Annotated in this window: 56 protein-coding genes, 1 tRNA gene and 4 pseudogenes (1 of these 61 cut by a window edge); 25 read left to right on the top strand and 36 right to left on the bottom strand. The window is 60.2% G+C overall.

Features of this window, described 5'->3' with window-relative positions; genetic code table 11:
• Positions 1-157, bottom strand: partial view of a potassium channel family protein gene (locus GYA94_RS15835; protein WP_161892672.1) — the 5' portion only. The gene continues 1,184 nt to the left of window position 1, outside the view; the window shows 157 of its 1,341 coding nt (coding positions 1-157); its start codon is at positions 155-157; the stop codon falls past the left edge of the window.
• Positions 158-695: 538 nt separating this feature from the next.
• Between GYA94_RS15835 and GYA94_RS15830 the strand changes: the two are divergent.
• Positions 696-902: pseudogene (locus GYA94_RS15830) on the top strand (DNA adenine methylase); the annotation flags it as partial.
• Positions 903-1,215: 313 nt separating this feature from the next.
• Here the strand turns inward: GYA94_RS15830 and GYA94_RS15825 are convergent.
• Positions 1,216-2,118: a hypothetical protein gene (locus GYA94_RS15825; protein ID WP_161892671.1), complete on the bottom strand. Its 903-nt coding sequence runs from the start codon at positions 2,116-2,118 to the stop codon at positions 1,216-1,218.
• A gap of 226 nt (positions 2,119-2,344) precedes the next feature.
• Complete coding sequence (locus tag GYA94_RS15820) at positions 2,345-3,712, bottom strand: hypothetical protein (RefSeq protein ID WP_255326942.1); 1,368 nt, start codon at positions 3,710-3,712, stop codon at positions 2,345-2,347.
• Between the two features lie 713 nt (positions 3,713-4,425).
• On the opposite strand from GYA94_RS15820, the gene GYA94_RS15815 reads away from it, so the two are divergent.
• Positions 4,426-4,614, top strand: a complete 189-nt coding sequence (locus GYA94_RS15815; RefSeq protein ID WP_054911639.1) for a DUF1737 domain-containing protein — start codon at positions 4,426-4,428, stop codon at positions 4,612-4,614.
• Between the two features lie 24 nt (positions 4,615-4,638).
• On the opposite strand, the gene GYA94_RS15810 is transcribed toward GYA94_RS15815, so the two are convergent.
• From GYA94_RS15810 to GYA94_RS15790, 5 genes are all read right to left on the bottom strand, one after another.
• A complete protein-coding gene (locus tag GYA94_RS15810) occupies positions 4,639-4,947 on the bottom strand; it encodes a chorismate mutase (protein ID WP_161892670.1) in 309 nt (102 codons plus the stop codon).
• A 188-nt stretch (positions 4,948-5,135) separates the two neighbouring features.
• Positions 5,136-5,834 (bottom strand): anti-sigma factor, encoded by a 699-nt coding sequence (locus GYA94_RS15805; RefSeq protein WP_054911637.1) that lies wholly within the window; start codon positions 5,832-5,834, stop codon positions 5,136-5,138.
• Positions 5,831-6,379, bottom strand: a complete 549-nt coding sequence (locus GYA94_RS15800; RefSeq protein ID WP_161892669.1) for a sigma-70 family RNA polymerase sigma factor — start codon at positions 6,377-6,379, stop codon at positions 5,831-5,833. The genes GYA94_RS15805 and GYA94_RS15800 overlap by 4 nt, the downstream gene beginning before the upstream one ends.
• Before the next feature lie 103 nt (positions 6,380-6,482).
• On the bottom strand, positions 6,483-7,010 hold the full coding sequence (locus tag GYA94_RS15795; RefSeq protein ID WP_009686314.1) for a DUF3455 domain-containing protein: 528 nt from the start codon (positions 7,008-7,010) through the stop codon (positions 6,483-6,485).
• A gap of 239 nt (positions 7,011-7,249) precedes the next feature.
• Positions 7,250-8,770: an NCS1 family nucleobase:cation symporter-1 gene (locus GYA94_RS15790; protein WP_161892668.1), complete on the bottom strand. Its 1,521-nt coding sequence runs from the start codon at positions 8,768-8,770 to the stop codon at positions 7,250-7,252.
• 336 nt (positions 8,771-9,106) lie between these two features.
• Between GYA94_RS15790 and GYA94_RS15785 the strand changes: the two genes are divergently transcribed.
• On the top strand, positions 9,107-9,814 hold the full coding sequence (locus GYA94_RS15785) for a murein L,D-transpeptidase catalytic domain family protein (RefSeq protein WP_161892667.1): 708 nt from the start codon (positions 9,107-9,109) through the stop codon (positions 9,812-9,814).
• A gap of 27 nt (positions 9,815-9,841) precedes the next feature.
• Here the strand turns inward: GYA94_RS15785 and GYA94_RS15780 are convergent, their stop codons facing one another.
• Entirely contained in the window at positions 9,842-10,546 is a 705-nt protein-coding gene (locus GYA94_RS15780; protein WP_110679272.1) for an SDR family oxidoreductase, read from the bottom strand.
• Positions 10,547-10,885: 339 nt separating this feature from the next.
• Between GYA94_RS15780 and GYA94_RS15775 the strand changes: the two genes are divergently transcribed.
• The 10 genes from GYA94_RS15775 to GYA94_RS15730 all read left to right on the top strand — a co-directional run bounded on the left by GYA94_RS15775 (position 10,886) and on the right by GYA94_RS15730 (position 19,747).
• Positions 10,886-12,232: a glutamine synthetase family protein gene (locus tag GYA94_RS15775; protein WP_161892666.1), complete on the top strand. Its 1,347-nt coding sequence runs from the start codon at positions 10,886-10,888 to the stop codon at positions 12,230-12,232.
• Between the two features lie 67 nt (positions 12,233-12,299).
• Complete coding sequence (locus GYA94_RS15770; RefSeq protein ID WP_161892665.1) at positions 12,300-13,103, top strand: gamma-glutamyl-gamma-aminobutyrate hydrolase family protein; 804 nt, start codon at positions 12,300-12,302, stop codon at positions 13,101-13,103.
• A gap of 5 nt (positions 13,104-13,108) precedes the next feature.
• Positions 13,109-14,467 carry an aspartate aminotransferase family protein gene (locus GYA94_RS15765; protein WP_161892664.1) on the top strand — a complete coding sequence of 453 codons (1,359 nt, stop codon included), beginning with the start codon at positions 13,109-13,111 and terminating at the stop codon, positions 14,465-14,467.
• 143 nt (positions 14,468-14,610) lie between these two features.
• Entirely contained in the window at positions 14,611-15,165 is a 555-nt protein-coding gene (locus GYA94_RS15760) for a helix-turn-helix domain-containing protein (protein ID WP_009686321.1), read from the top strand.
• Positions 15,166-15,248: 83 nt separating this feature from the next.
• Positions 15,249-15,758, top strand: a complete 510-nt coding sequence (locus GYA94_RS15755; RefSeq protein ID WP_161892663.1) for a ProQ/FinO family protein — start codon at positions 15,249-15,251, stop codon at positions 15,756-15,758.
• Between the two features lie 117 nt (positions 15,759-15,875).
• Positions 15,876-16,307, top strand: a complete 432-nt coding sequence (locus GYA94_RS15750; protein WP_009686323.1) for a GNAT family N-acetyltransferase — start codon at positions 15,876-15,878, stop codon at positions 16,305-16,307.
• Between the two features lie 239 nt (positions 16,308-16,546).
• Positions 16,547-17,185 carry a response regulator transcription factor GacA gene (gacA, locus tag GYA94_RS15745; RefSeq protein WP_003251380.1) on the top strand — a complete coding sequence of 213 codons (639 nt, stop codon included), beginning with the start codon at positions 16,547-16,549 and terminating at the stop codon, positions 17,183-17,185.
• 5 nt (positions 17,186-17,190) lie between these two features.
• Positions 17,191-19,014 (top strand): excinuclease ABC subunit UvrC, encoded by a 1,824-nt coding sequence (uvrC, locus tag GYA94_RS15740; RefSeq protein WP_161892662.1) that lies wholly within the window; start codon positions 17,191-17,193, stop codon positions 19,012-19,014.
• A 32-nt stretch (positions 19,015-19,046) separates the two neighbouring features.
• On the top strand, positions 19,047-19,607 hold the full coding sequence (pgsA, locus tag GYA94_RS15735; RefSeq protein ID WP_029885978.1) for a CDP-diacylglycerol--glycerol-3-phosphate 3-phosphatidyltransferase: 561 nt from the start codon (positions 19,047-19,049) through the stop codon (positions 19,605-19,607).
• 64 nt (positions 19,608-19,671) lie between these two features.
• Positions 19,672-19,747, top strand: a tRNA-Gly gene (locus GYA94_RS15730).
• A gap of 102 nt (positions 19,748-19,849) precedes the next feature.
• On the opposite strand, the gene GYA94_RS15725 is transcribed toward GYA94_RS15730, so the two are convergent.
• Positions 19,850-20,365, bottom strand: coding sequence for an autoinducer binding domain-containing protein (locus tag GYA94_RS15725; protein ID WP_161892661.1), 516 nt, complete (start codon positions 20,363-20,365; stop codon positions 19,850-19,852).
• A 310-nt stretch (positions 20,366-20,675) separates the two neighbouring features.
• On the opposite strand from GYA94_RS15725, the pseudogene GYA94_RS15720 reads away from it, so the two are divergent.
• Positions 20,676-20,844 (top strand): annotated as a pseudogene (locus GYA94_RS15720) (IS66 family transposase); the annotation flags it as partial.
• On the opposite strand, the pseudogene GYA94_RS28235 reads toward GYA94_RS15720, so the two are convergent.
• From GYA94_RS28235 to tssB, 21 genes and pseudogenes are all read right to left on the bottom strand, one after another.
• Positions 20,819-21,137: pseudogene (locus tag GYA94_RS28235) on the bottom strand (phage baseplate assembly protein V); the annotation flags it as partial. The pseudogenes GYA94_RS15720 and GYA94_RS28235 sit on opposite strands and share 26 nt — an antisense overlap.
• A pseudogene (locus GYA94_RS15715) lies at positions 21,136-21,476 on the bottom strand (ParA family protein); the annotation flags it as partial. The pseudogenes GYA94_RS15715 and GYA94_RS28235, both read right to left, overlap by 2 nt.
• Positions 21,443-21,520 (bottom strand): hypothetical protein, encoded by a 78-nt coding sequence (locus GYA94_RS15710; RefSeq protein ID WP_438826240.1) that lies wholly within the window; start codon positions 21,518-21,520, stop codon positions 21,443-21,445. The pseudogene GYA94_RS15715 and the gene GYA94_RS15710, both read right to left, overlap by 34 nt.
• A gap of 190 nt (positions 21,521-21,710) precedes the next feature.
• On the bottom strand, positions 21,711-21,980 hold the full coding sequence (locus GYA94_RS15705) for a LysR family transcriptional regulator (RefSeq protein ID WP_161892660.1): 270 nt from the start codon (positions 21,978-21,980) through the stop codon (positions 21,711-21,713).
• Between the two features lie 555 nt (positions 21,981-22,535).
• Positions 22,536-23,009, bottom strand: a complete 474-nt coding sequence (locus GYA94_RS15700; RefSeq protein WP_161892659.1) for a DUF600 domain-containing protein — start codon at positions 23,007-23,009, stop codon at positions 22,536-22,538.
• 632 nt (positions 23,010-23,641) lie between these two features.
• Positions 23,642-24,073 carry a tetratricopeptide repeat protein gene (locus GYA94_RS15695; protein ID WP_161892658.1) on the bottom strand — a complete coding sequence of 144 codons (432 nt, stop codon included), beginning with the start codon at positions 24,071-24,073 and terminating at the stop codon, positions 23,642-23,644.
• Position 24,074: 1 nt separating this feature from the next.
• Positions 24,075-24,506 (bottom strand): hypothetical protein, encoded by a 432-nt coding sequence (locus GYA94_RS15690; RefSeq protein WP_218031603.1) that lies wholly within the window; start codon positions 24,504-24,506, stop codon positions 24,075-24,077.
• Between the two features lie 8 nt (positions 24,507-24,514).
• Positions 24,515-25,600 (bottom strand): GH-E family nuclease, encoded by a 1,086-nt coding sequence (locus GYA94_RS28225; protein ID WP_255326941.1) that lies wholly within the window; start codon positions 25,598-25,600, stop codon positions 24,515-24,517.
• Positions 25,601-25,604: 4 nt separating this feature from the next.
• Positions 25,605-25,961, bottom strand: coding sequence for a DUF4150 domain-containing protein (locus tag GYA94_RS15675; RefSeq protein WP_082414554.1), 357 nt, complete (start codon positions 25,959-25,961; stop codon positions 25,605-25,607).
• Between the two features lies 1 nt (position 25,962).
• Positions 25,963-27,318 carry a DUF2169 family type VI secretion system accessory protein gene (locus GYA94_RS15670; protein WP_161892657.1) on the bottom strand — a complete coding sequence of 452 codons (1,356 nt, stop codon included), beginning with the start codon at positions 27,316-27,318 and terminating at the stop codon, positions 25,963-25,965.
• 14 nt (positions 27,319-27,332) lie between these two features.
• Complete coding sequence (locus GYA94_RS15665) at positions 27,333-29,303, bottom strand: type VI secretion system Vgr family protein (protein ID WP_161892656.1); 1,971 nt, start codon at positions 29,301-29,303, stop codon at positions 27,333-27,335.
• Positions 29,304-29,375: 72 nt separating this feature from the next.
• Positions 29,376-29,891, bottom strand: a complete 516-nt coding sequence (locus GYA94_RS15660) for an Hcp family type VI secretion system effector (RefSeq protein ID WP_054905717.1) — start codon at positions 29,889-29,891, stop codon at positions 29,376-29,378.
• 126 nt (positions 29,892-30,017) lie between these two features.
• Positions 30,018-30,809 carry a type IVB secretion system protein IcmH/DotU gene (icmH, locus tag GYA94_RS15655; protein ID WP_255326944.1) on the bottom strand — a complete coding sequence of 264 codons (792 nt, stop codon included), beginning with the start codon at positions 30,807-30,809 and terminating at the stop codon, positions 30,018-30,020.
• A 64-nt stretch (positions 30,810-30,873) separates the two neighbouring features.
• The gene (gene tssK, locus GYA94_RS15650; RefSeq protein ID WP_161892654.1) at positions 30,874-32,208 is read right to left on the bottom strand and encodes a type VI secretion system baseplate subunit TssK; all 1,335 of its coding nucleotides are present in this window, start codon (positions 32,206-32,208) and stop codon (positions 30,874-30,876) included.
• A 52-nt stretch (positions 32,209-32,260) separates the two neighbouring features.
• Entirely contained in the window at positions 32,261-33,055 is a 795-nt protein-coding gene (gene tssJ, locus GYA94_RS15645) for a type VI secretion system lipoprotein TssJ (RefSeq protein WP_161892653.1), read from the bottom strand.
• On the bottom strand, positions 33,052-33,606 hold the full coding sequence (locus GYA94_RS15640; RefSeq protein ID WP_110679246.1) for an FHA domain-containing protein: 555 nt from the start codon (positions 33,604-33,606) through the stop codon (positions 33,052-33,054). The genes tssJ and GYA94_RS15640 overlap by 4 nt, the downstream gene beginning before the upstream one ends.
• Positions 33,603-34,619, bottom strand: a complete 1,017-nt coding sequence (tssG, locus tag GYA94_RS15635) for a type VI secretion system baseplate subunit TssG (RefSeq protein ID WP_110679247.1) — start codon at positions 34,617-34,619, stop codon at positions 33,603-33,605. The genes GYA94_RS15640 and tssG overlap by 4 nt, the downstream gene beginning before the upstream one ends.
• Entirely contained in the window at positions 34,583-36,349 is a 1,767-nt protein-coding gene (gene tssF, locus GYA94_RS15630) for a type VI secretion system baseplate subunit TssF (protein WP_110679248.1), read from the bottom strand. The genes tssG and tssF overlap by 37 nt, the downstream gene beginning before the upstream one ends.
• Before the next feature lie 3 nt (positions 36,350-36,352).
• Positions 36,353-36,763, bottom strand: a complete 411-nt coding sequence (tssE, locus tag GYA94_RS15625; protein ID WP_110679249.1) for a type VI secretion system baseplate subunit TssE — start codon at positions 36,761-36,763, stop codon at positions 36,353-36,355.
• On the bottom strand, positions 36,760-38,250 hold the full coding sequence (gene tssC, locus GYA94_RS15620; protein ID WP_110679250.1) for a type VI secretion system contractile sheath large subunit: 1,491 nt from the start codon (positions 38,248-38,250) through the stop codon (positions 36,760-36,762). Before tssC ends, tssE begins: the two co-directional genes overlap by 4 nt.
• 16 nt (positions 38,251-38,266) lie before the next feature.
• Positions 38,267-38,770: a type VI secretion system contractile sheath small subunit gene (tssB, locus tag GYA94_RS15615; RefSeq protein WP_009686347.1), complete on the bottom strand. Its 504-nt coding sequence runs from the start codon at positions 38,768-38,770 to the stop codon at positions 38,267-38,269.
• 370 nt (positions 38,771-39,140) lie between these two features.
• Here tssB and vasI point away from each other — a divergent pair, with 370 nt between their 5' ends.
• The 9 genes from vasI (at position 39,141) to GYA94_RS15570 (ending at position 50,117) form a co-directional block, all read left to right on the top strand.
• Positions 39,141-39,722, top strand: coding sequence for a type VI secretion system-associated protein VasI (gene vasI / locus GYA94_RS15610; protein WP_009686348.1), 582 nt, complete (start codon positions 39,141-39,143; stop codon positions 39,720-39,722).
• On the top strand, positions 39,710-41,161 hold the full coding sequence (gene tssA, locus GYA94_RS15605) for a type VI secretion system protein TssA (protein WP_110679252.1): 1,452 nt from the start codon (positions 39,710-39,712) through the stop codon (positions 41,159-41,161). The genes vasI and tssA overlap by 13 nt, the downstream gene beginning before the upstream one ends.
• 8 nt (positions 41,162-41,169) lie before the next feature.
• Complete coding sequence (gene tssM / locus GYA94_RS15600; RefSeq protein ID WP_161892652.1) at positions 41,170-44,754, top strand: type VI secretion system membrane subunit TssM; 3,585 nt, start codon at positions 41,170-41,172, stop codon at positions 44,752-44,754.
• Between the two features lie 228 nt (positions 44,755-44,982).
• Positions 44,983-45,561: a GNAT family N-acetyltransferase gene (locus GYA94_RS15595; RefSeq protein WP_161892651.1), complete on the top strand. Its 579-nt coding sequence runs from the start codon at positions 44,983-44,985 to the stop codon at positions 45,559-45,561.
• A gap of 72 nt (positions 45,562-45,633) precedes the next feature.
• Entirely contained in the window at positions 45,634-46,356 is a 723-nt protein-coding gene (locus GYA94_RS15590) for an iron-containing redox enzyme family protein (protein ID WP_009686353.1), read from the top strand.
• Positions 46,357-46,378: 22 nt separating this feature from the next.
• Complete coding sequence (locus GYA94_RS15585; RefSeq protein WP_161892650.1) at positions 46,379-47,608, top strand: MFS transporter; 1,230 nt, start codon at positions 46,379-46,381, stop codon at positions 47,606-47,608.
• A 45-nt stretch (positions 47,609-47,653) separates the two neighbouring features.
• Positions 47,654-48,904 (top strand): aminotransferase class I/II-fold pyridoxal phosphate-dependent enzyme, encoded by a 1,251-nt coding sequence (locus GYA94_RS15580; protein ID WP_047149823.1) that lies wholly within the window; start codon positions 47,654-47,656, stop codon positions 48,902-48,904.
• Positions 48,897-49,124: a hypothetical protein gene (locus GYA94_RS15575; RefSeq protein WP_054911800.1), complete on the top strand. Its 228-nt coding sequence runs from the start codon at positions 48,897-48,899 to the stop codon at positions 49,122-49,124. The genes GYA94_RS15580 and GYA94_RS15575 overlap by 8 nt, the downstream gene beginning before the upstream one ends.
• Before the next feature lie 66 nt (positions 49,125-49,190).
• The gene (locus tag GYA94_RS15570) at positions 49,191-50,117 is read left to right on the top strand and encodes a dienelactone hydrolase family protein (protein WP_161892649.1); all 927 of its coding nucleotides are present in this window, start codon (positions 49,191-49,193) and stop codon (positions 50,115-50,117) included.
• 2 nt (positions 50,118-50,119) lie between these two features.
• Here the strand turns inward: GYA94_RS15570 and GYA94_RS15565 are convergent, their stop codons facing one another.
• Positions 50,120-51,091 (bottom strand): GlxA family transcriptional regulator, encoded by a 972-nt coding sequence (locus tag GYA94_RS15565; protein WP_054911798.1) that lies wholly within the window; start codon positions 51,089-51,091, stop codon positions 50,120-50,122.
• Between the two features lie 209 nt (positions 51,092-51,300).
• Here GYA94_RS15565 and GYA94_RS15560 point away from each other — a divergent pair, with 209 nt between their 5' ends.
• A complete protein-coding gene (locus GYA94_RS15560; RefSeq protein WP_161892648.1) occupies positions 51,301-51,579 on the top strand; it encodes a hypothetical protein in 279 nt (92 codons plus the stop codon).
• A gap of 158 nt (positions 51,580-51,737) precedes the next feature.
• Here GYA94_RS15560 and GYA94_RS15555 read toward each other — a convergent pair whose 3' ends face one another.
• The 4 genes from GYA94_RS15555 to GYA94_RS15540 are packed head-to-tail and all read right to left on the bottom strand — an operon-like array spanning position 51,738 to position 54,920.
• Positions 51,738-52,799, bottom strand: a complete 1,062-nt coding sequence (locus tag GYA94_RS15555; RefSeq protein WP_161892647.1) for a beta/alpha barrel domain-containing protein — start codon at positions 52,797-52,799, stop codon at positions 51,738-51,740.
• Positions 52,800-52,809: 10 nt separating this feature from the next.
• Positions 52,810-53,742: a DUF6282 family protein gene (locus GYA94_RS15550; protein WP_054911795.1), complete on the bottom strand. Its 933-nt coding sequence runs from the start codon at positions 53,740-53,742 to the stop codon at positions 52,810-52,812.
• 27 nt (positions 53,743-53,769) lie between these two features.
• Entirely contained in the window at positions 53,770-54,528 is a 759-nt protein-coding gene (locus tag GYA94_RS15545; RefSeq protein ID WP_161892646.1) for an HpcH/HpaI aldolase family protein, read from the bottom strand.
• A complete protein-coding gene (locus tag GYA94_RS15540; RefSeq protein WP_054911793.1) occupies positions 54,525-54,920 on the bottom strand; it encodes a cupin domain-containing protein in 396 nt (131 codons plus the stop codon). Before GYA94_RS15540 ends, GYA94_RS15545 begins: the two co-directional genes overlap by 4 nt.
• Positions 54,921-55,103: 183 nt before the next feature.
• On the opposite strand from GYA94_RS15540, the gene GYA94_RS15535 reads away from it, so the two are divergent.
• Positions 55,104-55,561: aldehyde dehydrogenase family protein (locus tag GYA94_RS15535; RefSeq protein WP_161892645.1), on the top strand; the 458-nt coding region annotated here is incomplete at its 3' end.

Genomic DNA, 55,561 nt, shown 5'->3' with positions numbered 1-55,561 from the left:
CAAAAATTATTTCAGTGTTTAGGCTTTCGCTTGAAAGCCACGTATCAAAATGCGGAAGCTTTTTGCGGAATAGTTCAAATAGTCGTGGGTAGTCATTTTGTTTGCGCCAGGAGTTGAATTGCTCCGGTTTCATTGCCCAAAACTTCTCGGCGTTCATACAAATCTTCTATTTTATCCTAGGTTAACCACTAAATTTTATAGAAAGCAGATCTGCGCGAGAGCCTGTCATTTCCAAGTGTATTGTGGCATAACATGTGGTGTTTGTGGGCGGCAGCCGCAGCGAAGATCAGCGGACGCTTGGCGCTGATCTGGCCTTATACGGCGTGATTTAGGGGTGCCCGTTGAACGGCGCCACCGTATCCACGCCTCTTCAGCATTCACCGCCGGCATGATTAAGATGCGTTTGGCAGCACGCTCCGCCAACACTGCAGGTGACATACCCTGAATTGGCTGCCTCGCTTTGCTACAAGCTATAGGTAAGGCGCTAAAGTCGACTCAATCCGCTTACCCATCTCATCTATCGTAACCGGCTCAAGCACGATCGAGATGGTGGTGCGCTCAGCCACCTGTGCCTAGGTTGACTGAATGACTTTAGCCTCCGAGATCTTCGCAATCCTGGTGGTAATGATATTTTCTCCCTTGCTGGCTCAAAATGAATCTTTCGTTTTGAGAGTGCTTCGGCGCTTTCTTGAAGCCTGGCCGACTTCATGCGTCGGTGCAAGGGCAAGGTGATGATCAGCATCAATGACCACCCGGACATCCGGCGCGCCTTCGACGGCTTCCACTTCGAGTGCCTGGATATTCGTTACAGCAACACCAACCAGCGGCAGGCCAAGGCGGAGTTGACGGGCGAGCTGGTGATCATGAACTGGCAGCCTGCTTCGCTGGGGGGCTTATTTTGAGATACTCCATCAGCTCCGAGTAGCCGAATCAGTTACGGCTATGGGTCGCTGACCAGCTCGGCCAATCGCTGGCTGGCGCCGTTGTCGATCGGGATTATGAGGATAAAATTAAATATTTCTTAAGCGCGGGTTATCAACACATGCAAGTTATCACGAATACTTGCAGCATCATTATAGTATTCCAATCCAGTATTCATTATAAGGACTTTTTGCGTGACTTCATTCAGCAGCACGTCGAGCATGTCTTCGAAAACTGAATCATCGAGTAATGTCTTCACTGCCTCAATAGAAAGGAACTTCGCGTTAAGCATCCTCACGCTCTGAGGGAAAAGATATGCGCCATTTTCGCGAATCCGTTGAACCTCAAAATAGACGAAGGCGAGGACTTGAATTCTTTCACTTCACTATGAACGGTGATGGCATGCTTTCCCCTTTGCAAATGGTAGCGCTTGATTAATGCCTCACGAACAAATCGCGACTCAGAATTGAAATCGCGCACATCCACCTGGGGATTACCAGTAAACCTCAAAAGCATATTGGCAATGGAAAGGCACGGATCAATAAAATTTTTGAGGCTGTAGATGTTGATGCCGTATTCATTTTTCAAAAACCTAATGTCACCTTCTTCCGCAGGCTTAGTAGGCTCGATCATAAAAACATAGTAGCTGAGGGTAATCAGTAATAGTGCCAGTTCCTGAGGTTGATTTTCATCAAACTGCGATTGATGTAGGAAGTCTTTGAGTCGCCTAAGCTTGCTAAGCATTTCTCCAAGTTGGTTCGTTCCATCACCGTTTTCGTCGTATGCCGGTTTGGTTGTAAAAGAGCAGTGGTGCGGGCTGTTCTCTGGGAAGATCGCGCTGTACAGGCTCGAAGGTTCGCGAAACGTGAATGTGTTCTTGTGAAGGGCTACCAGCTCCTGAAGGTAGTCGGAGAAGAGCTTGCGATGGTTGATGTACCTCTCGAACGTCAAGGTGGCCATCTGAGCCTTCGTGACTTCCTGCATGTCATGATTCTGCTTGCCGAGAAAGAGAAGGGTTCCTACCGTAGCCCCAGCTCCGACGATGGTGAACACGCCGCTGAGCAACGAACCGAAGCTACTCCAAGCAGTATGGTCGCTGGAGATTGGTCCGACATTCCACCAGTACAAACCAAAGACGGTCAGCGCGAATGCACCCAGGACGACCCCAAAGGACCAGAGGATTTGCTTCAAGCTCACAGGTTGCCGCTCCATTTTTTGAGTGCTGGCATCCTACCACCACAACCAAGCGTCTTCATCAATCACCCGGAATTACAAGGCAGGTCTCAATCCATGATCGGGATGTCGTAGTAGTGAGGCGATGCCGGTGTAAACTCTACGATGTTTTTGCGGCGGCCGGCGAGAAATTGGTAGATCTTGTGATGGGTCAGAGGTTGGGTACGATCAACTATCACTGTAATGGAGGTTATGCATTTTTTTCATCTGTGCTAGGAATGGCGAAAGGGCTGTTGGCCGGGTCCCACTTATCGATCGTAAATGTAATATCATCGTCATCTTTATCATTGCCACATTCGACTTCTATCTTGCTAATCATGAGGCCGCTATGGCGATGTCTGGCGAACGGGTTCTGATGCATACCTGAGTCATCCCATCTGTGTGCTTCATTAAATTCTTCCGCAGATATTTCGCCAGAGAGAAATTTCATGAGGCCTCTTGAGGAAACTGTTATTTTATTCTGTTGCATTGAGTATGCTCCTAATTGATCATGGCCTACGCCTGCTTTTTTCAGTAATGATGCAGAGTGATAGGCTGGGCGAAGCGGTTGAGGAACATCAGGTAGGATTGTATTAAGAGCCTCTGTGAGATTGTCGATGGACTCTGTCGTCACTCGATCTGATCGAAAGGCTGGTGGTGCGCAAACAAGATCGTAGCTCATCTGGTAATTGGTTGGTAAACCAAAACGCTGGTGCTGTTCACTTATTGTACTCAGCAAAACGAAGTCTATACTGCTGTTCTGGCGCAGAAAATCTTCTGCAACTTCTCTTGACGTGAAAGTATAGTAGGATTTTCCATTTACACCATTTCTAATAAGGTCGGAGCCGCCGTCGCATGCGAAAATTATTCTAATGGCGTCATCTGGAGCGCCATTTAGTTGAGTTACTTTGCCTTTGAGCGCGCTAAATAGAGGGTTGATGGATTTTGATGTTGCTACTGTATAGCTCGTGTAACTACCGCCTCCGTTTTTCCAGTCTGGATCGTAGATTATTTTTAGGTCTATAAAGTCTTCAGTTCGCTCAAGTTTTGATTTTGCTGTACTGATTTTCTTAACGCTATGAACCCAAGGTTCAAGCTCGTTTTTTATAAAGCTATTGAGGTTAGCCTTTTCTGGTAACATCAAGCGCATCTTGCTCTTGTGAGATTCGCCCACTGTTTTCCCGCGTACTTGGATCCAGAAGCTTCCCGGTTGTAGTCCGGACTTACATGCAAGTCGAACTATTTCTTTGCTTAAAAATTTGAATGGGTTCTGAGCTTCAAGACCACTGTCTGATATTGTAGTAATGTCCCCGATGAGCGTGAGGCTGCCGCCGCTTTGTTTCTCGATCTTCCAATAAATATCAGGGCGGCGCCCGTTTGGCAGCGCTCGTTCATGCTGAAGAGATCCAACTTTGGAAAGTGCTGATAGTAACACTACCTCCCACATAGCATGAAGTCTAGATTCATCTCTAGCGTTGAGCCGGTTAACAAGTGCAGCAAGCTGAGAGAGTTCAAGGGTTTGCGACAGCGTATTGATCCGTGCTTGGATCGCTCGCCGTGAGAACACAAAATTAGTCACTCATGCCCCCGCGGGCGTTACGGAAGAGGTGCCGTGACATTAGCGGGAAGGAGGGCTATGAGGCAAGATCTATGCTGCTGCGCGCGAAGTGCCCGTAATTTTTTCTTGAATGCCCAGTGGTACGAAATTGGTACTAGGTAGAAAATAGTCGCTCTGAGTGCGTCGTATTCATTGGGTATTCAGAACAATGGGCCCAATCCATCATGGGGGCAACGCTGAAGCGGCGTGACGGCTCAGGGCGCGTGGTTTGTGGCTGGGAGCCTGATGTTGCAGTCATTTCGTTCAACGTGTTCTGTACCGGTTTCGGGGGTTCGAGGCGGTTTTACCCAGGCGTTTGGTACAAAGTACCAACCGACATACGACATGTATCAATCGTGGAAAAGGGTCGATGGCAGCACCCGCTACCCCGTCCAGTTCCGCACTGATCGCGACAAGGCGACAGTCTACCAAGAGAGCCGGGTGTTCGCCTGCAAACACGTCGCGGTGGCCTGGGCGAAGCGACGGTACGCCGAGTTGAAAGAGGCGAGGGCTATCGGGGGGCTGCCCCGGAAACGCGCCTCGACCAGGAAGGCTAAAACGCTGGCGCGATCCACCGGTAGCCAAGCCCTGTTGGCCCGCATACAGTAGAGCACCGATGATGGATGCAACGGTTACCGACTCACCAGCAGGATCAACAGCCACAACGCGCCCCGCGTGAACCAAGGAAGAAAGCGATGAGCCAACCACCCAATGATCTGCCCATCTACCGAGTGCTGACCGGCCCCGACAACGCCGCCTTCTGCCGGCGGGTCAGCGAGGCCTTGGAAATGGGGTACCAGTTACATGGCGCACCTGCCGTCACCTTCAATGGCAGCGATGTGATCGTGGCGCAGGCCGTGCTCTGGCCTCGAACCGGTGACTGATCATCGGCCGCCTTGCATGCCTCTTCAATCCCCCGAAGGTGCAGTGGCCAGCTTAGCGTGGGTGGTCAGTTCTTCATTGATGAAGGCCGCGATCATCGCCCGGTAAACCTGCTCCACCACCTCGGCTGAAGCACCGGTTTGCTCCGCCATTTCGCGAACCTTCGTTATCACCTGCTCGACCCGCGCAGGCGCACGCACGTCATCGGTCGTCTTCTTGAAGGCGGCCGCTTGCGTCACGAGTCGGCCACGTTGGGCGAGAAGCGAAACCAGGCTGCGGTCAATTGCATCGATCCCTTGGCGGACTTCTTCCAGTGAGGTGCAACGTACTTCCATTTGCGCGAGTTCCTTTTCATGAGACTGCGGTTGGTTGGGGGTATCACTTGCGCTTACCCGGGCCGGCCAGCTCTGCCGGCTACGGCAATTGAGCAAGGGCCATCATTAGACTAGCTACGGCCCATGATTCCCAGGCTTTCTGTGGCGTACGCCCGTCTCTGTTTCTCCCCGGCCGGCACGCAAACGGGTCAAATCACTTTCACCGCCCGGCCTATGAACTTGACCGGCCCCGTTGGCAGGCCGGTAGGCGAGCCGCCGGCTTTCTCCAGTGTCAGCTCGAACAACTGGTCGGCTTCCAGCGGTGGCAGGCTCTGCAGGGGGACCCGGTAGGGTTCGCCGGGTTTGACCAGGCCCAGGGATACTGGCGCCCCCCACTGCGGACCCTTGGTCCAGAACTGCAAGGCCATGCCTTCAGGGAGCGCATCCTTACCGAGCGGGAGAAGCTCGATGGTGCGGCTGTCGCTGGTCTGCACCACCCAACCCGGGGCCTGGCTGCTCGGTGCCACCAGCACCACCACGAATTGCGTCGCGGGTGGGGGCGTTGTCAGCAAGGTGAACGCCAGCACTACACTGGCCGCCAACCCGGCGGCCGTGGTTGCTTGCCACAGGCCCAGGCGTTGCCACCACTTGGCTCGCCGCTCGCTGGCCGGGTGCGCCAGCTCGTTCAGGCTGCGCTGAATACGGCCCCACAGGCGCAGGCTCGGTGGCTGCGGCGCGGCCAGCGCGGCCAGTTCCAGCAGGCGCGACTCCCAGGCATCCACAGCGGCGCGCAGGGCTGAGTCGGTACGCAGGCGCTCAGCCACTGCCGTGTGTTGCTCCGGCGGCAAGGTGCCCAATACGAACTCGCCGGCGAGGGTGTCCAGCGCTTCGTCAGTCTCCGGCTTCATTCCGGGCACTCCCGCAGTGCTTTCAGGCTGCGCTTGATCCAAGCTTTGACGGTGCCAAGGGGGGCGCCCAGCAGAGTGGCGATTTCGGCGTGGCTGCAGCCGTCCACGTAAGCATGCAGGATGCAGTGCTGCGGGCCGGGCTGCAATTGTTCGAGGCAACGGTAAATCTTTGCCGAGCCTGACCACAGGGCCAGGTCATCCAGCCTGCCCGGCAAGGTGGGCACGGCAGCCATGTCGGCATCGTCCAGCACAGTTTCGCGGCGGGTATCGCGTATCGAATTCAATGCCAGATGGCGTGTGATGCTGTAGATCCAGCCGCGGGCCGAGCCGCGCGCGGGGTCGTAGCTGGCAGCGCCAGTCCAGATGCGAATGAACGCATCGTGGACGATGTCTTCGGCCGTGGCGTTGTCACGCGCGATACGCCGGGCTACGCCCAGCAGGCGTGGCCCTTCGTGATCGTACAGCGCTTGCAGGGCTCGCCGGTCACCCTGTGCGCAGGCCTCCAGGCACTCGTGGAAGTCGAATGGGGTGACAGGCGAATTCAAGGTGTACGGCTTCCTTGTGTCTGGCGAGGTACCCCGGCCATCCAGCCGGGGGCTTGCCATCGAGCTTAGATCATCCGCTGCTGGATGTTGGCGCCGGCGCGCGTTACCTGGCTGTCCAGAACACATAGTCGGCCTGGTACTGGACGACCTGCCTGGCCCCCTTGTTCTGGGCCGTGCAGTCGCTGGTAGGGGCCACGCCGCCGCGGGTGGCCAGGCGCTGGATGTAGCTGACCCCTTGCATGGCGCCTTTACCTTCGGCCGGGTTGGCCTTGACCAGTTGATAAGGAATGGCGCCTTTGTCTGCCGGGGCCAGCGCCAACTGGTTGCCGGTGACTTTCGAGCCATCCTTCGCTTGCCAGGTGGCGGGAGGACCAAAGTAGTCGCCCACTTGTTTGCCGCTACGGTCATTGAGCACGGCCTTGGGCCCAACGAAGGTCCATTCGGTCTGGCCGGCCGCATCGGCTTTGTCGCGGCACTCATAGGTGATCTCGCCGACCCCGACGGTCTCCAGCATAACGCGATGCCCCTCGGGCACCTGGACGGCAGTGGGCACGGCGGTTTGCGCGTGGGCGGTCTGCAGCGCCAGGGCAAGGCTGCAGGCGAGCAGGCAAGCGGAGTATGTATGGCTCATGGGTAATGCTCCTGACAGGTCATTTGGCTGGGCGGTCATGCTCCACCCATCAGCAATACCCACCACGGGGTCTATTGGATGCACGGGGACAAAAAAATAGTTGCCTGCAAATGGCCGGCCGGCAGCGGGCAACCAAAGCCCGGGAGTAGGGTGGTGTCGTCTGGCGCGGTTACGTGGGTGGCCCTGCGGGCTAAGGGCCAGCATCACTGGCCCTCATCAGTCGGCTGATCGTGCCCCGGTCAGTGATGCGCGCTATCCACCGCAATGCTCTCGCCGCTCACCGCGAGGTAGCTGGCGTTGCGGTTGGCGAGGGCGTAGTGGATCAGCCCACCCAGGCCGGCGCCGAAGAACCAGGAGAACTGCGACAAGGTGTCGAAGGCTGGGACCAGCGCCAGCACGATGGCGATCAGTGCCGCCGGCACGAATGCCGCAACGGCACGCAGGTTGACGCCGCCGCTGTAGTGGTAGGCCGCCTGCCTGCTTTCGCTGTAGAGCTGCGGCAGGTTCACCCGGCTGCGGCGTACCAGGTAGTAGTCGGTGACGATGATGCCGTACAGCGGGCCGAGCAGGGCGCCCAGGCCACCGAGGAAGTACACGATCACTGAGGGGCTGTTGTAGAGGTGCCAGGGCAGGATCACGACCGCAATGGCAGCACTGAGCAAGCCTGCGCGGCGGAAATTCAGCAGGTTGGGTGCCAGGTTGGTCAGCACGTAGGCCGGGGCGACGAAGTTGGCCATGATGTTCACTGCCACGGTCACGATCAGGAAAGCCAGGCAAGCCAATACCAGGCCGGCGGTGTTGGGGATGGCCGCAACGATTTCGGTCGGGCTCTGCACCAGCTTGCCATCGATGCTGAACTGCGCACCGGCCAGTACCACCGCAATCAGGGCAAAGCCAAGCATGTTCACCGGCAGGCCCCAGAAGTTGCCTACGCTGATGGTGCGCCGGTCCGGGCAATTGCGCGTGAAGTCACAGAAGTTGAGAATCATGGTGCCGTACAGCGAGACCCACAGCGCAGCAGCGCCGAGCACTTTCAGCCACATGGCCGAACCGGTCGGGGCATTGCCGCTGGACCAGGCGATCGACAAGCCGCTGCGCCAGTACATCCAGCCGGCCAGGCTGGCGAAGGCGACCAGAATGATCGGCCCGGCCAACGACTCGAAGCGGCGCACCATTTCCATGCCGTAGGCGAAGATCGCCACCTGCACGCACCAGATGCCGAGGAAGGTGACCCAGCCCAGGCTCGACAGCCCGAGGATGCTGTTCTGGTCGTAGGCCTTGAGGTCTGGGGCCATGGCGGTGAGCAGTGCACGCAGCACCACCGAAGCCAGGTAGGTCTGGATGCCGAACCAGGCAATGGCGATCACCGCGCGGATCAGTGCCGGAATCTGGGCACCATGGATGCCGAAGCTGATGCGGCACATGACCGGGTAGGGCAGGCCGGTTTTCTGACCCATGTAGCCGGACAGGTTCATCAAGCCGTAGATCACCAAGGCACCGAGGGCGAAGGCGGCCAGGATCTGCGCCCCGCTCATGCCCAGGGCGAACAGCCCGATGGCGAACGAGTAGTTGGCCATGTTGTGCACGTCGTTGGTCCACAGCGCGAACAGGCTGTAGCGACCCCAAGTGCGCTTGGCGGCACGGGTAGGGGCCAGGTCGGCACTGTACAGGCGCGGGCTCAATGTCACCTGGCCCGGGTCCGCCGTGGCGGTGGGGCGTGCATCAAGCTGGCTAACATCGGAACGCGAAATCGACGCCATCGGGACTCCATGATGGTTGTGTACTTTTGTTTTTGGATTTGTATACAAACAAGATTCGTACCAATCGATCAGGCGCAGGTAATTACAGCGGGTTGCCGGTCTCTAGCCGATCATTGCCTAGCGGGCGTGTATTTGAGTTGGGAATTTTGTGCACATTTCAGGTGCGCATTTGTTACCCCTTGCGCCAAGCCGAGGCGCTTGCTGTAAACAACGCAGATACACTACATGCCATTGGTCAGCAAATGATCGGCAAATGGCCTGAAAGCGAACACAGTAGCCGCATTTGGCTGCAAGCAACGGCTGGACAGGCCCGTTTTCCAACAGGGATCCGTATCGATGTTCACCTCAGTGCGCCGCGCTGTGCGGCTTGCGATGGCCATTGCCGGCCTGATCATTCTCGGTGCCTGGCACAGCGCTCAGGCGCAGTCGCTGCCCAGTGCTGCCGAGCTGCAGCGGTTGGCACCCGCCGCCAGTCTGGCGACCTTGGCCCTGGCGCTTACCGCCTATCACTGTGCGAGCCAGGGGGAAGGGGACAAATTGCTGACCGTTATCGATTATTCCAGGGCCTCGCGTGACAAGCGCTTGTGGGTGTTCGACCTGCGCGCCAGGCAGCTGTTGTTCGAAGAGTGGGTCACCCATGGCAAGAACAGCGGCGCCGATCTGCCGAACGCGTTTTCCAACGCGCCGAACAGTTACCAGTCCTCCGTCGGCCTTTATCAAACCGGCCAGGCCTACAATGGCAAGCATGGGCGCTCGTTGCGCCTGCAGGGGCTGGAGCCAGGGTTCAATGACAACAGCATGGCGCGTGCGATCGTCATGCACGCCGCAGCGTACGCCGACCCCAGCGTGGTGCCTAGCCTCGGCCGCCTCGGGCGCAGCCAGGGTTGCCCTGCCGTACGCCCGGCGATTGCCGAGAAATTGATCCACACGCTGCAACGCGGCAGCTACGTGTTCGCCTACTACCCGCAGCAGGCGTGGCTGAAGCACTCGCGTTACTTGAACGCCCAACGTTGCGTGGCAAGCCCATCGATCGCCGGCAAGTGACGAGGCGCGCTTACCTTGGCAGCAGCCTCACACGCTACGCGTCAGGCCGCCGTCGACCTTGATGTTCTGCCCGGTCATGTAGGCAGCACCCTCGCTGGCAAGGAACGCGATGGTGGCGGCAATTTCTTCGGGGGTGCCGTAACGCTTGAGCGGTACGCTGTCGCGGCGTTGCTCTGTGGCTGGCAAGCTGTCTATCCAGCCCGGCAGCACGTTGTTGATGCGCACGTTATCGGCGGCGTAGGTGTCGGCGAAGATCTTGCTGAAGGCCGCCAGCCCCGAGCGGAACACCGCGGAAGTGGGGAACAGGTCGCTCGGCTCGAATGCCCAGGCGGTAGAGATGTTGATGATCACGCCACCCTTTTGCCGCTGCATGTAGGGCGTCACCATGCGTGTCGGGCGAATGACATTGAGCAGGTAAGTGTCCATGCCTTTGTGCCAGTCCTCGTCGCTGATCTCCAGGATGGGCGCACGTGGGCCGTGCCCCGCGCTGTTGACCAGCACATCGATGCGGCCCCATTTGCCGACCACAGCGTCTACCAGGCGCTGCAGGTCTTCAACCGACTGGTTGCTACCGGTAACGCCGATGCCGCCAAGCTCCGCGGCCAGGGCCTCGCCCTTGCCCGATGAAGAAAGGATGCCCACTTTAAAGCCATCCGCGGCCAGGCGCCGAGCTGCGGCGGCACCCATGCCGCTGCCACCGGCCGTGATGATTGCAACTTTGTCTACTGTCATGCTGCCTCCCAGGTTGGCGTTCATTTGATTGCATAAGTGCTTCCACCATAGCAGCGCCCTCGGGTGGCAAGTGAGACAGTCAAGCTTCTCAGAGCCAGTAGTTAAGCTACTGGCTTGTTGCGCGTGGCAGGGGCCAAGTCGCGCAGACGCAGACCGGCGGCACGCAGATGATCTTGACGCGTGAAATTTTTAATGTATTTTTTCATGAAAAATATCTGCGAAAATTTCACGAGCGCCCAGGCTATTGAAGCCGTGCCAGAGGTTGAAGCCCTTGCAAACGCGGGCGGCATTCAAGGGCGAGTCTTCACTTGAGTTGGTTCACCTCACAAGGACAAAAACATGAGTGCCCCCTCTGCGGATTTGCTGCTTGAAGTGCGTGCGTTTCGGGCGCAGCACCCGGCCATACGTTATGTCGACCTGATTGCGCTGGACATTCCCGGGCATTTCTACGGCAAGCGCTACCCCATCGACATGCTGGAAAAGGTTGCAGCTGGGGCACCGCTGAAGCTGCCGCAGAACTGCGTGCTGCTGGGTACCCAGGGCGGCCTTTACCCCATAGGTGACTACTGCTTTGCCGACGGCGACCCGGATGCCGTACGGCGGCTGGTGCCAGGTACGCTGAAGCCGGTGCGCTGGGAAAAAGAACCAAGCGCCCAGATGCTGATCACCTCCGACGGCACCGCCAAACCGATCGAGTTCGAGCCACGGGAAGTGCTGGCCCGCGTGCTGCAGCGCCTGGCCAGGCGTGGCATACACCCGGTGGTGGCGTTCGAACTGGAGTTCTACCTGTTCGATCGCGCGCTGGACAACGGCTTGCCCCGTTACCCGCGTGACACTGCCAGCGGCGACGCAGACGACCAGCCGAACATGCACATCGAGCGCCTCTCGCGCTTTTCCTCGGTGTTGCATGAAATGGTCGATGGCGCCAATGAGCAAGGCGTGCCGGCGAACGTGATCACTGCCGAGCTGGGCCCAGGCCAGTTCGAAATCAACTTCTCGCACAGCGACGATGCCCTTGCCGCGGCTGACTGGTCGGCACTGTTCTGCCGCAGTACCCGGGGCATTGCCCTGAAGCACGGCTACCGTGCCAGCTTCATGAGCAAGCCCTACCTGGATGCGCCAGGCAGCGGCATGCACGTGCACGTCAGCCTGTACGACAACGACGGCAACAACCTGCTTGCCGCTGCCGAACAGCGCAAGCTGCGCCATGCGGTGGCGGGGTGCCTGGAACTGCTGCCGCACTGTATGCCGATTTTTGCCCCCAACCACAACGCCTACCGCCGTTACGGTGCCATGGTCAACGCCGCGAGCAAGGCCAGCTGGGGCTTCGAAGACCGTGATGCGTGCATTCGCATCCCCGAATCCGACCCGCGCAACCTGCGCATCGAGCACCGCCTGGCAGGCGCAGATGCCAACCCGTACCTGGTGCTGGCGGCCATTCTCATCGGCATGGAGTACGGCCTGGAGCGGGGCGTCGAGCCCATCGCCCCGCTGAACGACGACCGCCAGAGCGGCATCGACTTCCCCAAGGACCCGCTCAGCGGCCTGGCCGCCATGCGTCATCACCCGGTGCTGGAGCAAGGCCTGGGCAGCGAGTTCGTGATGGTCTACTGCGAAAACAAGTACCAGGAGCAACTGGACTTCATGCGCCACATCGATGCCCGCGAGTATCGCTGGTTCCTGTAGCGCCTGCGGTTCGCCCTCATCCCTTGCCAACCTAAACCACGCGCAATACCCATTGCCGGAGGACGCTATGCCACGTGTGCCCGTGATCGGCATCACCGCTTGCACCACCCTGAGCGGGCAGCATGCCACCCAGACCATTGCCGAGAAGTATGCACGTGCGGCAGCCAAGGCGGCGTGCGGCCTGCCCATCGTGATACCCAGCCTGGGCGAGCTGCTCGACAGCGCCGACATCCTCGCGGTGGTGGACGGGCTGATCTTTACCGGTTCGCCGTCCAATATCGAGCCGTTTCACTACCACGGCGCGGCCAGTGCCGAGGGCACCCAGCACGACCCGCTGCGGGACGCCACCACGTTACCGCTGATGCGCGCGGCGATCGCCGCCGGCGTGCCGGTGCTGGGCATCTGCCGTGGTTTTCAGGAAATGAACGTGGCACTGGGCGGCACCCTGCATCAGAACGTGCATGAGGCTGGCGCATTCATGGACCACCGCGAACGTGCGGGCGAGCCCATCGACAAGCAATATGGCCCGCGCCACACCATGCATGTGCAGCCAGGTGGTTTGCTCGAGCGCCTGGGCTTGCCGGCAGTGTTCGAGGTCAACTCCATCCACGGCCAGGGCATCGATGTGCTGGCGCCTGGGCTGAGGGTGGAGGCGCTGGCGCCTGACGGCCTGGTGGAGGCGATCTCGCTGGACAACGGCCAGGGCTTCAGCCTGGCCGTGCAATGGCACCCCGAGTACCAGGTCATGGACAACCCGCAGTACCTGACCCTGTTCCAGGCGTTCGGCGCGGCTTGCCGCCAGCGCTCGCTGCTGCGCCAGAACCGCAAGCAACCCCACCGCGCAGCGCGCCTGCGCGACCTGATGGAGTGAAGACAATGAGTGCACAGAATTCGCAGACCCAGGCTTGGCAAGCGCTTAGCCGCGACCACCACCTGGCGCCGTTCAGCGATGCTAAACAGTTGGCCGAGAAAGGCCCGCGCATCATCACCCAGGCCAAGGGCGTATACCTGTGGGATAGCGAGGGCAACAAGATCCTCGATGCCATGGCTGGCCTGTGGTGCGTGGCGGTCGGCTATGGCCGCGATGAGCTGGCGGAGGTCGCCAGCCAGCAAATGAAGCAGCTGCCGTACTACAACCTGTTCTTCCAGACCGCGCACCCACCGGCGCTGGAGCTGGCCAAGGCGATCGCCGACCTGGCCCCGCCAGGCATGAACCATGTGTTCTTCACCGGCTCCGGTTCCGAAGGCAATGACACCGTGCTGCGCATGGTGCGCCACTACTGGGCGCTGAAAGGCCAGCCCGACAAGAAGGTGATCATCGGCCGCATCAACGGCTACCACGGCTCTACCGTGGCAGGCGCTGCCCTGGGGGGCATGAGCGGCATGCACCAGCAGGGCGGGGTGATCCCGGATATCGTGCATATCCCGCAGCCGTACTGGTTCGGCGAGGGCGGCGACATGACCGAGGCCGACTTCGGTGTGTGGGCCGCCGAGCAGCTGGAGCGCAAGATTCTGGAGGTGGGCGAAAACAACGTCGCAGCCTTCATCGCCGAGCCGATCCAGGGTGCCGGGGGCGTGATCATTGCGCCGGACACTTACTGGCCAAAGGTCAAGCAGATCCTTGCCAAGTACGACATCCTGTTCGTGGCCGATGAAGTGATCTGCGGCTTTGGCCGTACCGGGCAGTGGTTCGGTACTGACTACTATGACCTCGAGCCCGACCTGATGACGATCGCCAAGGGCCTGACTTCGGGCTACATACCGATGGGCGGCGTGATCGTGCGTGACGAGGTGGCGCGGGTCGTCAGCGAAGGTGGCGATTTCAACCACGGCTTTACCTATTCCGGCCACCCGGTGGCCGCGGCGGTGGCGCTGGAGAACCTGCGCATCCTGCGCGACGAGCAGATCATCACGCAGGTGCAGGATAAGACTGCGCCTTACCTGCAGCAGCGCCTGCGTGAGCTGGCCGACCACCCGTTGGTCGGTGAGGTGCGTGGCCTGGGCATGCTGGGCGCGATCGAGCTGGTAAAAGACAAGGCCAGCCGCACCCGCTACCCAGGCAAAGGCGTGGGCATGATCTGCCGCCAGCACTGCTTCGACAACGGCCTGATCATGCGCGCGGTGGGCGACACCATGATCATCGCGCCGCCTTTGGTGATCAGCCTTGCCGAGATCGACGAGCTGGTGGCAAAGGCGCGCAAATGCCTCGACCTCACGTATGAGGCTGTTCGCTGAGCGGCAGGTAGCCTCAGCGGGGCTGCAAAGCGGCCCCGGTTTGCCTGGCTGGCACGCGCAAGGCCTGGAAGCATTTTGCTTTGCAGGTTGAATCCTGTACTTTTCAGGGCATTGTTTTTCCGTCCGAACGTCGCGATTCAACTATGAAAGTGCACGAAGAAATCGAAGGCCTGGCAGTACTGATTCGCGACCTGCGTAAGTTCAAGGGCCTGACCCTTGGCGAGCTGGCCCAGCGTATCGGCCGCTCGGTGGGGTTCCTGTCCCAGGTCGAGCGCGGTGTTTCGCGCCCGACCGTCGCCGACCTGACGGCCATCAGCGAAGAGCTCGGTGTGTCGACTGCCTACTTCTACAAGCTGGCCAAGCCCCGCGAGCTCGGCTGGGTTACCCGCCCGCACGAGCGCCGCACCTTGCACCTGGCCGGTGGCATCACCGATGTGCTGGCATCCCCCAGCATCAGTGGCGCCTTCTCCATGCTCGATAGCCACCTTGAACCTGGGGCGAGCAGTGGCGAGGAGTACCTGGACGACAGTTCAGAGCAGGGGTGTTTCGTGCTCGAAGGCGAATTGACCGTGTGGCTCGACGGCGGTGAGCCCGTTACCCTGCGCGCCAATGACAGTTTCCAGCTGCAGCCACATGCCAGCTTTCGTTATGCCAACCTGACCGGCAAACCAACGCGGGTGTTGTGGGTATTCAGCTGATGGAAAGATGACCTGCAAACACTGGGGTGGCTGCATGGGTTATCCTTGCACCCCGCAATCAACCACAAGCAGTGAATTGAACGATGGGTTTTGAACAACTAGCAGAGCTACGCGACCGCCTGCGGGCGGAGAAACAGCAGGTAAAGGCCGAAAGCGCGAAACAGCCAAAGCGCAAGCCGTCCCCGCAGGCGAAGCCGCGCGAACAGGATCCGGCGGTCGCTGCGATCTGGCCTTTGCAGAAGCATTTTCCCCTGGCCTTCCCGGTCAACCCGGCCCCCAAGGTGCCGCTCAAAGAAGGCATCTTCAAGGATGCCGAGCAACACCTGGAGCTGCTCGGCCTGACCCGTGAACAGCTGAAGCTGGGTATTTCCACCTGGTGCCGCGGCGCCAGGTACTGGGCCAGCATGGTCGAAAATGCACCGCGCCTGGACCTCAGTGGCCAAGCCGCGGGTACCGTGACTGCTGCACAGGCACTGCATGCCAAGCAGCAGGCTGCGCGGCACCGCAGCCAGGAACGCCGTAACCGGGCCAAGGCCAAGGCACAGGCTGCCGCCCCTGCCGCCGAGCCTGCTGCCGAGCAGCCTGAGGCCTGACCCCGCCCCTCGCCAACCTGGCGAAACTACTGATCGCCTCCGTGCATCGGTGCCTGGGGCTGCCCTACTGGACAGCCCCGGGCACAACGTCAACCGCGACCGTGAGCGTTGATTGACATGGGCCTGCAACTGATCCCTGCCACCACCAGCCACTGCACCTTCGCCCGCGACCTGACTCGCCGCGCCATGCTCCCTTATTACGGCCAATATGGTCTGCTATGGGTGGAAGACGCCTTCGACCAGGCCTGGGGCTGGCGCGAACAGTGGCTGGTGGCAGATGGCACCGCGGTGCTGGGTTACTGCAGCCTCAGCCAGGACCGCCAGGCCCTGTTCATCCGCGAGTTGCATTTGCTCCCCGAGCACCGCGGGCGCGGTGTTGGCAGTTGGGTGCTGGAGCAGTTGGCACTGTGGGCCAGGCAGCGGCAGTTGCCGCTGCTCAGGCTGATGGTGTTTCGCAGCAATCCGGCACGCCGCCTTTACCAGCGCCATGGGTTTATCGAGATGGGTGAAGACGATTGCTTCGTGCGTATGCAGCGCGCTATCGAGTGATCGCCAGGCGCTGGCGTGTCCAGCGCGAACGGCGCAGGCATCAAGGATCCATATCGACGATCAGCCGGCACGTTGCCTACCTGCTGGCGCGCTTGACGGGTCATGTTAAACCCCGGTAAACAGTATGGATTCTCACAGTTGAGCGTCGGACGTTTCTGACGGAAGTAATGCGTTAGGCCCACTGTGAAAAATTTTGTTAAGGTGGCGGGATCCAATCGCCCTGCTGATGAGGTGTGTGCTTGATTAGGGTCTTAGTCGTCGATGATCACGATCTGGTACGAACCGGTATTACGCGCATGTTGGCCGACATTGACGGCCTGCAGGTGGTGGGTGAGGGGGACTCGGGCGAGTCGGCGCTCAAGCTGGCCCGTGAGCTGAAGCCAGACGTGGTGCTGATGGACGTGAAAATGCCCGGCATCGGCGGCCTGGAAGCCACTCGCAAACTGTTGCGCAGCCACCCAGACATCAAAGTGGTTGCAGTCACCGTGTGCGAGGAAGACCCGTTCCCCACGCGCTTGCTGCAGGCCGGCGCTGCCGGTTACCTGACCAAGGGCGCAGGGCTCGATGAAATGGTCCAGGCCATCCGCCTGGCATTTGCCGGCCAGCGCTACATCAGCCCGCAGATCGCCCAGCAGCTGGCGCTCAAGCCGTTCCAGCCACAAGGCTCGCCGTTCGACGCCTTGTCCGAGCGGGAAATCCAGATCGCCCTGATGATCGTCGGTTGCCAGAAAGTGCAGATCATCTCCGACAAGTTGTGCCTCTCGCCCAAGACCGTCAATACTTACCGTTATCGGATCTTTGAAAAACTCTCGGTCACCAGCGACGTCGAATTGACCTTGCTGGCCGTTCGCCACGGTATGGTTGACGCAAGCCTGTAAACCTCATGTCCCAAGTTTTTGATGCCAGCGCATTCCTGGCGACCTGCAGTGGTCGCCCCGGCGTTTATCGGATGTTCGACGTCGACGCCCGCCTGCTGTATGTGGGCAAGGCCAAGAACCTGAAAAAGCGCCTGGCCAGCTATTTCCGCAAGACCGGCCTGGCCCCCAAGACCGCCGCGCTGGTTGCGCGCATCGCCCAGGTCGAGACCACCATCACCGCCAATGAAACCGAGGCGTTGCTGCTGGAGCAGAACCTGATCAAGGAATGGCGGCCGCCCTACAACATCCTGCTGCGCGACGATAAGTCCTACCCCTACGTGTTCTTGTCTGACGGGGAGTTTCCCCGCCTGGGTATTCATCGGGGCGCGAAAAAGGCCAAGGGCCGTTACTTCGGCCCATACCCCAGCGCCGGCGCCATACGTGAAAGCCTCAGCCTGTTGCAGAAGGCCTTTTCCGTGCGCCAGTGCGAAGACAGCTATTACGCCAACCGCACCCGGCCCTGCCTGCAGTACCAGATCAAGCGCTGCAAAGGGCCGTGCACCGACTTGGTAAGCCCTCAGGAATATGCCGAGGACGTGCGCCATTCGGTGATGTTCCTGGAAGGGCGCAGCCAGCAGTTGGGCAATGAGTTGAATGCCGAAATGGAGAAAGCCGCCATGGCACTCGATTTCGAAAAAGCCGCCGAACTGCGCGACCAGATCAGCCTGCTGCGCCGCGTGCAGGACCAGCAGTACATCGAAGGTGGCACAGGTGATGTCGATGTCATCGCTGCCTTCGTCAATCCGGGTGGCGCCTGCGTGCACCTGATCAGCGTGCGCGGTGGGCGGGTACTGGGCAGCAAGAACTTTTTCCCGCAGGTGGGCATCGAGGAAGACCTGGCCGAGGTCATGGCCGCTTTTCTTTCCCAGTACTACCTGGGCAATGCAGAGCGCGAACTGCCAGGCGAGTTGATCGTCAACGTTGTGCACGAAGACTTCACCGCCATTACCGAGGCCCTGCACACGTTGCGTGGGCGCGAGCTGACCATCAGCCACCGGGTAAGGGGCACCCGTGCCCGCTGGCAGCAACTGGCCGTGACCAACGCCGAGCAGGCGCTCAACGCCCGGCTGGCCAACCGTCAGCACATGGCGGCCCGCTTCGAGGCCCTGGCCGAGGTCCTGGGCCTGGACGAAGTGCCGCAGCGCCTGGAGTGCTACGACATCAGTCACTCCAGTGGCGAAGCCACCGTAGCCAGCTGCGTGGTGTTCGGCCCCGAGGGGCCGATCAAGTCCGACTACCGCCGCTTCAATATCGAAGGCATCACCGCTGGCGACGATTACGCCGCCATGCACCAGGCCCTGACCCGCCGCTATGGGCGTATCAAGGACGGCGAGGGCAAACTGCCCGACGTGCTGCTGGTGGACGGTGGCAAGGGCCAGCTGAACATGGCCCGCGATGTGATGCAGGAGCTGGGTTTCAGCGAACTGACCCTGTTGGGTGTCGCCAAGGGCGTCACGCGCAAGGCCGGTTTCGAAACCCTGTACCTGAACGACGTGCACCACGAATTCACCCTCAAGGGCGATTCTGCGGCCTTGCACCTGATCCAGCAGATCCGTGACGAAGCCCACCGCTTTGCCATCACCGGCCATCGCGCCCGGCGTGGCAAGGCGCGGCGGGTGTCCAGCCTGGAAGATGTTGCCGGGGTAGGGCCAAAGCGCCGCCGCGACCTGCTGAAACATTTCGGCGGCCTGCAGGAGCTCAACCGCGCCAGTATCGATGAAATTGCCAAAGCGCCCGGCATCAGCAAAAAGCTTGCCGAATCAATTTATGCCAGCCTGCATAGCGAGTAGAATGCCGGCTCAACTTGCGGCCAGTCGTACCGATGAATATTCCAAACTTGCTCACCGTTCTACGCGTCCTGCTCATCCCGTGCTTCATTCTACTGTTCTACATGCCGTACCAGTGGAGTTACATGGCCGCCAGCAGCGTGTTCGCGGTTGCCGCTGCCACCGACTGGCTGGACGGCTACCTGGCGCGTCGCCTGCAGCAAAGCACGCCGTTCGGTGCCTTCCTCGACCCGGTGGCCGACAAGCTGATGGTGGCGGTGGCCCTGGTGCTGCTGGTACAGACCCACGCGAATTTCTGGCTCACCCTGCCGGCGGCGGTGATCATCGGCCGTGAAATCGTGGTTTCGGCACTGCGCGAGTGGATGGCCGAGCTGGGCGCGCGGGCGCACGTGGCCGTGTCCAACCTGGGCAAGTGGAAAACCGCAGCGCAGATGCTGGCGCTGGTGATCCTGCTGGGCAACCCGCCAGCGGTGACCTTCTGGGTGATTCTCGGCTATGCATTGCTGTTGGTGGCGGCGGGGCTCACACTGTGGTCGATGGCGCACTATCTGCTGGCGGCCTGGCCGCACCTGCGCGAAGGTTCGGAGCAGAAGTAAAAGTTTTTTTGAATCAAGGGGTTGACGCGGTTTTTGAAATCGCTAGAATGGCACCCATCACGACGCGGGAATAGCTCAGTTGGTAGAGCACGACCTTGCCAAGGTCGGGGTCGCGAGTTCGAGTCTCGTTTCCCGCTCCAAATATGGATTTACAGGTTTCAATTGAGGTCTGTAAATCATCGAAAATAGACGCTTCGGCGTCTTTTTTCGTTTCTGTCAGCCACGAAGTTCCAAGTACATTTTCAATTACAGCGATTTCGTAGAGCTGGGTTAAAGGCCGGCCCATGTTCGCGTTCAGCCAGGCCTGCCTCCCGGGCGGCTGCCAGGTGCAGGCGCTCACCCAGCCACATGACCCACGCGGCTTTTTCGTAATGCTCGGTGATCGACAGCCTGACATGAGGGCGCAGCAGCGTCAGGCTGCTGCGGCCGCTACCGTCCTGTAGCGGCTGGATCCAGCCGTAACGCAGGCCCAGAGCATAGGCCGTCGCCCATGAGCCGGTGGCAGACTGGAATGCGTTTTCGCTCCACATCACGGGCATGTTCGAGTACTGGCGAGTGTCTGGCCGCAAGTCCAGTGCTGCCTGGACCAATTGCGTGCCCTGTGGCGGAAGGTTGCCTGCGCTGAGCTGATGGTCCTGGCTGCTGTAGGTGAAGCTGTAGAAGGCGAACGCCAGTTCTGCAGCGAGGGTAGGTAGCTGCTCGAGCAGCGCTGGCAGGTCTTGCAGGCGCTGCCAGTCAGCCGCTGTTCGGTTAATCATCGCACCTCCGTTCAAGGCAGCCCCGACGTGATCTGGATGTGTCGTATCCAGGACGAAACTAACCGTACAACGAGTATGAGCGTTAAATCCTACTCAATTGGTCAACTGTAGCGCCACAGCCGCGATCAAGCAAAGCGCCAGACTGTTGAACAGGGCACATAACGCTGAGATCGCGTAGAGGCGGTTTTTGCCTCGGAGTGTTTTGATCGGTGCCAGCGGCTTCCTCCTGCAAGCGGGTGAACTGGCTGCCTTTGTGGAAGACACGGCTCACGCGCCAATGATTCTGGGCCAATTGAAACGCTGGCTGTACAACGGTGCGGAGCGTGCGATCGAGCCATTTGTCATCGGGCGCAGGGCACGGCTGTTCATCGCTGCGCCCAAGGCCGCCAAGGTCAACGGCCAGGAGCTCTATGCGGCTACACTACGTATCTGAGCGCCTGCCTTATGCGTCGTTGGTCGCTGACTATGCCCTTCTGCCTGGAACTGGATTACGTCCTGGCCGATACGCGGGATGGCCACCGCTCCCCAATTGCCACCGGCCCAACCCTGGGATACCCGCACCCAGCAAGAGCTGAGTTTGTTGTTTGTTGCTTTCCCGGTCTTAGGGGAAGCTGACCATGACCCGGCCCCATTCATCGCAATAGATCTCCTCACCAGGCGGCCCGACGACGGTCGCCATGTGCGGGCCGTCCACACGGGGCTTTCGAGCGGATGGGGGGCACGACTCGGTTTTAGCGGGAACAAGTTGGGCGGTTTGCTCATAGCGCCTGCCTTAATGGACGCCAGGTTTTTGAGCACTGCAGGGTGCCCCGGCTCAGTCCGCGGGCCGCGAGGATCTCCGGCGTGACCGGCGACAGCACCAGGTCGGACGCCAGAATCGCCATCTCCAGCAGTACGTTGCGTACGCCCTGTGTATCGATAACAACAGGTGGTAGTGTGGCCGGAACAGTGACCGCAGGTTACGCAGCCGCAGTCGGCCATCCGGTACATGCAAAAGTAGGGTGTTCAACTGGCCTTGCGCGTCATTCGACACTACCAGGTCCAAGCCCTCGATGGCGGTGCGGCAGATCAGTTGCCTCAGCCGCGTGGCGAAACGCGGTCGATCAGCCAGCGCTCGACCTCCAGGGAGTTCCAGCCGACCGCACGTACGCCCAGCTTGATGGGCTTGGGGAACTTGCCTTGGGCGATCAGTCAGGTTGTGTTGCAGGCCTTTGAGCTGCTCGGCCAGCGGCACCTCGAACAGTTGCAGGTTGATGTCGGGCTCTTCCTCGCGGCTGCAGGCCAGCAGCGCTGCCAGGCGCTTGGGCAGGATGCCGTCGGAGAGGGCAACGTGCAGTGTCGCGAGTTAACCTGCAGCGGCTGCCAAAGTCGCACTGCGGGCCTGATCAACCAAGCTGAAGATCCGCGGGGCGGATTCTGCCAGTGCTTGGCCAGCAGCTGTCAGATTCGTTCCGATACCGGCGCCGCGCTCGAACAAGGTCACTCCTAAATCATGTTCCAGGTCACGAATCGTGCGGGAGAGTGGGGATTGTTCGATATGCAGGCGATCAGCCGCGCGGGTGAAGTGACGTTCTTCGGCGACGGCGAGGAAGCATTGCAACTGGAGCAGGTTCATCGTGCGCCTCGGGGATGCAACTGCCATTGATGAAAACCAACTCTCGTTGCAACGTTAGGATTGAGGCATTTGTTGCCCAATCGCTGGGAAGGCATGCTGACTACGAACATGATGCTCCAACTGTGATCAATGCAGGCAGACCGCTGCTTGCAGTGCAGAGCATGACATCCTGGGTTGGAACCCCTCAATATCCAAACCGTTGCTTACGTACCAAGGTCGATTTCCCCTGGCAAGGGGCAACTGCGGTCTGGCTTGAGAGGATGCCAGCAGGCAGAATGCTGAGAGCTATTCAATTCTGTCGTATATACGTGGTTAGGTCTCCATATTCTGTAGGGGATTTCTTTCTGGTTGAAAGTAAAAATTAAATTGCCTGGGAAGTTCTTACAAAGACAGCAGTGTAATAGTACGATTACATAAGTTTTGCTGAATGGCTCGGGGCGAAAACAGTCGTCAAGGTTATGCTGTTTCGCCCCTTCTGTTGTTGGTGGGTCCATGTAATGAAAGGGTGCAGTGATTTATTGATGAAGCTGATGTGCTGATAGCCGAGATTTCATTTTAGGCAGGCCCCAGACTTGACTCACCTCTTAGCTCGCTTGAATACCACGCATCGAATACGTTTCCTGGTAACAGATCTGGGGTGTCGGTGAAGACATTATCGTATCGTAATTTTGCGCGAAATCTCCCACTTTTTACATCGTAATGCAATCGCATTTCTGTGGGTGTTTTAACTCCGAATTCGAGACATTTTTCTTCAATGGCTTCGATGTTATCTAGTCCAATATCCAGCATCGCGTCTTGCCGTTCTTCTGAGTCGTCATATTTAGTTTCGCCGGGGTTGACGGCAGAATTGATCTCTTCTTTTCTCACTATTTTACCATTGATTTTATAGAATACATCGAAAGAGGATGTTCCTTCTTCGGATGCAGTATGGACGAAAACTTCGTCAGCTCTATTGTCTACGTATTCAAGTGCTATGCTTATCATGTCTGCCTGGTGTTTAGGAAGATGATCTTCAAGTTGTTTGTTCATTGGTTGGGTTTTTTTGTTTTATGCTTACTAATTCAGTGGCTTAGTCTGTGGTATGTTTTTATTAGATTGCCAAGTTTGGCTGGTGGTCCTGGGTTATTTGTTGCTATTCTGGTATGCCTCGTTATGTCGCCAATCGCCATAAATAGGAGCCGCTTGCCGCTCTCGATAAGTAAATCAGATCTATCGACGCAGGAGTAGCTCATCTCCGCTTCGTCGAATTTATTGAACTTGGCTGTGGGTCAGATAGTTTGGCGTATGGTAAAGTCTGCGATGCACTAGACCTACGCCCAATTGTGGGAATAATTCAAGTAGATGGCCCTGAATGTCCTCCAAGAGCATGACCGCCACTGCTGAGATTCCAGTTCCATCGCCTTTTCAGAAACAATAAACTTGACATTGTATATTGGTAAGTCCCATCCGAAAATTCTACCTAGCGGTTCCTGATCGCCACCTGGCTCTGGTCTTCACGTCCAGTTGGTAGCGGACGGTAAGCTTTCGATTCGACTCTTTTGACGCGTGAAGTTCGGCTCGAATTCTCGGAGTTGTGCAGTGTGAACAATGGACACCTCCCATCCAAGATGCATCCTCCTCCTAGCGGTAAGGATGCATCATGAGCTTGTGGCGTTGAAAAACTAAACAATAAGTTTCTGGTCTTTCAGGATATTTAGCAGCTCAGCGCCGCCTGCTTCTGCAAGGAAAATGTCCTTTCCATCGAGCATGTAGGCTTTCAGGAGGGATTCTAACCCTGCAGTCGAGTTTCCAAGGGCTAGTTGGCACTGTCCCAATCGATAATGTATGAATGGATTTTCGATTCCGCCAGGGGCGTTAAGTGCGTCCTGGAGGCTGCTGGCTGCGAGCAGATAGTTCTTTTTTTGAAACTGAGCATCCCCAATTGATGCAGATAGCCACATAAATGCCTCCCATTCTACGGACGGCTTGGGGAGTAGATCTAGGGCCTGGCTCCACTTTTCAATGGCAGCGTCAAATTTATCGTCGTCCATGAGGGTATTACCCTGCTGGGATAGGCTGTCGATGGCAGCGTAAGTCTTCTCGCTGAGCTGCATATTATTTTCCTTTCATACGTTCTAGTGTGAAGTCAAGATACTGCCTGTCTTCCCCTTCAAATGGTCGCTTGCCATATTTGTGATATTGAGAATAAAAAATTTCGTAGGCTTTTTCTAAGTCATTTGCCACGTAATGAACTGTCGCTGTTAGGAACTCAATGTCTACATCTTTTGTAGTTCCATAAGCTTTTTCCATGACATTGACCCAGTTTCTGGCCTTCTCTACTTGATGAGTATCCCTAAAAAATTTGACCAACCCTCTCGACAGTATTTGAGCATAGTCATATTCAAGCTTGGGCTCGGGTATTGCTTCCCAGCAGCCTAGGAAAAATCTTTCCGCTTCATTGGTGTGCCCGTCAATCCAGGCTTTTCTTCCGGATTTCCCAAGGGCTTGTATTTTCTCTTCAATTTCACTGCTTAGTTTTTTCTTCATTATGATCTCTATTTTAGTGGGGGCTTGTATGTTTCACCTAGCCTAGCACCTGCCGATCTATTGAGGGAATAGTGATCCATAGTATAATTTCTTGAGTCTAGCATCCACTTTCTAACCTCAGGGCTTTTCGCCCCAAATTTCCTTCCTGTTTTATTCCACCAGCTGACAGCGTCTGTATTGTGGGCCATGTCTGCTTTAGACAAATCATACCAATTGCCGTTGGATGCTTGGAATATGGGTTCTCCAGTAAGCGGGTCTGGTTTCAGCTTTCCTTCCGCCCTCATTCGCTCTTGAACCTCCCGGCCAGTCCTAGAACTCTTGCCGGGTGTGCGGCCAAGATACTGATCTCTCAGCCTTTTAGGGCTGGCTGCTACTTTCGCTCCGGTTCTTTCTGCTACTTCTCCCGCAGCATCGCTCGAAATCTCTCTCGTTGCTCGTTCAGTTCCTTCTTTCGCGGCTTTTGCCGAAGCTTCAGCGACAGCTTTGGCGCCGTGGCGCCCGATCTTACCTGCTGTACCCAAGTATCCTGCGAAGGGGATAGCTGATAGCAGAGACAAAGCTGCCCCCGCATAGTCACCGCGCGAGAGGCTGATTCCAGCGTTCGCCACATCGGCAAGCTCACCCACGATAGGAATCAGGCCAATAACGTCGAGCCCCATCTGTACGGCGTCAAGGATCTCATCATCCGTAAAGCCTTCTGCCGGCGTTTCGCTCTCCACCTCCGGATTTGAGTGCTTAGCATCATCGCCACTTGCGGCGGTCTCGCCATTTACTCGGCCCAAGGTGTTACCGTTGGGTGTAGTACTTGCGCCACCTAATTCTTTGTCTAGAGAGGGATAGAGATCAGTGTATTTGGGTATGTCGTCTAGATCCGCCAGTTCCTTATGAAACGCTTCCTGGCGCAAATCTTCATATTGCGCTTCAGTGAGTTCCAGAGATTTTCCCCACTCATTCGGGCCGTCAGCGAAATCCACCAGCACCTTGCCGGTGCCATCTGTCTGCACGAATATTCTGTCGGGACCATGCGACATCTTACGCAGCGGCACCTCATGGACTTGAACAACAAGAGTGTCGAGTTGAATGGGATCGCTCATCGCATCAACTCCCATTCATCCAGAACAGGTCGCCATGACGAACCAGTTGGTGCCTTTCTGCCCGCACGGAACTGCTGTGCTCCAGCGGATGACATTTGCCTTCGACAGTGCCACTCTTGACCCCTCTGGCTTTGCCAGCTTCGTCTCCAATAGTTTTGGGAGTGAAACTGCGTTTGTAGACCACTAACGGATGGCCATTCGCGCGTACGCTAGTGGCGACACCGGCGCTGGTATCGAGTTCGGCGGTGACCGGGTAGGGAACGGGTGGGATGCTGCTACCCATGGGCGTTTTGCAAACATCGGGAGCGATGCTGATGACAGTCCACTTCGTTTGTTGACGAGCCGCGACGTTCTTAGCCATATCAGGCACTCTCCCGGATATGGCGAGGTTTACGCCGGATGATGGGGGCGTCCGGGTTAGTCTCGAAGCGTGCTTCAAGTACCCGAATGTCGAGCGACCTAGGTAGGCTGATGCGGTGGGTAATCGATAGCGTCATAGCATCTGTATCGATACGCAGTGTGTCGGTGAGCATCGGCAGCGGTATCATCACTCCGCTGGTCATGCGTATGAGTACGAAGGGGCGATGGCCAGGTAACTGGACCTTACAGAGCCCGTTTTTGCTCAGGGCTGGAGAAGTAAGGTTGAACAGGGCAATGTGAGCATCAGGCGTGGGAAAGGGTATTTGCTGGTCGGCGGGTGCGCCGTTCCAATAAGAAAAATCGAAGTCGTGCGGTAACTCTGGCCATAGGCTTTCTTCCCAATCCTGGTCATAGGTACCAGCAAGCTTTAAGCGTGGTGCCCAAGCTCGGCCTACGACACCAAACCCTGCGGGAGTGCAGCCGTAGGTGGCGGCTAGCTTGGCCATTGCCGATGCATCCAGAGGCCCATTTGGATGTTTCAAACGCAGTAAGCGCTCAACAGGGGCGTCCAGGTGTTCTACTTGAGGGGCTGGTAAGCGCGCCAGTTGCTCACCGGTTTGCTCATGATGTATTCGCTCGTAGCGTTGCTCCAGCCAGCCGCAACCCAATGGGTTACTAAAGCAGACTTCATTGAGCAAGAACTCGGGCGCATTCGGCATGTGCCCGAACTGCGGGTTAGCGATTTGGCTCGATCCACCAAAAGCCTGTTCCCAGCGCAACGGAACGCATTCGGCGGGATCTGGCTCGGTGAGGTGCCAGCCAAGGAAGTTGCGGTGAAACTCACGATGGCCGGTGAAGCGAAGCGTTTTATCTAGTAGTAGAAGCGGTGTGAGTTGTTCTCTGTTGCGCTGTCGCACTGCAAGTATGGCGGCTTGGTGTTCCTGCAGTTCATCAGCAGTTAGGCAAACGCCTGGAGCTCGCTTCGGAGGCAGCGGATCGACGATTTCTAGTCGAGGTCGAGTTGAGGTAATGCGTAACCCAGCTTCCCACGTTTGAGCTGGACGCCCCTCGGGAGCATGAGAGTGGCCAACAACAACTACATCACAACGCGGTTTGAAGGGCGCAAGATCGCTTTCCTCAAGGACAGAACTGAATCCAGGCTCGTCATGATAGGTATCAGCTCTGCATAAGGGGACCGGATCTTTATCCATCACGACAGCATCGCATTGTCCGGGTCTCTCTTTGATCGGTTCAAGGCGGTATCCAACTTTCATTGCAATAACGGGATGTTCCTGACCGTCAGGCGCGAGCGCACTGAAGCACATGACGTCAAACGGCGTCAGGTTGCGAAATTCCATCCTGGGTTACCCCTTCAGTTAAGATCGACATCCTTGCCGTTGATTTGCACAGGCCCTGTGGCACTGAAGTCAAAGTTGCTGCCGTTGATCAGCACGGTTCCGTCGGACTTCATGACCAACGACGCTTTACCAACCGTGATGCTGAGTTCGTCGCCTGCTGTGATGTTGAAGCGGTTGCCAACGATCACGGACTTGTGAATGCCTACCTGTTCGCTTTGGCTAAGACCAACTGTCGTGTTCATTGCCGCACCGACACTGACCTGATAGCCCGCGCCAATGGTCAATGCCTTGGCCAATGCGATGGTCTCGGTCTTGTTGGCACCGATGGAGATGGTTTCGTTATGATCCACCCGCTCGCTGCGGTCATTGCCGACGAAGGTGGTTTCGTTGTGTTTGACGACGTTGTTCTGGTCCTTCTCCGCATGGATAAACACTTCCTGTCGACCCAGCTCGTCCTCGAACCGCAGCTCGTTGAAGCCATCACCCTTGTGGGTCTGGCTCTTGATGGTCATGCGGGTTTTGTGGTCGGGCAGGTCGTAGGGGGGCAGCTGGTTACCGCAATAGGTGCGCCCGGTGATCATCGGCTGGTCGGGGTCGCCATTGACGTACTGGATGACCACGTCCTGCCCGATGCGCGGGATGGCCATCGCTCCCCAACTGCCACCTGCCCACCCTTGGGATACACGCACCCAGCAGGAGCTGAACTCGTCGTTGTTGCTCTCCCGGTCCCAGGGGAAGCTGACCTTGACCCGGCCCCATTCGTCGCAGTAGATCTCCTCGCCCGGAGGGCCGACCACGGTTGCCATGTGCGGGCCGTCCACGCGGGGCTTTTCGAGCGGAGCAGGGCGCCATTCGGTTCTGCCGGGTACCAGTTGGGCGGTTTGCTCATAGCGTGTGCTTTGATCGACGCCGGCTGCTTCTTCCTGGAGGCTGGTGAACTGGCTGCCCTTGTGAGCCACGCTGTTCACGCGCCAATGCACATTTAGGTCGTCGCGAGGGTGGCCTGTGAGTGTGAAGCTCAGGCCAGGCTGCAGCCTGACGTCATCCCCCTGCACCTGCGCGATGCGCACATCATGGCGCAGGGCGGTGATCCGGTTTTCAGTGAACGGCTTGCCCACGGCATCGCGTTTGTAGCGGCCAGGGTAGTCGAAGCGCTCGTAGTCGCTGGACTGGTGTTCCAGGAAAGCGCCTGAAGCACGGTGTTCCTGGCGATACGCCGGGTTGGTGAAGGTGTAGTCGCGCTGTACCTGTCGCGAGGTTCTGACGTGCTCGCTGTAGCAAAAGCGCCGCAGGCAAGGCCTGGCCTGATCGCCGCCACTGTCGGACTGATACAGCACGGTGTCGGGGTCGATAACGTCTTCGCCGTCGAAGAAGCCTTCGTCACTGTTGTCGGTCTTGAGCGCCCCATGGCTGATCAGCCCGAGGGATAGCAGCTGATCCGTGATGATCAGCTTATGCAGGGTTTCACTGTGCTCGAAGCGATAGACAAAGCCCTCTTCAGCCGCCAGGCGGGCGATGAAGGCAAGGTCGGTCTCGCCCGCTTGCACGCAGAACTCGCGCACGTGGTGATCCCTGATCGCGCGAAGCTCGTATTGAACGATGCCTTGACGTTTGAGCATCAGCTCAAGAATCTGCGGGACGGTCTTTTGCTGAAAGATGCGCCAGTTCGAGCGCAGTCCGGCGCGGGCCAGGATGGGTTCGACCAATGCGTTGTAGTAGGTACGGTAGAAGCCGCTTTCGCCCTGGCTGAATCGGCTGACCAGGCCGTGCACGTAACGCACCGGACCTTTGCCATCCCAGATCGTGAACACGATGGGTTTATCCAGCAGTTGGCCGAAATCGATGTCGGGTTCGAAGCTGATCAATTCCAGCTCGAGGGTGAAGGGCGTGCTGATCGCTTCCTTGAGTTCGAACGACACCACTTCAAATTCGGCATTGCCAACGAGTGGCTCGAAGGTGTACCGCAAATCAGATTGGCTGGCCATGAAAAATCCTTCCGCCGTCTGAGAGTTCAAAAACCCTTGGCAGGGCATGCCTGCCAGGGGTGTTCAGCCGGGTTAGACGATCGGTTTACGCCAGTCGTCGGAGCCTTCGGTGCCTGCGGTGACGTGGGTCCAGGAGATCTTGCGGTATGACATCGACACCTCGATCAACTGGGTGAAGTCAGCGTTCTCCTTGTTTTGTGCATGAGGCAGGGTGGTGTTGATGTCGACGATGGTGGCGTCCTCCAGCTTGGTGGTGAAGAAGTGCTCCTGCTTGCCCTCCACGGAAGTGCGATACCAGTTGACTTCAACGGTCGGCAGCATTTCGCCGCTGGCCAGCGCCTGATACATCAGCGGTGTCGCCTTGTTCAGTGAGCTGGTGAAGGCGAACGGTTTGTGTACGCGTTGGCCGGCCGGCTGGCCGCTTTGCGGGTCGGTAGGTACGGTTACCCGGTGTTTGATTTCCTGTACCAGGATCTCGTCTTCGTGGCCTTCGACAAACACGTTGCCGACCGAATCGGAGGTGAAGGCGCCCGCAGTGATGTTGCCTTGGGTCTGGCCTTCGATCTTGATGTAAGCGGGTGTTGGCATGGCAGTTTCTCCTGCGTCCATGTGGATAAGCACGTGCACAAAGGGCAGCGTGGCCATCGAAATCGATGGGCTTTTTCAACGAGGTAAATGCCCCGTCAATTCGTTGAATTCGGGTGTGCCGCCTGTTTACTGCTGCAAGATGCCGTTGAGCGACTGCAGCACCTCATTGGTGATCAGGTGCAGGCGGTAGCTGTAGATGCCGTAGGCTGTGGCCATCGCAATGGCAGAAATCACCAACGGGCTCCACCAGGGCCACTGCCGGTTCATGCGGAAGTTGCGCGGGGCGACGTTGGTGTAGGGGTCGCAGACTGTTGTCGGCGTGGGTCCACGCAGCTCACGGATGATTCCGTGAAGTTGGTGAATGAGCGTGTTCAGCGTTTCTTCGCCCTTTGGCGCCAGGGCGTACTTGCCCTTCAGGCCCAGGCACAGGATGAAGTACATGAACTCCAGCACGTCCTTGTACTGCCGGGGCTCTTGCATCAGGCGCGAAATCACGGTGAAGATCTTTTCGCCACCGAACGTTTCGCTGTGGAAAATGCTGAGCAGGGGCTCCTGGCTCCAGAGGCTTGCTTGGCCCCAGGGCCTCTCCATCACGGCTTCATCGATGAACAGGCACAGGCCATAGGAATAGGCCAGAAGTTGCGTGGCCTCGTAGCCATGCTGACGCAGCTCTTGCTGAATGTTTTCGATCTGGTTGCGCACCTGCCGGTGCACCTGTTCGAGGTTGGGCAGTGTATCGAGCGTGCGGATGCGCATGACCAAGCCGAGCAAAGGGGCGGCGGCGTCCAGCATCACGTTGCTGTAGCCGCCCCGCAGTTGGAAATCCGGATCGGCTGGGTAGCCTTCACCCGCCGGATCGGGTTCTGGCGTGGGTGTCGAGCATCCTGGCCCCTTTGTGCCTGCAGTGTTTTCAAGCATCCAGCGCAGCTGCTCGACTTTCGCAGGTGCGCTGCCATCGCCCGGGTGGTCGTTCGCGTGCATTTCACTCACTCCTGATTGCCCAGAACTGCAACTCGAGCCCGGGGAATTCCCCGGCGATATGAATCCCGAAACCGTTGGCCGTGTTCATGCAGGCCCAGGCCGGGTCGCGGCGGTCGAGCCCGAAATAGCTGAAGCCCGCATGGAAGGGCAGCTCGCGCGGCGCCACCGGCAGCGGCTGTAGCGCAATACCGGGCAGTTGCTTGTGCACCAGGTCATTCAAGGTTTCCAGGGACGTGACCTTGGCCTTCTGCATGAACAGTTGGCGCAAGGTCGGCGGCGGCATGTCTGCACGCACGGCAAGGATGAAGTCCGCGTCATCGATCAGGCGGCGGTCTTCGAGCGTCGTCGTCATTACCCCGTAATCGAGCGCGTTCAGCGGTAGAGAGACCGCCCGCGGCTGCAGGACCGTACCCAGGGCGCGGCGCAACGTATCCTGCAGGGGTTTGAACGACGCACGCAATGCGCTGTGCTGGTAGGCGGGGTACTCGGCAGGCAGCCGGCTTTCGTCGGTGAAGGTCACGAACTCGCCGCACGCCTGGCTCATGTGCAGGTACAGCTGCTCAGGGTGTGTCTGCCCCTGCCTGGCCAGGTGCTGGAAGCACGGCCACCAGCGGTTCATGGCTTGCAACAGGTTGAAGTCGCGGATATCGGCGATGCCGGATTGGCCAGCAGCACCGATTCGGCTGGCCAGGTTGCGTGAGCGCTCGCGCAGGGTGTTGGTGATTTCTTCGAGGTAACGCTGCAGTGCGGGCACAGCCCGTACCGAGACGCTGGTCGGGTAGAACCCTTCGTCGAGTTGCAGGCTGCCATCGGGTCGCCGCTCCAGGATACGTGCCAGTGCCAGGCGGGTGTAGGCGCTGCTGTCGTCAGCCTTGCGCTTGAGTTGCAGGTTGGGCACTGCCAGATCGACCTGGGCCAGGTCGCCATCGGCGCTGTGGGTGTCCTTGATTTCCTGGGGCTGAGCGCTGTAGCGGAAATTGGCGGCGTTGTCGGGCCAACTCACCTCTCGACCGCCCTCGGTGCGCAGCGGCAGGCACAGGTAAACCTCGCTGTCCTTTGCGCCGTCGTCGTCGATTTCCAGCGGCGGCGGCGGCAGGTCTGCCGGGATGTCGAACACCGTACCGTCCGGCATGATGCCGCGGGCGCGGGTGATCGCGACCTTGCCCAGGCTCAGGTATTCCTCGTTCAGTTGCAGCTCGCTGAAGCCATAAAAGGCCGCGTTCAGGCTGGCAAAACGTTGGTGCTGGGCTGCTTCAGCGGCGCGGGTAGCTTGCTGGAAATGCTGCGGTTTGACGAACAGGCCTTCAGGCCACAGGACGGGATTACGTGAACTCATGAGCGCTCCGTGTCAGCGTGAGTGAGCGAGAAGGGCAGGGTTGCAGGCGCCATCAGTCTTGCTCCTTGAGCAAAACCTGCGTGTCGTTGAGCAACACCGACAGGATGATCTGGTGGCCCCGCGGTGGAATGCGCAGTACCTGGTTCCAGGTGGCATCGTCCTGGTTGCGGTAATCGGCGATCACGGCAACGAAGCGGGTCTCGGGCTCGATGGCGGTAAAGGGAATGAACTTGAACTGCCCAGGGTGCAGCAGGTAATCGTCATCGCGAATATAGGTACTGCGCAGCGCCTTGGCGGGGTCTTTGTCCAGCAGCTCATAAAGGCTGTTGCGCAGCAATGAGTCGTCGCGCAGTTGCAGGATCTTGATAGCCATGGGCGTAGCCACCGCTTCGGTGGCCGGCGTGGTGCTGCGCGGTAAGGTCAGCACCATGTTCGCGTCTTCGTAGCGGCCGGGTGTGCTGTGCTCGAAGGGCGAGCGAAGCGGGAGATCGGCCTCCTCCTCTGGTAACTCGACAGGCGAGGCGGCCGGGTACTGCTCCTGCAGAAACTCGAACAGGGTGCCGACCTTCTCGGCCAGGGCGTAGGGGTCGCCCGCGCTCAAGGTGACTGCGTAGGGGCTGGGGGCCAGGCTGCTTTCTTGCTCGGCCAGCACCACCACACTGCTGGGGTTGCTGTTGAGTGTGGGGCTGGCGTTGATGCTGAAAGCAATTTCGGTAGGGTGATCCTTGGGTGGCCCGACGGGTATCGAAGGGTTCAGCGCCACTTGGCCCATTTTGCCCAGGGCGGTGCAGCCCGAGAGCCCGATCAGGGTTGCCAGAAGCCCGGCCACCAGTGAATGACGCGTCATGGGCGTTCTCCTGCAACCAGGCGGTCCAGTGGGTCCTGCGCCGTGGCTTGCGTCACCGCGTCCAGTGCTGCCAAGGGATCGTTGCCCATACCTTGGGCGAATACCGAGCAAATCTCGGCGACCGGGGCCGTTGCGGGCTGGGCAGGCCAACGCTCTGCAGGTGCATCCAGGATGAATTGGTCGAGCACCCGTGAGTCGGGGTTGAATAACGCCTCCAGCGAACGGGCATCCGCTGGCGACAGCTGGACCAACAGCCGATAAGCGCCGACCCGAAGCCGGTCGCCCTCAAGCAGCCGCCTGGCTGACCGCGTACCCAGGCTGCCCAGGTTGTCGTTCAGGTAGGTGCGCCCGCAGCGGTCGATGACGCAGAAGCTACCTTCCAGCCAACGGATCTCGCAGTGGATCGGTGCCACGCTCTGTGCACCGTCATTGATCAGCCATGCGGCCCCTACGCTGCCGATGGTGCCGCCTGCGCGATCGAATGTGTGCCGGGCCGTGACGTTGTGCTGCAACTGGTCGAGGTTGGTAATGTTCAAGGTCAATGTGCTCATGAGCGCCCCCGAAAGCGCACCACGGGGCTGATCTGGCCATGGCGGTCATCGGTGAAGCTGGTCCAGCCTAAGTGGGCGCCTTGGCGCGGGTGCAGGCAGAAGGGCGACAGCGCGTTCTGCTGCAGCCGCAATTCCAGGTCGTAGGCCAACCCATCGCGCAGCAGGAAGTCGATCAAGGCGCGCAAGCGATTGAAGTTGATGCCGCTGGGCAGCAAGCCACGCAGTTGGGTTTGGTCCAGCTCGCTGATCACGATGGTGAACTTGCTGCTGCGCGTTCGCGTGCGGCTGCCGACCAGGAACGAAGTGCCCAGCTCGCCGTTGCTGCAGCCAAGGCTTACCAGTTGCCGGTTTGTCGTAGGCACCGAGCGGGTCTCGAACTCCCTGATGTGCACCTGTTTCAGGTCGAAGCAGTGGGCGATGATGCCCGCGACGGTGCCCGGTGCGCGGCTGCGGCTGGCGATGACACCGGCGAAGCTGAGCAGTCGGCTCCACGGCAACGGCGTGTCGCCGCGCAGTTGTTTGTCATTCAACCCCAGCAGGGCAAAGATGTACTGGGAGAAGCCATCGCTGGCACCTGGCTGGAAGCGAATGTAGTAGCGGTACTTGCGCCACACGCGGTGCAGCAGGCTGAGCAGGTAGTGGTTGAAGAAGTCGAAAAAGGCTGGCCGCACACCGATACCCTGCGCATGCTCGTAGGCCACCTGCTCCAGGTAGTAGGCAGGCAAGGGTGAGTCAGTGCCATGCAGGCCCATGAAGGTGGCGCACACGCGGTAGCGGTCTTCTGCCCCGGGCATGCGTTCGGCTTTGTACACGTCGGAAACCGGAAACGTCAGCCGTGGGTCACAGGCCAGCCGCACGCGCAGCCGGGTGGCCTGGTCCGGCCAGCGCGGTTCCAGGTCATCCCCATGCAAGCCGTGCAGGCGCTCCAGCAACTGGTAGAAGTTGTACTGGTGTGCCTCGGCGAGCAGCCTGTCGGCTAGATCAGCGGTTGTTTGCCGGTCTGGATGGGCCATGTGTAGTGCTCGTTGTTGGTGATGTTGATCACTTCCAGTTGATGGAAGGAATTGATGCTGGCGTACAGGGCGAAGAAGTGCGCCAGCACGCAGCCGAACAGGTACAGGTCGCCTTCGCACAGGAAGGCGGCCTGGTCCAGCTTCAGCCGTGTGCGTAGCCCGCGAATGGGCTGGCCCTTGATCAGCCAATCCAGAGGCTCGGTCTGAACATCGCGAATGCCTTCCAGGCGCTTGTGGGTCGTGCGTGTCTGCTGCAGGTCGTGCAAGGCCACGAAGTCATAGGCACGAATCACCGCCTTCAGCGGCTCGGCAGACAGCAGCGACAGGTAGTTGAGCGACATGTTGGAAACCAGCGCCCACTGCAACTGGCCATCCAGCACTGGCCGGTAGGGGCGGGTGGGTTTGCAGATGTTGGTGTAGGTGGTCAGCGCTGGCGTGGCTTCGGAAATCACATCGATGTCGTCGACGCCCAACGCCAGGGGCAGATCGCGGTTGGTGCAGGTCAGGTCGATGGACGCCGTTTCCAGCTCACCGGTGTAAGCGTTGGCATCGGCACGCACGAAGGCGATGCGATGTGTGACGCCCTCGCCGCGCAAGGACTCCTCGAGGGTGTAGCGGTAGTACAACGCCGTGCGCCCTTGAGCATGCTCGATCTCATGGGCGAACGATTCGAACGGGCGGAACGTGCGTAGGTGTTCGCCGGTGCTGCCGTCTGTTGTGGTGCGGGTGCTGACCACCTTGTCGACACTGAAAATCTCATACGCATGCCGTTCTTTCCCTCTGGGGGTCAGCTCGGCAGGGGCCTGCCGATTGGAGAGGTCGATAGGTTCGGCGCTGTAGCTGAACAGGTTGACCGCCGGCGTGCAGAACAGGCGCAAATCCGCCATGCCGATACGCAACGAGGCAGGGAGCTGGCGGGTGAAGTGAAGTTCGATGCCCACCTGCCGAGTCGCTTGATCGGGCCAGACTTTCTGCAGTGCGCTAACGCTGAAGAAGTGGAAGCGCTTCGCGAAAACGAAGTATTCCTGCAGGATCCGATAGCCATCGAAGACGTTCTGCGGATACGGCAGCAACCCTTCGTTCGCGCTGAAGCCCGGAAAGATGATGCTGCTGGCCGGCAACCGGTGCACTTGGCCATCGATCGTTACCGCCACATGCTTGAGGTATTGAGCAAGCCACAGGTAGAGCGTGCGGGCTGTCTTGTCATCACCGCTCAAGTGGAAATCCAGGCTGTCGCAGCCGAGGGTGTTCAAGGGGCGCTCGACCAGGGTGCGCAGTTCGATGCGTGCTACCGAACTGTCGAGCGTCTGGGTAGCGCTGACCGATTCGATCTCGAACGGGTGGATGTCCACGGCCGTGCACGTACGAAATTCACAAGGCACGCCATCCACGGGCCTGGAGAACAACGGTGAGCCCTTGGGAATGCAGTGTGATTGGCTGAGCGCTTGCTTGAGTGGCGTGAACTGGATGATCGTGGCGCTCGGCAGGGGCCGCAGGTAATTGGGCCACAGCAACTGCAGCATGGGCTGCGTCAGCTCTGGCAGGTCATCCTCCAGCTTGAGGCGCAACTTGGCGGTGAGGAAGGCAAAAGCCTCCATCAGCCGTTCGACGTCCGGGTCGCTGCCACCTTTGCCCAGCAGCCGGGCAAGTTGTGGGTTGTCGGTAGCGAAGTCGTTGCCCAGTTCATGCAGGTAACGCAACTCTTCGCTGAATCGATCCTTGAGTGACATCGGTCACCTCACTCGGGTATGGCGGCTATGGCCGTTGACCAGCAGCTCCAGTTGCAGCTGCTCGTGGTGGTTGTTGACCTGCACCAGGCAGTCCAGCCTGAAATGCAGCTCCAGCGGGGCGTGACACGCGGGCATGGCCTTGAGCGCGCGCACGTGCACGCGCGGCTCGAAGCGCTGAATGGTGCGGCGTATGTCGGCACTCACTTGCTTCAACAGGTCGCCACTGCTTGTGGCATGCCCGTTGAAGTCATGCAGGCCCAGTTCAGGGCTGCTTTGTGAGCAGCCCTGACGTGCATTGAGTAGCGTTTCAAGGTGGCGCTTGATGGCGGCAATCTTTTCGGCAGCGTTTTCTTGCCGGGAAGGCGTGCGGGTAACAGACGGGTCCGTCACCAAGCGATTGAAAAAACCACTCATTCGGTATCAAGCCGGCCAACCAGCGAGATCTCGAAATTTGCGCCCATGTATTTGAAGTGCGGGCGCACGGCGAGCGAGACCTGGTACCAGCCCGGATCCCCGGCAACGTCCGAAACCACGACCTTCGCGGCCCGCAATGGGCGACGGCTGCGCACATCGGCCGAAGGGTTTTCCTGGTCGGCGACGTACTGCCTGATCCATTTGTTCAGCTCGGACTCAAGATCGCGACGTTCCTTCCAGCTGCCGATCTGCTCGCGCTGCAGCACCTTGATGTAATGGGCCAGGCGATTGACGATGAACAAGTAGGGCAGTTGCGTGCCCAGCTTGTAGTTGGTTTGGGCCTGCAGGCCTTCCGGCGTCTTGGGAAACTGCTTCGGTTTCTGGACCGAATTGGCCGAGAAGAACGCGGCGTTGTCGCTGTCCTTGCGCATGGTCAAGGCGATGAAGCCTTCTTCGGCCAGCTCGAATTCCTTGCGGTCGGATATCAGCACCTCGGTTGGAATTTTCGCTTGCAGTTGCCCCAGCGCCTCATACAGATGCACGGGCAGGTCCTCGACGGCGCCACCGGACTGCGGGCCAATGATGTTCGGGCACCACCGGTAGCGGGCAAAGCTGTCGTTGATGCAGCTGGCCAGCAGGAAAGCGGAGTTGCCCCACAGGTAGTTGTCGTGTCGCCCGTCGATGTTTTCTTCGTAGTTGAAGGTTTTGATCGGCTGTTCCTGAGGGTGGTAGGCCGAGCGGAGCATGAAACGTGGCCCGGTCAGCGCAACGTGCCGAGCGTCTTCGCTTTCGCGGAAGGCGCGCCACTTGGCATGCCGTGGCCCTGCGAAGATGTCTTTGATCTCCTTCAGGTTGGGCAGCTCTTCAAAGCTGCTCAAATTGAAGAAATCGGGTGCGGGGGCGGCAAGGAAGGGGGCGTGCGCCATGGCACCGACAGACGCCATGTAACTCAACAGTTTGATGTCTGTGGCAGCGGGGCCGAAGTGGTAGTTGCCCAACATGGCCGCCACCGGCTCACCACCGAATTGCCCATAACCTGCGGTGTAAACGTGTTTGTACATACCGCTGCAGGTAATATCGGCCGCATTCTCAAAGTCATCGAGCAGGTCGTCTTTGCTGACATGCAATACTTCAAGCTTGATGTTCTCGCGAAAGTCCGTGCGGTCGACCAGCAGTTTGAGGCTGCGCCATGAAGATTCAAGTTCCTGGAATGCCGGCTGATGGAGGATGGCATCCATCTGCCGGCTGAGCACCCGGTCCAGCTCTGCAATCATCTGGTCGACGCGGTGTTTGTTGATGAGTTGATCTGGATCATTGCTTTTAAGTATTTCGGCAATAAAGGCCGATACACCTTGGCGAGCGACTTGATAGCCCTCTTGTGCGGGCACCAGTTTGGTTTCGGCCATGATCTGGTCGAGCAACGTGGCGCTGCTCAATGTTTCGCCCGACCGTTCAGCGGCGAGGGGAGTGCTGGTTGACTTTGCCATGGGACGCTCCGTTGTCTCAGTCTTCTTTTGGCGCCTCAAGCACCAGGTTCAACTCTTCGGCGAGTTGCTTGCGGGCCTGCTCGTTGCTCAGCAGGTGCTGCAGTTGCTTGCGGAACGCGGGCACGTTGCCCAGTGGGCCTTTCAGCGCCACCAGCGCTTCGCGAAGCTCCAGCAGCTTGCTCAGCTCCGGTACCTGGCGGGCGATACCGTCTGGTGCGAAGTCATTGAGCGACCTGAACTGCAGATGAACCGCCAGCTCCGCGTCGGCAGCCGTGGTGAGCATGGAGGGCACCGACATGGCCAGACGGACGTCGGCGTCATTCAACACATTGTTGAAGGTGTGTTTATCGATGCGCATGACCGTTCGGTCTTCCAGCGCGCGGGCGTCATCCAGGCCGAAATCGCCCATCACCAGCATCTTGTGCGGCAGCTCTACTTCGGCCTGTTCATCACCTGTGGCGGGCACGTATCGGATGTTGATTCGTTCTTTGGGTGCAACCGATCCTGTGGGCTTTGCCATCGCAGAATCTCTCCTTGGTTTGTGTGGGAAGTTCCTGATAGTTGTTCGCGAGTTCTGATTTAGTTTGTAGGAAATTTCCTTCAGACTTGATTACGATATAAACAAGAGCGGGGGTAGTCATTGCCTCTTGCGTAAAAACCTTGCGCCGGAAATTGTTATTCAGTCGAGGGTAAAAGTGTAAAAAAATATTTGTTTGTATTTGCGATTTTTTATGAGCTAGTCTCTTGCCACTCGCGGGTCAGAGTGCCCGTGATTGCGTTTAAATATCAGCGGAGCTGATACAGGGCATATGTACTATCGAGAGGGAATTTAATTGCGATGCCTGGCGAAACATACCTCTGGCGCAGGTCTTTTTCTGATAATCAATTGCATGCCACTGCCAGTGCATGCCGATCAGAATTGCTCGCGCATCGTATCCAACGTTGAGCGCCTGGCCTGTTTCGATCAATCCGCCGGAACACCTGCGCACCGCGTGGCCGCGCAGTGGTCGGCACCGGAGCAGGACTCACCCACGGTGCGTCGGGTGCTGGCCTATGAAACAGGCCGAAATCCCGACGATTTGACGTTCCGGCTCACGCGTGAAGACGAGGGGCTGACGATTTCTGCACCCGCAATCGCTTCGGCTGCACCGCACCCCTACCTGGTAATCAGCTGTTTGCAGAACATCTCCCGGTTGCAACTGATCGCCGCACACCCCGTGGATGCCAGCCGGCTGACGGTGCGCTTGCAGGGGGAGCGTGGCGCCACCGCCGCGACGCCCTGGCAGGTGACGGAGAACGGTCAGGTGCTCGATGCCGGCCGCGGCCTGCCCGGAATCGAACAGATCAGGCAGCTGATCGGGGCCCGGCGCATCCAGGTGCACAGCGAAAACCCTGCCGTTGGTGGGTTGGTCTTCGACGCTCAGGGGCTTGACCCGCTTATCGGCGAGGTGCGCAAGGCATGTCGCTGGTAGCCGAGGTCAATGCACAGGAAATCGCCCGGTTGCTCTCAGCCATCGACGCGCAAGCACCGGCCGGCCTGTTCGATGTGGAGGATGAGACCTACCAGGCCATCGACCAGGAAATGGTCAAGCTGGGTGGCCTGCAGGAGGCCACTATCGATTGGGTGTACATCGAGGAAGCGTCGCGCCAGTACCTGGGGCAACAGTGCAAGCATCTGCGCATCGTGGCGCACCTGAGTGCCGCATGGCTTCGCAGTGCTTGTTGGGAACGCTGGGCGCTCACGTTGACCTTGCTGGCCGGCATGGTCGAGCGCTACTGGGAGACGGCTTATCCCAAGCCAGGGCCCAAGGGTTACCTGGGTAAGCGCAAGCTGGTTGGCTTGGTGCTCAACCGTTTGAACGAGGCGCTGCCGCGCCTGGACCGTTTCACCTATAGCCCTGCGCATGCGGCCGGGGCGCAACAGGCGCTGCTGCGGCTGCAACAGCTGCAAGCCGTGGCCCTGCTGGACGACGCCATGCTCGATGATATGGCGCGGCTGCTACGCAAGCACTCGGAACGGGCGAGTGGCGCAGGCGAGCCTGCTGCGGCCAGGGCTTCGGCGCCTGTCATCAAGCCCGCGCCACTGGCCGAAGTCATCGCCACACCCATGCCCCGCGTGTCCCTCGGCAACGAGCGTGAATCACGAAGGGCGGTGCTGAGCATGGCTGAGCTGATCAACCAGCAGGACCCCTACGACCCAACGGGGTATCAGTTGCGTCGCTTCGGCTTGTGGGCTCACATCCAGGCCGCGCCTCAAGCAGGGCAAGGTCACCGCACCGAGCTGATGGCGGTGCCGCTGGAGATCGCCGGCGATTATGAAGAGGCCATTGCCGGCAGCGTGTTCGACGCGGCGCTGCTGCAGCGGATCGAAAAAAGCGTGTCGGCTTGCCCCTTCTGGATACGCGGCAGCTTCCTTGCGGCCACCACCGCCACACGGTTGGCAATGCCTGAGGTGGCCGAAGCCATCCGCGCAGCGACTGCCCGGTTCGTCCAGCGTATCCCCGCCCTGCAGCAGTTGTGCTTCAGCGACGGCACGGCGTTTCTGGACGACCAGTGCATGGCCTGGCTCAAAGGCGCAGGCCAGCAACCGCAAGCTGAAACGGCGCAAGAGTTCGTGGGCCTGCGCGAAGAACTTGTCAGCCAGTTGGAAAGCGGTGGGGTAGAGCCGGTTTTGCTCAGGCTCCAGGCCATGCAGGCAGATATTCGCGCGCCGCGTGAGCGCTGCCACACCACCGTGATCGCGGCCGACCTGCTGGCCGCGCGCGGCGTCTCGTGGCTGGCCCAGGACCTGTGCGCCAGCGTTGCCCGAACCATGCAGCAAACCATGGCCAGTGCCTGGGAGCCGGAGGTGTTCAAACGCCTGCAACAGCATGCCGCGCCTGATGCGTTGGCCGATCAGAACAAGGACTAGGACCCGCCATGAATCAACGATGGACGCTATTGAAACGTTGGCTTTTGCCCCTGGCGACTCGAGTCGGCCTGGCCATGCCTGTGCTGCTTGTGCTGGGCAGCGTGCTGCTGCTGGTCGCCATCTGGTGGCTTGGCCCACAGTGGGCATGGCGTGAACAGCATCCGCTTGCCAGCATCGCGCACCGCAGCCTGGCCAGCCTGGTGCTCGTACTGGTGCCGCTGCTGTGCTGGCTGTTGGTGCTGCGCAGGCGCTATGTGCACCTTCAGGCAGAGCGCAACGAGGCGGCGGCCGCAGAGCTGGATAGCGTATTGCCGTTGCTTCGGGCCCAGGAAAACGCCTTGGACCAAGGGCTGGCGCGATTGCTCGGCAGTGCCGGAGGGCGGCGTGCCCTGTACCGATTGCCCTGGTACCTGGTGATAGGCGACCAACATGCGGGCAAGTCCAGTTTCATTGACCGTACGGAGCAAAGCTTTTCCCTGACACGGATCGGCACGGTGCAGGCGCGGGATACACAGGCGCAGGCGCTGGCCTTCCCGATAGGCTGGTGGGTCAGCAACGAGGCGGTGATCATCGATCCGCCCGGGGCCTTTATCAGGCAGGACTCGCCAGCAGGCTCGCCCGCCGGGGCGCCAGGTGCCCCGCAAGTGCCACCGGCTACACCCGCCAGGCTCTGGCAGCACCTGCTGGGTTGGCTGGTGCACAATCGCAGCCAGCGGGCACTCAATGGCATGGTGCTGGTCGTGGACCTGCCTGCGTTATTGCAGGGTACGCCCGAGCAGCGTGTTGCCTTGGCCCACAGGCTGCGCACGCGGCTGTACGAAGTCAGCAGCCAGTTGGGCTCGCGCCTGCCGTTGTATGTGGTACTGAGCAAATTCGACCTGCTGGACGGCTTCGACCAGCTCTATGCGGGCCTCCCCGTCGACCTGCGGGAAAACATGCTGGGCTTCACCTTCAAGCTGGATACGGTCGGCACCTTCGATGCCTGGCTGGAGGAGTATGGCGATCATTACCAGCAGTTGCTCAGTCGGCTGTTCGAGCAGGTGGTGGATCGACTCGATACCTTGGCCAGTGCGCCGCAGCGCGCGCGGCTGTTCTCGTTGCATGCCCAGTTGATCGGCTTGCGCCCGATACTGCTGGGTTTCCTGAAAGAAACGCTGGCGAGTGACCGCTACACCACACCCGCCCTGGTGCGGGGGGTGTACTGGTCTTCGGTCATTCAGCAAGGTGACGTGCTCAATGCCTTCGTGCGCGAGTCAGCCCAGCCCTACAACACAGCGCTTCCGTTGCTGGAGGGCAAGGCGCAAGGCAAAGCGTTTGCCTACTTCATCCAGCACGCGTTCCGGCGTGTCATCTACAAGGAGGCGGGGCTTGCCGGAGACAACATCAAGGTGGCGCGCAGCAAGCGCCGGTTGTTATGGGTCGGCTCGGGTGTAGGCATGCTGGCTTTCTGTGTTGCCGTAGCCAGCTGGCAGCGCTTTTTCGACATCAATGGCGCCAAGGCCGCCAACGTGCTCGCCAAAAGCCGGGAGTACAGCCACCACCAGGTGGATCAGCGCCTGGACCCGACCGGGCGCAACCTGCTGGAGCCGCTGGACCAGATCCGCGATGCGGTTTCGGTGTTTGGCGACTACCGCGCCGCCTGGCCGGGTGTTTCCGATCTAGGCCTCTACCAGGGGCGTATCATTGGCCCGCGTGTCGATGAGGCTTACCTCAGCTTGCTCTCCAGGCGATTCCTGCCGGCCTTGGCCAGTGGCGTGATCGACGCCATGGATGCCGCTGCGCCAGGCAGTGAACGGCAAATGGCTGCCCTGCGGGTTTACCGTATGCTGGAAGACCGCCAGAACCGGCGGCCTGAGTGGGTCGAGACATGGATGGCCCGCCAGTGGCAGCAACAGTTTCCTGGCCAAGGGCAGCTGCAGCGCGACCTCATGCGCCACCTGAAGTACGCCTTGGCCTATGCCGACACCGAGTTGCCGCAGTACCGCCAGCGTATCGCCGTGGTGCAGGCGGCGTTGCGCAAGGTGCCGTTACCGGAGCGGGTATATGCCGGGCTCAAGCAGCAGGCTCAGGAACACCTGCTCACGGGCGTGGATCTGCGTCAGCAGGTCGGTCCCGCGTTCGACGTGGTATACCAGCGCTCGGCTGGGGCCAGCGGCGAGGATGTGCGACTGGCGCCGATACACACCGCCAAGGGTTTCAAGGAGTACTTCGAGCCCCGCAGCCAACGCTTCGCCGACATGGCGATGATCGACCAGTGGGCGCTGGGTGAGCGCAGCCAGCTGGAGTACTCGGACGCTGACCGGGCAGTGTTGAGCGAGCGTCTGCGCAACCTGTACAGCGCCGACTACATAAACAGCTGGCGGCGTGCATTGAATGCCGTTTCGGTGGCGGATTTTCACGACCTCGAACACGGCGTAATGGTCCTGCAGCAGCTGACCGGGCCCGCGGCGCCGTGGCACCGGCTGCTGGCTACGGTGAAAGACAACACTTCGCTGTCATCGGCTGAGGTACCCGACACGGGCAGCGCCAGCGACACGCTCATGCCCAAGGGCAGCGAGCCCGAGCGCCAGCAGGCCTGGGCCATCCAGCGGGCTTTTGCGGGGCTGAGCGGGATGCTGCATGCAACGCAAGACAAGCCAAGCTACTACGATGAAGTGCTGGCGGCCATGGTGGCCGTGCACGATTACGCCAAGGCCGTGCAGGGCAGCCCAGACCGGGGCAAGGCCGCGCTGCAAGCGGTGCAGCAGCGCTTTGCGATGACCGGCCCAGACCCGATCGGCACCCTGCAACGGGTGGCCACCGGTTTGCCTGAACCGCTCAATCACCACGCCAGGAAGGTGGCCGATGAAACCGCCCGGGTGCTGCACATCGAAGCCCTGCGCGAACTGGAGCGGCGCTGGGACACCGAGGTCTACAGCTTCTTCCAGCAGCGCCTTGCCGGGCGTTACCCTTTCGTGGCCAGGGCGCCGGATGCGTCGCTGGATGACTTCGAGGCGTTCTTCGGGCCGCAGGGGCGGTTGCAGCGCTTCAGTGATCAATACCTGAAGGCATTCCTGCACGACAACCTCGAGGCGCTGCGCGCCGGCCCGCAAGGGCAGTCGCTGATCCGCAGCGATGTGATCGAGCAGTTGGCGCTGGCCAACCGCATTCGCGAAACCTTCTTCGACCAGCGTGGCAACCTGAGCGTGCAGTTCAGCATCGAGCCGCTGGGGCTCAGCGCTAACCAGCGCACCAGCCTGCTGGACCTTGACGGCCAGCTGATTGCCTACACCCATGGCCCGCGGCAGCTCACCGGCATCATCTGGCCGAACACGCTTGGCCGGCACGTGCGCAGTAACCTGACCCTGCTCAGGCAGAACGGCAGTAGCAGCCGCCTGGAGTACCGCGGCCCCTGGTCGATGTTCCGCTTGCTCAGCCGCGGTTCGCTCAATGGGCGAACCGCAACCAGCGTGGACCTGAGCTTCAGCACCGGTGATGGCGTGATGCGCTACCGGCTCAGCGCTGAAAAAGCGTTCAACCCCATTACACAGGAACCGTTCGAGGGCTTCCAGTTACCCCGTGGGTTGCTGCAGCCGCTTGAAGCCCGGCTGTAAGGCGGGGTTCGCAAGGGCGCAGGGATCGTTTGAAAAATGCCACGGCACCAACCGGGTGCGCGACCCTGCCCGCCGAGCAGGCGGCGCGGTGCAGCACAGCGTCTGCGCCGCGGTTCCCGGCCAGGTTGAGGGTTGTCACTATCTTTCCGTTTTCTGTCCGATTGCCTGCTTACTCCACGTTACACCTAAACGGTTAAATCCCTGCCTGAACGTACACGGGATTTCACCATGAACACCTCCCTCTCCTTGGCGCCACAAGTTTCCACCGAGGCGCAGTTGCAATGGCTACAACGGGCTGACCGTACTGTTGCACTGGACATCATGAAGCTCATCAACAGCACGGTTGAGGATGGCGGGGTGCTGGGCTACGAGCAGGCGATGTCGGCCGACCAGGGTGTCGATTTCGCCGCGGCGTTGCAGGCGCGTATCGAGGGCGGGCATACCCATGCTTTGCTCGGCCGTGCACCTGCCGGCGCGGCGTGCCTGGTCATCCTGTCCCGTAGCAGCATGCCCAACTGCCGCCACATCGCTGACCTGAGCAAAGGCGTGGTACACCCAGACTACCGGGGCTCCGGGCTGGTGGCCCGGGCCTTCGCGGAAATCGTGCGGCTGTGCCAGGCGAAGGGTATCGAACTGCTGACCCTGGACGTACGCGAAGGCACCCGTGCCCACCGCCTATGGCAACGCTTCGGGTTTCAGACCTACGGCGTGCTCGACGACTACGCGCGGGTCAACGGTGTGAAGCACCGCGGCCACTACATGGCCCAGTCAGTACAAAGCCTGGCCCAGCGACTCAACCTGAGCTGAAGCGCCCTCAATCGTTCGCCTGCGGCCATCGCCGCCAAGGGCCCCCTTTTCCATCATTCAAGGAACGCCACCATGGCCTTGTCGACTGCAGCCTTTCGCGATCAGCTGGAGCAGAAACTGCACCACCATCTGACGCTGTCTCACCCGATCTTCGAAGCCCTGCTTTCACCTGAAGGCAACAAGCCGCTGCTGCGCAAGGTCGCGCTGCAAGGTTACCAACTCACCAAGTACTTCCTGACTTATGTCGAGCACCTGTTCTTCCATTGCCCGCTGCCTGCCCACAAGCGCGCGCTGATCACCAACTGCTTCGAGGAGGAGACCGGGCGGCTCTCGCGTACCGATAACCATGTGGTGCTCATGCAGAATTTCTTGCGTGCACTGGGCATCAGCGATGCCGAGCGTGATGCCGAGCAACCGCTGCCGGCCACCTGGGAGCTGATCGACTACCGCCTGCAGGCGGTACGTGACCCGGCGCGTTACCACGTGGGGGCTGCCGCGGTGATGATCGCCAGCGAGGGGCAAAACCTCGAGACCGTTGCCGGTGATGCACGTCACGTGCTGCTCGGCCGGGCGTACGGCCTGACCGAGCACGACTTGCTGTTCTTCTCCGTGCACCAGAAGGAAGACGTTGGCCACGTCAACGAAGGCCTGGATCTGGTTTCGCAGCTGTGCACCACGGCCCAGATGCAACAAGAGGCGTTGCAAGCGGTAGATCACACCTGCCAGCTGTTCTACGCGATGTACGAAAACATGTACCAGGTGTATTGCCGGGCTCCCCAGGCCGAAGCGGTGTAATACCCCGCGCAGAGGATTGGCCATGAAACAGAAATTCAGCTCAACCCTGATCGTCTCGGTGCTGGTAGTCGGCTTCGTGGTGATGTTCCTGTCCAGCGCCCTGAAAGGGCTGTACCAAGTGTACTTCGTCGACCTGGCCACGCACTTTGGTGGCGGGCGTGCAGCCTTGGCCACGGCAGGTTCTTTGTTCGTGCTGACCATTGGCCTGGTGTCGCCGGTGGTGGGTTGGCTGAGCGACCGGGTTGGGCCGCTGAGCACGGTTGCCCTGGGCAGCGTAAGTGCAGGGGTGGTGCTGCTGGGGGTGACCTTGGTCGGCAGCCAGCTGATGCTGTTCACCCTGTTGTATGGCCTGCTGGGTGCCTTCGCCCTTGCCGCGATGACGTACGTACCCATGGGCATTCTGGTCGATCGCCTGGTCGCAGAGCGTTTCAAGGCCTTCGCCTTCGCTTTCGTGACCAATGGTACGTCGATCGGCTTCATCGTGCTTTCGCCGCTGTGGATCATGCTGCAGCAGCGCGTGGGCTGGCAGCCGGTGTTCTCCTGGGTCGGCCTGATCTTCCTGGTGCCGTTGAGCCTGGCGCTGTACTGGGTGGCGCGCACCGTTCCGCTCAAGCCCGACCCGCAGGCGGCGCTGGTCAAGCACTCGGTCGCGTTTCTGTTGCGTGATTCGCGGTTCTTCGTATTGGCCCTCAGCTTCGCCAGCTGTGGGGCCACCATGGCGTTCATCGACGTGCACCTGGTGTCGTTCTGGCAGGGCGAGGGGCTGACTAGTTCGGTACAAGCCAGCGGCCTGAGCTTGCTGGGTGTGCTGGAACTGGTCAGTGGCCTGATGGCTGGGTGGCTGGCTACCCGCTACAACAAAGGGCTGCTGCTGATGATGTTCTACCTGCTGCGTACGGCGGCGGTGATCGTCCTGCTGACCACGCCCGGGCCGCTGGGTACCTACCTGTTTGCGGTGCTGTTCGGTGCCAGTTACCTGGGTACGGTGGTGCTCACGTCAGCATTCTGCTTTGCCCTGTATGGCGCCGAAATCAAAGGCAAGGTGTTTGGCCTGCTGTTCCTCGTACACCAGCTGGGTGCGTTGCTGGCCACACAGCTCGGCGCCCTGGATTTCGACCGGCATCAAAGCTACCAGTTGACCCTGGTTGGCCTGGCGACGGCCACCGTGATGGCTGCACTGGCTTCCCTGTGGCTGGTTTCGGCACGCGTGGCCGCAGAAGCCTCGGCCCCGCCAGTGGCTGAAGCGGAATAGCCCCGATCAACTGCGCATTGTTCAATGCAAACAAGGAGATGCACCATGCAATCGTCTGCGATTGGCCTGGACGGCTTTGACGCAACTTCGGCGCTGCATAGCAATCGGGTCAGCGATTTGTCCGATGTTTTCTGCGAGCCATTGGCCATGACGTCTGCTTATACCTTTGCGTCGGCGCAAGAGGCTGCAGAACGTTTCAGCGGGCAACAGCAGGGTAATGTGTACAGCCGCTTCACCAACCCCACGGTGCAAGCCTTCGAAGGCCGCGTGGCGGCGCTCGAACAAGCGGAAGACGCGGTGGCGTTCGCTTCCGGGATGGGCGCGTTCACCGCGCTGTGCCATGGGTTCCTGCAGCAGGGTGACAACATTGTCTGCAGCCGCGATGTGTTCGGTACCACTGCCAGTGCCTTCAGCGTTTACATGGCGCGGTTCGGCATCGAGGCGCGGTTCGTCGACCTTACCGACCTGGGCCAGTGGCAGCAGGCGATCGACGACAAGACCCGCCTGGTGGTGCTGGAATCCCCCTCCAATCCGCTGCTGAAAATTGGTGACATCCGTGCCATCAGCCTGCTGGCGCACGCCAAGGATGCGCTGGTCGTGGTGGACAACACCCTGTTGACGCCGGTGCTCCAGCGCCCGCACAGCCTGGGTGCGGACTTGGTCATCCATTCGGCGGGCAAGTACATGGACGGCCAGGGGCGTGCGCTGGCCGGTGTAGTGACCGGTTCCAAGAGCCTGATGCAGGTGTTGAGGGGCGTGTTGCGCACGTTGGGTATTTCCTGCAGCCCGTTCAATGCCTGGTTGTTGCTCAAAAGCCTGGAAACCCTCGAAATCCGCATGCTGCGGGTGCAACAGGGCGCCCTGGAGCTGGCGCAGTGGCTTGGCGAACAACCCTTGGTCAGTGCTGTGCATTACACCGGCCTGGCGCAACACCCTCAGCATGCCTTGGCGTGCAGGCAACAGGACGGCCATGGTGGCTTGCTGAGTTTCGAGATCTTCGGCGGGCAGGCAGCGGCCTGGCAATGGATCGATCAACTGCAGTGCGTGGCGCGCTGCACCAATATTGGTGATACCCGCAGCATGGTCACGCACCCGGCCAGCACCACCCATGGCCGCCTGGATGCGCAAGCACGGCGCCACGCCGGCATTTCCGACGGGTTGATCAGGCTGTGCGTCGGCCTGGAGCGGGTGAGCGATATCAAGGCCGACCTGCAACAGGCCTTCGATGCCGTGGCCTACCAACCCACGGTCCAGGCAGCGCAGGGCCGCCCCCGCAGTGTGGTCGCCAATGGCTGAACTGCTCGCTTCCGGGTTCTCCATTGGGGTGTTTGCCGTGGGCATGCAATTGCTCGCCCTGGTCGCGGTGTATGGCGCGTGCACTGCCCGGCAAGTGCGCGGTTATGCCGTGGCGTTCGGCTTGGGGTGCTGTGTGCTGATCGCAATGGTGGTACTGGACCCGTTGGCGCTTGGCCGCTGGCCCATAGAGGGTGTGGCAGCGATGACGATGTGCGGCTGAGACGGGCGTCCGTTCTTTGTGAAACAGCAGCAATAAAAGCCCGTAGGGGCGTTCAGGAGTCGTTAAATGTATAAAAAATTGGCCATCAGCCTGTTATTGGGGTGTGCGCTGCCGTTCGCAGCGGCCCAGGCTGAGGTTGCATCCGACGCTGGCGAGACTGTGGCCAGCGTCAGCAAACGGCTGGTTTCGTTCTACAGCCAGCCCCTGCCTTCTGCCGGCAAACTGAAACCGATCAGGGTGCCAGCGGTGCTGTCCATGCCGGCAAACCAGGCCGGGCCAGCACCGGCTGTGGTGATATTGCACGGCTCGGCGGGGATGGACTCACGTGGGCCGTTGCACGCGGCCGACCTCAATGCCCGCGGCATCGCCACGCTGGAACTGGACATGTGGGGCGCGCGCCGGCTGGCTGGCGGTGCACAGGGGCGGCCGCCCCGGGTTCACGATACCTTGCCGGACCTGGCGGGGGCCTTGGCTTACCTGGCCAATCAGCCAGGGGTCGATAGCGAGCGGGTAGGGGTGCTCGGGTTTTCATGGGGTGGCGCCCAGGCCATGCTCGCCGCGTCTGCGTCCATCGACGATGAGCTGCAACAGGCCTCTGGGGTGCGCCCCGTAGCCTTGGCAGCGTTCTATCCCGTGTGCTGGGGATACAACCGTGTGCCAGGCTATGACTTGAAGCACCTGGCGCCGGCCCGCCTGCTGGTGCTGGTCGGTGAAAAGGACCAGTACGATGATGACCCCAAGGCTTGTACCAAATTGGTTGCAAGCCTGCCTGCCGAAGACCAGGCACGGGCAACGGTGCTGGTCTACCCCGGTGCCGAGCATGGCTTCAATGGCCTGGAAGCCGCGCAGGAATACAAGGACCCGTTCCTGCACCGTGGCCAGGGCGGCTTGGGGCGCTCGGCACCGGACCCAGCAGCCCGGGAGGCGTCGCGCAAGGCTGTGGTAGCGTTTTTCACAGACAGTTTCGCCACCCCCACCGTGAGTGGTCGCTGATACTAGGTGTTTTCCTGGGTGATCACGCTGCGAAACTGCAGCGGCGGTTGCGGCATTTCCCGCCGCCAGGCCAGGCGAAAGGCATGGCTGCTGCCGTAACCGCAACGTTCGGCGATCTGTTCCACATTCAGGCGGCTGCCGCGTAACAGGTCACGGGCCAGGTCGATGCGTTGGGCGCGCAGGTAGTCCTGCAGGGTTTGCCCCGTGTTCTCGCGAAACAGGCGTGCCAGGTGCCGGTAGCTGACATTGAACTGGCTGGCCAGTTGTTCGAAGCTGAAACTGCTGCCCAGGTGCGTGTCGATATAGTCCTGGGCCGCGTGTACCAGCGGGTGGATGTGGTTGCGTGCCAGGTCGGCCGCGCGCAGTTGCACATCTTCGCCAGCACGGCGACGGTAGATCACCAGTTCCTGGGCCACCTGGTTGGCCACGGCTTTGCCGAAGTGCAGCGACACGATATGCAAGGCCAGGTCGGTGCCGCTGGACACGCCCGCCGAGGTGAACACACCGTCGTCCTCCACGAAAAGGCGATTTTCCAGCACCTTGGCTTTTGGGTAGCGTGCCTGCAGCAAGCCGACATAGCGGTGATGGGTGGTGCATTCACGGCCGTTCAGCAGCCCGGCTTCGCCCAGCAGGAACGCGCCGGTGCAGATGGAACAGAGTTGCACGTCTGGGGTTTGCCCCATCACGTTCGCCAGCCACTGCGCGGTTGCGGCCAAGGTCGCAGCGTCGCTGGGGCTGGTAGACAGCTTGTTGCCGACCACGAACAGCAAATCTTCGGGCGAAAGCTGTTCGGGCAGGGGATGCAAGCCGCTCAAGGTCACACCTTGATAGCTGCTCATCTGTTGTCTGGCTGCGATGCAACGGACGCTGACCGGCGCCAACCGGAGCTCTTCCAGGCTGGCCATGATCTGCAGCGGCCCGCCGAGGTCCAGAATGTGTGTGCCCGGGAGTAACAAGAACCAAATGGTGCGCATGACGGTATTCCTATGATGTTCAAGCGCCTGACGTAAAGCGGCACCTCAGCAAAATAGCGTCAAAAGGCCATGCAGTGAAAGCCTGGCCGGACCAGGCGCTGGCAATAGGAAAACTCAATGTTGACCATTGAATAGGGGCAACAGCCACCGGCGCTGGCCAGCGATAAACTCCAGACGTTCGCTGTGAAGGCGTGTTGAGGGACCTGGGTGTGGACAGCCAGTATGAAATCCATTTCGTGCGTGCAGGGCACAAAGAGGTCGTGCGTGTGTGTGCCCCCAGCATGTCACACCAGCGGGCATTGGGCATTGCGCTCATGCATGTGGGGGCCTGTTACGGTCAGCTCGGCGTGGATGCCGACCTCATGGCTTTGGCTGAGCGGCTATCTGTTTCACAGGTGCGCTGGAACCGAGCCAGTCATACCATGTCGTTCGCGGAACGCTCTTCGCGCCAGGCCGTGAAGCTATGGGACCGTCAGGGCAGCCAGTAACCATCCATACTTGGCCAAGGCCTGCATTCGCAAAGGTGGTGCAATGCTGTTCGCGGACCGCCTCGGCTTTCTGTTCCAAGGCGGCCTGCGGTGCAAACCTGGCAACCTTCAGGGGGCCAGGAACCGCCAGCTTTCAGTGATTTCCCGGCCCACCTGCTTCAGCCGGGAAACCCTGGGCACTTTGGGGCGAAGCCTGCCCACCAGCCGGGCCGGCTGGGTTGCTGCTGGTAGGTCTCAACCCGATCGGCGGCGCTGCCAAGCAACTCGGCCACGCTGGAACCGCGCCCCGCCACATAGGCGTCCAGCTCGCGCACCGCTTCTTCCAGTACCGCGTACCCGCCGGTGAACACCGCCGAAGTCATCTGCGTGGCACAGGCCCCTGCCAACAGGAAACGGGCCACATCGCGCCCGCTGCGTGCCCCGTTGGTGGCGATCAGCGGGTAGTCGTCGGCCATTGCCTTGCGCGTTTGCATCACCCAGCGCGCGGTCAGCGGCAGCGCCCAACTGCCGCCGATCGCCGCACTGGTGCCGAGCAACGGCAAGCCCGTTTCCAGGTCCGGCAGGAAACCCATGAACCTGCCCATCAGCACCACACTGTCGGCACCGCCACGGCGCGCTGCCTGGGCAAGGCCCACCACGTCCTCGCTCTGCCCGGTCAGCTTGATCCACAAGGGCAGGCTGGTCGCCTGGCGCAGCCGCCGGACGATCGCTTCGATCCGCGCTGCACCGCGCTCCAGCACAATGGCGCCCTTGGCCGCTTCCTCGCCATGCGGGGCGCCGATATTCAGTTCGAGCACCCGCAAGCCGGCCTGCTCGATGCGCTGGGCAAACGCGGCGCACTGCTCCAGGTCACTGAGAATCAGGCTGGGAACCACGTATGCCTGCTGTTCGCGCGCTTCGCGGTCCAGCACCACCAGCTCTGCCAGCCACTCGTCGAACCCCCGCTGCAGCAGCCCGGAGCGGCCGAACAGGCTGGCTTCGGCTGGCGGCCGGAAATTCCAGGGCAGGCGGTTCCACTGCGCGTCCAGCAGCACGTAGTCGGTCTTGTCCAACTGGTCCTTGGCGGCCTGTGATTCGTTGGTGGACTTCGCCACCACCGCCCCGGCGCCGGTGGCCAGTGCAGCGCGGATGGCGGCAGCGGTCATGGTCTGCTCACCGGCGCCACAGATCACCGGGTTTTTCATGGTCAAGCGGCCAATCTGCGTGGTCAGTCGTGTCATGCCCGTGCCCTCACAGGTTCATCAGGCGCGCGGCGTTGCCCGAGATCATCTTGCGGATGTCTGCGTCGCTGTACTGCAAGTCCAGCAACTGGCCAATGACATTGCGAAAGCCGTCGGCGATACCTGGGTTGCCCTGCTGGCCGAGGTCCGAACCCAGGATGGTCAAGTCGACGGTGCCAGCCTCGATCACCTCGCGCAGGAAGGTGTCGTCGTAGAACTTGAACTTCGAACCGGGTACCCACATGCACATCGAGTGCTCCATGAACACGCCGTCCTTGGCCAGTTGGCGCATGTCGTCCAGGGTGGCGTCGACCACGTAGGTCGGGTGGTTGACCAGCAAACGCTTGACCCCGCGCTGGCGGGCCTCTTCGAACAGTGGCCAGATCTCGCGGATGTTCAGGTGGCCGGCGGAAAGCACCACGTCCTGTGCGGCGATCAGGTCGAGAATGGCCTTGACCTCGTCCTTCAGGCGCCCGGCCTCGTCCAGCACGGTCAGCGGAATCGGCTGCAGCATGCGCTGCGTGGTCTGGGGGAATTTTTCGACGAACTTCACGTCCTGGTGATGGTGGGCTATGTGGTTGGCCGAAGAGAAGGTCGGCATCCACACCAGCTTCGCCCCCAGGGTCAGGCCGTGCTCCACGGCGTGTACGTTCAGCCCGCCCACGGCATTGTTCAACGGCACCCCGGACAGCATGTGCACATCCAGTTCGCTGAAGTGCTTGTTCAACAGGTGGGTGACCGGCGTGCAACTGTAGTAGTGGTCCTTGAGCAACACGGCTTTCAGGCCGGCCTCGGAGGCTTCGCGCATGGCTTCGACATGGTCGCAATAGCGCGGCATGACCGAGGGGCCGCTGTGGCAGTGCAGGTCGATGGCGCCTTTGAGCAGGCGCTCGATGTGCGCCTGGCGTGCTTCGCTGGTGGGGGTGTCGATGATGGCATTCATGGCAGGGCTCTCTTGTTGTCTGACGGGTCAGTGGGCCGACCCGGGGAATTGGCGGACTTGCTGGCCCCAGCCGGCACGCAGCAGCGCCTGGTCGGAACCGAGAATGAAGAAGCTCACGCCACGGGCAGCAAAGCGCTGCAGGTCGTCGTGGCTGGACACGAACATGCCAGTCGGCTTGCCGGCCGCCTGGGCGGCGTCCAGTACCCGGTTCACGGCGTCTTCCACGCGTGGATCGTCGAGGCGCTCGGCACCCAGCGACACGCTGAGGTCGGCACGCCCCACCAGCAGGCAGTCGATGCGCGCCAGCCGGGCCAGGTCGTGCAGGTGGTCCAGGGCTTCGCGGTCTTCGATCTGGGCGATCACCGCGTGGCGACCGTCTTCGGCGGCCAGGTGCTCGGCCAGGTTGGCGCGGCCGTAGCCACCGGCCCGGGGCGAGTTGGAAAAGCCCCGGCAACCGTCGCGGTAATGCAGCGCCTGCAACACCGCGCTGGCCTGGTCGGCACTGGTGATATGCGGCAGCACCAGGCCGTCTGCACCCAGGTCCAGCGCTTGCTGCAAGGTGGCCGGGCGTTTGTCCGGCACCCGCACCAAGCCACCGGTGCGTGCCGCGCGGCAGGCCAGCAGGCAGAGGTCCAGGGCGGCGGTACCGAAGGGGGCGTGCTCGGCGTCCAGTACTACCGCGTCCAGCCCGGCATCGCCGGCAATCTCGATCACCGCGTGGCTGGGGGTCTTGATGAAGGTGCTGAGCAGCGGTTGGCCCTGGCGCAGGCGCTGGGCGAAGGTCATGCCGGCTTACCCTTGCCATGGGTGAATTCGGCGGCCTGGTACTCGATCAGGTGGCGGTAGTCATCGCGGATTGGCGAAAACACGTCGAGGTTCATTACCACTTCATCGCCTACCGGCTCGGCGTAATGCACCACGTGGGGCGGGATGCGGATCATGCTGCCCGGGCCGCCCTCGACCACTTCGTCATCAAGGTGAAAGCGCACCCGGCCCTGCACGATGATGACCAGTTGCTCGAAGGTATGGCTGTGGGGGAACACGTCCATGCCGGGTGTCAGCCAGTTCATGACGCACAAGGTGTCGTCGCCACGGAATGCCACGCGCTCGACGCCTTTGCGCACGGTTTCGCGCGGCAGTGCATTCCAGTTGTGAAGCAGGGCCTGGGCAAGACTCATCAAGGTGTACTCCATTTCTCTTGTAGGAATAGTGTTTCTCTGTGCGATAAACCTACGCCGGCTGTCCGTACCCGGTCAAGTGCCTTTTTCGACCTTGACAGCGGTTCTGGAGCGCCCCTAGGATTGTGTCGTACAAAAAAACAACGTTTCTACAAAAGAAACAAAGTAAAGGAAGTGCCATTCATGCGAGTCATTCAATCCCTGCTGATCGACGGGCAGTGGTCTGCCGGTAACCATCCGCGCCAGGCCGACGTCTTCAACCCGGCCACCGGCGAAGTCATCGCCCACCTGGGGCTGGCAGATGCCGGCGACCTTGAACGGGCCCTTGCGGCCGCCGCGCGTGGCTTCGAGGTCTGGCGCAAGACCTCGGCCTACGAGCGCTCGAAAGTGCTGCGCCGGGCGGCCGACCTGGTGCGTGAACGTGCCGACAAGATCGCGGCGCTGATCACGCTGGAGCAGGGCAAGCCGCTGGCCGAGGCGCGCCTGGAAGCGTTCGGCGCCGGCGACCACATCGACTGGTACGCCGAGGAAGGCCGCCGCGCCTACGGCCGGGTAATCCCGCCGCGCGCCACAGGCGTTCGCCAACTGGTGCTGCGTGAGCCGATCGGCCCGGTCGCGGCGTTCAGCCCATGGAACTTCCC

Origin of the sequence: Pseudomonas juntendi, assembly GCF_009932375.1 — a bacterium.
GTDB lineage: Bacteria > Pseudomonadota > Gammaproteobacteria > Pseudomonadales > Pseudomonadaceae > Aquipseudomonas > Aquipseudomonas juntendi.
This window is presented reverse-complemented; position numbering and strand designations above follow the sequence as displayed.

Excerpts from the sequence above, each read along its gene's own strand:
- GYA94_RS15815 (WP_054911639.1), top strand. The coding sequence starts at position 4,426 with ATGAGCCAACCACCCAATGATCTGCCCATCTACCGAGTGCTGACCGGC.
- GYA94_RS15810 (WP_161892670.1), bottom strand. The coding sequence starts at position 4,947 with ATGGAAGTACGTTGCACCTCACTGGAAGAAGTCCGCCAAGGGATCGAT.
- GYA94_RS15805 (WP_054911637.1), bottom strand. The coding sequence starts at position 5,834 with ATGAAGCCGGAGACTGACGAAGCGCTGGACACCCTCGCCGGCGAGTTC.
- GYA94_RS15795 (WP_009686314.1), bottom strand. The coding sequence starts at position 7,010 with ATGAGCCATACATACTCCGCTTGCCTGCTCGCCTGCAGCCTTGCCCTG.
- GYA94_RS15790 (WP_161892668.1), bottom strand. The coding sequence starts at position 8,770 with ATGGCGTCGATTTCGCGTTCCGATGTTAGCCAGCTTGATGCACGCCCC.
- GYA94_RS15785 (WP_161892667.1), top strand. The coding sequence starts at position 9,107 with ATGTTCACCTCAGTGCGCCGCGCTGTGCGGCTTGCGATGGCCATTGCC.
- GYA94_RS15780 (WP_110679272.1), bottom strand. The coding sequence starts at position 10,546 with ATGACAGTAGACAAAGTTGCAATCATCACGGCCGGTGGCAGCGGCATG.
- GYA94_RS15775 (WP_161892666.1), top strand. The coding sequence starts at position 10,886 with ATGAGTGCCCCCTCTGCGGATTTGCTGCTTGAAGTGCGTGCGTTTCGG.
- GYA94_RS15770 (WP_161892665.1), top strand. The coding sequence starts at position 12,300 with ATGCCACGTGTGCCCGTGATCGGCATCACCGCTTGCACCACCCTGAGC.
- GYA94_RS15765 (WP_161892664.1), top strand. The coding sequence starts at position 13,109 with ATGAGTGCACAGAATTCGCAGACCCAGGCTTGGCAAGCGCTTAGCCGC.
- GYA94_RS15760 (WP_009686321.1), top strand. The coding sequence starts at position 14,611 with ATGAAAGTGCACGAAGAAATCGAAGGCCTGGCAGTACTGATTCGCGAC.
- GYA94_RS15755 (WP_161892663.1), top strand. The coding sequence starts at position 15,249 with ATGGGTTTTGAACAACTAGCAGAGCTACGCGACCGCCTGCGGGCGGAG.
- GYA94_RS15750 (WP_009686323.1), top strand. The coding sequence starts at position 15,876 with ATGGGCCTGCAACTGATCCCTGCCACCACCAGCCACTGCACCTTCGCC.
- uvrC (WP_161892662.1), top strand. The coding sequence starts at position 17,191 with ATGTCCCAAGTTTTTGATGCCAGCGCATTCCTGGCGACCTGCAGTGGT.
- pgsA (WP_029885978.1), top strand. The coding sequence starts at position 19,047 with ATGAATATTCCAAACTTGCTCACCGTTCTACGCGTCCTGCTCATCCCG.
- GYA94_RS15725 (WP_161892661.1), bottom strand. The coding sequence starts at position 20,365 with ATGATTAACCGAACAGCGGCTGACTGGCAGCGCCTGCAAGACCTGCCA.
- GYA94_RS15705 (WP_161892660.1), bottom strand. The coding sequence starts at position 21,980 with ATGAACCTGCTCCAGTTGCAATGCTTCCTCGCCGTCGCCGAAGAACGT.
- GYA94_RS15700 (WP_161892659.1), bottom strand. The coding sequence starts at position 23,009 with ATGAACAAACAACTTGAAGATCATCTTCCTAAACACCAGGCAGACATG.
- GYA94_RS15695 (WP_161892658.1), bottom strand. The coding sequence starts at position 24,073 with ATGCAGCTCAGCGAGAAGACTTACGCTGCCATCGACAGCCTATCCCAG.
- GYA94_RS15690 (WP_218031603.1), bottom strand. The coding sequence starts at position 24,506 with ATGAAGAAAAAACTAAGCAGTGAAATTGAAGAGAAAATACAAGCCCTT.
- GYA94_RS28225 (WP_255326941.1), bottom strand. The coding sequence starts at position 25,600 with ATGAGCGATCCCATTCAACTCGACACTCTTGTTGTTCAAGTCCATGAG.
- GYA94_RS15675 (WP_082414554.1), bottom strand. The coding sequence starts at position 25,961 with ATGGCTAAGAACGTCGCGGCTCGTCAACAAACGAAGTGGACTGTCATC.
- GYA94_RS15670 (WP_161892657.1), bottom strand. The coding sequence starts at position 27,318 with ATGGAATTTCGCAACCTGACGCCGTTTGACGTCATGTGCTTCAGTGCG.
- GYA94_RS15665 (WP_161892656.1), bottom strand. The coding sequence starts at position 29,303 with ATGGCCAGCCAATCTGATTTGCGGTACACCTTCGAGCCACTCGTTGGC.
- GYA94_RS15660 (WP_054905717.1), bottom strand. The coding sequence starts at position 29,891 with ATGCCAACACCCGCTTACATCAAGATCGAAGGCCAGACCCAAGGCAAC.
- icmH (WP_255326944.1), bottom strand. The coding sequence starts at position 30,809 with ATGCTTGAAAACACTGCAGGCACAAAGGGGCCAGGATGCTCGACACCC.
- tssK (WP_161892654.1), bottom strand. The coding sequence starts at position 32,208 with ATGAGTTCACGTAATCCCGTCCTGTGGCCTGAAGGCCTGTTCGTCAAA.
- tssJ (WP_161892653.1), bottom strand. The coding sequence starts at position 33,055 with ATGACGCGTCATTCACTGGTGGCCGGGCTTCTGGCAACCCTGATCGGG.
- GYA94_RS15640 (WP_110679246.1), bottom strand. The coding sequence starts at position 33,606 with ATGAGCACATTGACCTTGAACATTACCAACCTCGACCAGTTGCAGCAC.
- tssG (WP_110679247.1), bottom strand. The coding sequence starts at position 34,619 with ATGGCCCATCCAGACCGGCAAACAACCGCTGATCTAGCCGACAGGCTG.
- tssF (WP_110679248.1), bottom strand. The coding sequence starts at position 36,349 with ATGTCACTCAAGGATCGATTCAGCGAAGAGTTGCGTTACCTGCATGAA.
- tssE (WP_110679249.1), bottom strand. The coding sequence starts at position 36,763 with ATGAGTGGTTTTTTCAATCGCTTGGTGACGGACCCGTCTGTTACCCGC.
- tssC (WP_110679250.1), bottom strand. The coding sequence starts at position 38,250 with ATGGCAAAGTCAACCAGCACTCCCCTCGCCGCTGAACGGTCGGGCGAA.
- tssB (WP_009686347.1), bottom strand. The coding sequence starts at position 38,770 with ATGGCAAAGCCCACAGGATCGGTTGCACCCAAAGAACGAATCAACATC.
- vasI (WP_009686348.1), top strand. The coding sequence starts at position 39,141 with ATGCCACTGCCAGTGCATGCCGATCAGAATTGCTCGCGCATCGTATCC.
- tssA (WP_110679252.1), top strand. The coding sequence starts at position 39,710 with ATGTCGCTGGTAGCCGAGGTCAATGCACAGGAAATCGCCCGGTTGCTC.
- tssM (WP_161892652.1), top strand. The coding sequence starts at position 41,170 with ATGAATCAACGATGGACGCTATTGAAACGTTGGCTTTTGCCCCTGGCG.
- GYA94_RS15595 (WP_161892651.1), top strand. The coding sequence starts at position 44,983 with ATGAACACCTCCCTCTCCTTGGCGCCACAAGTTTCCACCGAGGCGCAG.
- GYA94_RS15590 (WP_009686353.1), top strand. The coding sequence starts at position 45,634 with ATGGCCTTGTCGACTGCAGCCTTTCGCGATCAGCTGGAGCAGAAACTG.
- GYA94_RS15585 (WP_161892650.1), top strand. The coding sequence starts at position 46,379 with ATGAAACAGAAATTCAGCTCAACCCTGATCGTCTCGGTGCTGGTAGTC.
- GYA94_RS15580 (WP_047149823.1), top strand. The coding sequence starts at position 47,654 with ATGCAATCGTCTGCGATTGGCCTGGACGGCTTTGACGCAACTTCGGCG.
- GYA94_RS15575 (WP_054911800.1), top strand. The coding sequence starts at position 48,897 with ATGGCTGAACTGCTCGCTTCCGGGTTCTCCATTGGGGTGTTTGCCGTG.
- GYA94_RS15570 (WP_161892649.1), top strand. The coding sequence starts at position 49,191 with ATGTATAAAAAATTGGCCATCAGCCTGTTATTGGGGTGTGCGCTGCCG.
- GYA94_RS15565 (WP_054911798.1), bottom strand. The coding sequence starts at position 51,091 with ATGCGCACCATTTGGTTCTTGTTACTCCCGGGCACACACATTCTGGAC.
- GYA94_RS15555 (WP_161892647.1), bottom strand. The coding sequence starts at position 52,799 with ATGACACGACTGACCACGCAGATTGGCCGCTTGACCATGAAAAACCCG.
- GYA94_RS15550 (WP_054911795.1), bottom strand. The coding sequence starts at position 53,742 with ATGAATGCCATCATCGACACCCCCACCAGCGAAGCACGCCAGGCGCAC.
- GYA94_RS15545 (WP_161892646.1), bottom strand. The coding sequence starts at position 54,528 with ATGACCTTCGCCCAGCGCCTGCGCCAGGGCCAACCGCTGCTCAGCACC.
- GYA94_RS15540 (WP_054911793.1), bottom strand. The coding sequence starts at position 54,920 with ATGAGTCTTGCCCAGGCCCTGCTTCACAACTGGAATGCACTGCCGCGC.